General features: G+C 58.8%; 57 protein-coding genes, 1 tRNA gene and 2 pseudogenes (1 of these 60 only partly in view). 25 read left to right on the top strand and 35 right to left on the bottom strand.

What is annotated here, in order from left to right:
• Together Q7C20_RS12900 and pobA are read right to left on the bottom strand one after the other, a co-directional pair.
• Positions 1 to 269 carry the 5' portion of an MDR family MFS transporter gene (locus Q7C20_RS12900; protein ID WP_375067807.1) on the bottom strand. The gene continues 1,249 nt to the left of window position 1, outside the view, so the window shows 269 of its 1,518 coding nt (coding positions 1–269); it begins with the start codon at positions 267 to 269; its stop codon lies beyond the left edge, outside the window.
• 74 nt (positions 270 to 343) lie between these two features.
• Positions 344 to 1,528: a 4-hydroxybenzoate 3-monooxygenase gene (gene pobA / locus Q7C20_RS12905; RefSeq protein ID WP_375067884.1), complete on the bottom strand. Its 1,185-nt coding sequence runs from the start codon at positions 1,526 to 1,528 to the stop codon at positions 344 to 346.
• A 187-nt stretch (positions 1,529 to 1,715) separates the two neighbouring features.
• On the opposite strand from pobA, the gene Q7C20_RS12910 reads away from it, so the two are divergent.
• Complete coding sequence (locus tag Q7C20_RS12910) at positions 1,716 to 2,603, top strand: helix-turn-helix domain-containing protein (protein ID WP_375067808.1); 888 nt, start codon at positions 1,716 to 1,718, stop codon at positions 2,601 to 2,603.
• Here Q7C20_RS12910 and Q7C20_RS12915 read toward each other — a convergent pair.
• Both Q7C20_RS12915 and Q7C20_RS12920 read right to left on the bottom strand, forming a co-directional pair.
• Positions 2,596 to 2,775, bottom strand: a complete 180-nt coding sequence (locus Q7C20_RS12915; RefSeq protein WP_375067809.1) for a hypothetical protein — start codon at positions 2,773 to 2,775, stop codon at positions 2,596 to 2,598. The two genes, Q7C20_RS12910 and Q7C20_RS12915, sit on opposite strands and share 8 nt — an antisense overlap.
• A gap of 371 nt (positions 2,776 to 3,146) precedes the next feature.
• Complete coding sequence (locus Q7C20_RS12920; protein WP_375067811.1) at positions 3,147 to 4,052, bottom strand: LysR family transcriptional regulator; 906 nt, start codon at positions 4,050 to 4,052, stop codon at positions 3,147 to 3,149.
• Between the two features lie 103 nt (positions 4,053 to 4,155).
• Here Q7C20_RS12920 and Q7C20_RS12925 point away from each other — a divergent pair, with 103 nt between their 5' ends.
• Entirely contained in the window at positions 4,156 to 5,022 is an 867-nt protein-coding gene (locus Q7C20_RS12925; RefSeq protein WP_375067813.1) for an MBL fold metallo-hydrolase, read from the top strand.
• Positions 5,023 to 5,058: 36 nt separating this feature from the next.
• On the top strand, positions 5,059 to 5,673 hold the full coding sequence (locus Q7C20_RS12930; protein ID WP_375067815.1) for an NAD(P)-dependent oxidoreductase: 615 nt from the start codon (positions 5,059 to 5,061) through the stop codon (positions 5,671 to 5,673).
• Between the two features lie 121 nt (positions 5,674 to 5,794).
• Here Q7C20_RS12930 and Q7C20_RS12935 read toward each other — a convergent pair.
• Positions 5,795 to 5,964, bottom strand: a pseudogene (locus Q7C20_RS12935) (LysR family transcriptional regulator); the annotation flags it as partial.
• Between the two features lie 173 nt (positions 5,965 to 6,137).
• On the opposite strand from Q7C20_RS12935, the gene Q7C20_RS12940 reads away from it, so the two are divergent.
• Both Q7C20_RS12940 and Q7C20_RS12945 read left to right on the top strand, forming a co-directional pair.
• Positions 6,138 to 7,325, top strand: coding sequence for a cyanate transporter (locus Q7C20_RS12940; protein WP_375067817.1), 1,188 nt, complete (start codon positions 6,138 to 6,140; stop codon positions 7,323 to 7,325).
• A gap of 138 nt (positions 7,326 to 7,463) precedes the next feature.
• Positions 7,464 to 8,399, top strand: a complete 936-nt coding sequence (locus Q7C20_RS12945) for a LysR family transcriptional regulator (protein ID WP_375067819.1) — start codon at positions 7,464 to 7,466, stop codon at positions 8,397 to 8,399.
• Between the two features lie 3 nt (positions 8,400 to 8,402).
• Here Q7C20_RS12945 and Q7C20_RS12950 read toward each other — a convergent pair whose 3' ends face one another.
• The 7 genes from Q7C20_RS12950 to Q7C20_RS12980 all read right to left on the bottom strand — a co-directional run bounded on the left by Q7C20_RS12950 (position 8,403) and on the right by Q7C20_RS12980 (position 14,799).
• A complete protein-coding gene (locus Q7C20_RS12950) occupies positions 8,403 to 8,765 on the bottom strand; it encodes a 5-carboxymethyl-2-hydroxymuconate Delta-isomerase (protein WP_375067821.1) in 363 nt (120 codons plus the stop codon).
• Between the two features lie 116 nt (positions 8,766 to 8,881).
• Positions 8,882 to 9,817 carry a LysR substrate-binding domain-containing protein gene (locus Q7C20_RS12955; RefSeq protein ID WP_348054939.1) on the bottom strand — a complete coding sequence of 312 codons (936 nt, stop codon included), beginning with the start codon at positions 9,815 to 9,817 and terminating at the stop codon, positions 8,882 to 8,884.
• Positions 9,818 to 9,949: 132 nt separating this feature from the next.
• Entirely contained in the window at positions 9,950 to 11,272 is a 1,323-nt protein-coding gene (locus tag Q7C20_RS12960; RefSeq protein WP_375067823.1) for an MFS transporter, read from the bottom strand.
• A gap of 74 nt (positions 11,273 to 11,346) precedes the next feature.
• Positions 11,347 to 12,228 carry an SMP-30/gluconolactonase/LRE family protein gene (locus Q7C20_RS12965; protein WP_375067825.1) on the bottom strand — a complete coding sequence of 294 codons (882 nt, stop codon included), beginning with the start codon at positions 12,226 to 12,228 and terminating at the stop codon, positions 11,347 to 11,349.
• A 63-nt stretch (positions 12,229 to 12,291) separates the two neighbouring features.
• On the bottom strand, positions 12,292 to 13,224 hold the full coding sequence (locus Q7C20_RS12970) for a 3-keto-5-aminohexanoate cleavage protein (RefSeq protein WP_348054944.1): 933 nt from the start codon (positions 13,222 to 13,224) through the stop codon (positions 12,292 to 12,294).
• Between the two features lie 67 nt (positions 13,225 to 13,291).
• Positions 13,292 to 14,080, bottom strand: coding sequence for an SDR family oxidoreductase (locus Q7C20_RS12975; RefSeq protein ID WP_375067826.1), 789 nt, complete (start codon positions 14,078 to 14,080; stop codon positions 13,292 to 13,294).
• Entirely contained in the window at positions 14,077 to 14,799 is a 723-nt protein-coding gene (locus tag Q7C20_RS12980) for a GntR family transcriptional regulator (RefSeq protein ID WP_375067827.1), read from the bottom strand. The genes Q7C20_RS12975 and Q7C20_RS12980 overlap by 4 nt, the downstream gene beginning before the upstream one ends.
• Positions 14,800 to 15,145: 346 nt before the next feature.
• Between Q7C20_RS12980 and Q7C20_RS12985 the strand changes: the two genes are divergently transcribed.
• Positions 15,146 to 15,538 (top strand): VOC family protein, encoded by a 393-nt coding sequence (locus tag Q7C20_RS12985; protein WP_375067828.1) that lies wholly within the window; start codon positions 15,146 to 15,148, stop codon positions 15,536 to 15,538.
• A 125-nt stretch (positions 15,539 to 15,663) separates the two neighbouring features.
• Here Q7C20_RS12985 and Q7C20_RS12990 read toward each other — a convergent pair whose 3' ends face one another.
• Entirely contained in the window at positions 15,664 to 15,807 is a 144-nt protein-coding gene (locus tag Q7C20_RS12990) for a hypothetical protein (RefSeq protein ID WP_375067830.1), read from the bottom strand.
• A gap of 198 nt (positions 15,808 to 16,005) precedes the next feature.
• On the opposite strand from Q7C20_RS12990, the gene Q7C20_RS12995 reads away from it, so the two are divergent.
• Together Q7C20_RS12995 and Q7C20_RS13000 are read left to right on the top strand one after the other, a co-directional pair.
• Positions 16,006 to 17,310 (top strand): MFS transporter, encoded by a 1,305-nt coding sequence (locus tag Q7C20_RS12995; RefSeq protein WP_348054953.1) that lies wholly within the window; start codon positions 16,006 to 16,008, stop codon positions 17,308 to 17,310.
• The gene (locus tag Q7C20_RS13000; RefSeq protein ID WP_375067886.1) at positions 17,310 to 18,068 is read left to right on the top strand and encodes a substrate-binding domain-containing protein; all 759 of its coding nucleotides are present in this window, start codon (positions 17,310 to 17,312) and stop codon (positions 18,066 to 18,068) included. The genes Q7C20_RS12995 and Q7C20_RS13000 overlap by 1 nt, the downstream gene beginning before the upstream one ends.
• Here the strand turns inward: Q7C20_RS13000 and Q7C20_RS13005 are convergent.
• Positions 18,060 to 18,962: a LysR family transcriptional regulator gene (locus Q7C20_RS13005; RefSeq protein WP_078741313.1), complete on the bottom strand. Its 903-nt coding sequence runs from the start codon at positions 18,960 to 18,962 to the stop codon at positions 18,060 to 18,062. The genes Q7C20_RS13000 and Q7C20_RS13005 overlap by 9 nt on opposite strands.
• Before the next feature lie 209 nt (positions 18,963 to 19,171).
• On the opposite strand from Q7C20_RS13005, the gene Q7C20_RS13010 reads away from it, so the two are divergent.
• The 9 genes and pseudogenes from Q7C20_RS13010 to Q7C20_RS13050 form a co-directional block, all read left to right on the top strand.
• Positions 19,172 to 19,582, top strand: coding sequence for a type II toxin-antitoxin system ParD family antitoxin (locus tag Q7C20_RS13010; protein ID WP_375067832.1), 411 nt, complete (start codon positions 19,172 to 19,174; stop codon positions 19,580 to 19,582).
• Positions 19,583 to 19,884: 302 nt separating this feature from the next.
• Entirely contained in the window at positions 19,885 to 20,736 is an 852-nt protein-coding gene (locus Q7C20_RS13015) for an STAS domain-containing protein (RefSeq protein ID WP_348054959.1), read from the top strand.
• A 2-nt stretch (positions 20,737 to 20,738) separates the two neighbouring features.
• Positions 20,739 to 21,101 (top strand): STAS domain-containing protein, encoded by a 363-nt coding sequence (locus tag Q7C20_RS13020; protein WP_348054961.1) that lies wholly within the window; start codon positions 20,739 to 20,741, stop codon positions 21,099 to 21,101.
• Positions 21,098 to 21,502: an anti-sigma regulatory factor gene (locus Q7C20_RS13025; protein WP_348054963.1), complete on the top strand. Its 405-nt coding sequence runs from the start codon at positions 21,098 to 21,100 to the stop codon at positions 21,500 to 21,502. The genes Q7C20_RS13020 and Q7C20_RS13025 overlap by 4 nt, the downstream gene beginning before the upstream one ends.
• Positions 21,493 to 22,500 carry an ATP-binding protein gene (locus tag Q7C20_RS13030; protein ID WP_375067835.1) on the top strand — a complete coding sequence of 336 codons (1,008 nt, stop codon included), beginning with the start codon at positions 21,493 to 21,495 and terminating at the stop codon, positions 22,498 to 22,500. The genes Q7C20_RS13025 and Q7C20_RS13030 overlap by 10 nt, the downstream gene beginning before the upstream one ends.
• Positions 22,493 to 23,356, top strand: a complete 864-nt coding sequence (locus tag Q7C20_RS13035) for an ATP-binding protein (protein WP_348054967.1) — start codon at positions 22,493 to 22,495, stop codon at positions 23,354 to 23,356. Before Q7C20_RS13030 ends, Q7C20_RS13035 begins: the two co-directional genes overlap by 8 nt.
• Positions 23,346 to 25,274 (top strand): response regulator, encoded by a 1,929-nt coding sequence (locus Q7C20_RS13040; RefSeq protein WP_375067837.1) that lies wholly within the window; start codon positions 23,346 to 23,348, stop codon positions 25,272 to 25,274. The genes Q7C20_RS13035 and Q7C20_RS13040 overlap by 11 nt, the downstream gene beginning before the upstream one ends.
• A 107-nt stretch (positions 25,275 to 25,381) precedes the next feature.
• The gene (locus tag Q7C20_RS13045) at positions 25,382 to 26,245 is read left to right on the top strand and encodes a hypothetical protein (RefSeq protein ID WP_375067839.1); all 864 of its coding nucleotides are present in this window, start codon (positions 25,382 to 25,384) and stop codon (positions 26,243 to 26,245) included.
• Positions 26,246 to 26,345: 100 nt separating this feature from the next.
• Positions 26,346 to 26,474: pseudogene (locus Q7C20_RS13050) on the top strand (transcriptional regulator); the annotation flags it as partial.
• Between the two features lie 52 nt (positions 26,475 to 26,526).
• Here Q7C20_RS13050 and Q7C20_RS13055 read toward each other — a convergent pair.
• The 5 genes from Q7C20_RS13055 to Q7C20_RS13075 all read right to left on the bottom strand — a co-directional run bounded on the left by Q7C20_RS13055 (position 26,527) and on the right by Q7C20_RS13075 (position 29,415).
• A complete protein-coding gene (locus Q7C20_RS13055; RefSeq protein ID WP_375067841.1) occupies positions 26,527 to 27,294 on the bottom strand; it encodes an anti-sigma factor family protein in 768 nt (255 codons plus the stop codon).
• Positions 27,291 to 27,788, bottom strand: a complete 498-nt coding sequence (locus tag Q7C20_RS13060) for an RNA polymerase sigma factor (protein ID WP_348055073.1) — start codon at positions 27,786 to 27,788, stop codon at positions 27,291 to 27,293. The genes Q7C20_RS13055 and Q7C20_RS13060 overlap by 4 nt, the downstream gene beginning before the upstream one ends.
• A gap of 61 nt (positions 27,789 to 27,849) precedes the next feature.
• Positions 27,850 to 28,401, bottom strand: coding sequence for a tetratricopeptide repeat protein (locus Q7C20_RS13065; protein ID WP_348054975.1), 552 nt, complete (start codon positions 28,399 to 28,401; stop codon positions 27,850 to 27,852).
• 43 nt (positions 28,402 to 28,444) lie between these two features.
• Positions 28,445 to 28,993 carry a cytochrome b gene (locus tag Q7C20_RS13070; RefSeq protein WP_375067843.1) on the bottom strand — a complete coding sequence of 183 codons (549 nt, stop codon included), beginning with the start codon at positions 28,991 to 28,993 and terminating at the stop codon, positions 28,445 to 28,447.
• 167 nt (positions 28,994 to 29,160) lie between these two features.
• Entirely contained in the window at positions 29,161 to 29,415 is a 255-nt protein-coding gene (locus tag Q7C20_RS13075; protein WP_375067845.1) for a hypothetical protein, read from the bottom strand.
• Positions 29,416 to 29,712: 297 nt separating this feature from the next.
• On the opposite strand from Q7C20_RS13075, the gene Q7C20_RS13080 reads away from it, so the two are divergent.
• The 4 genes from Q7C20_RS13080 to Q7C20_RS13095 all read left to right on the top strand — a co-directional run bounded on the left by Q7C20_RS13080 (position 29,713) and on the right by Q7C20_RS13095 (position 33,079).
• The gene (locus Q7C20_RS13080) at positions 29,713 to 30,582 is read left to right on the top strand and encodes a DUF6216 family protein (protein WP_375067847.1); all 870 of its coding nucleotides are present in this window, start codon (positions 29,713 to 29,715) and stop codon (positions 30,580 to 30,582) included.
• 263 nt (positions 30,583 to 30,845) lie between these two features.
• Positions 30,846 to 32,072 carry an MFS transporter gene (locus Q7C20_RS13085; protein WP_348054983.1) on the top strand — a complete coding sequence of 409 codons (1,227 nt, stop codon included), beginning with the start codon at positions 30,846 to 30,848 and terminating at the stop codon, positions 32,070 to 32,072.
• Between the two features lie 490 nt (positions 32,073 to 32,562).
• Positions 32,563 to 32,802, top strand: a complete 240-nt coding sequence (locus Q7C20_RS13090; protein ID WP_375067849.1) for a type II toxin-antitoxin system RelB/DinJ family antitoxin — start codon at positions 32,563 to 32,565, stop codon at positions 32,800 to 32,802.
• Positions 32,792 to 33,079 carry a type II toxin-antitoxin system RelE/ParE family toxin gene (locus Q7C20_RS13095; protein WP_375067850.1) on the top strand — a complete coding sequence of 96 codons (288 nt, stop codon included), beginning with the start codon at positions 32,792 to 32,794 and terminating at the stop codon, positions 33,077 to 33,079. Before Q7C20_RS13090 ends, Q7C20_RS13095 begins: the two co-directional genes overlap by 11 nt.
• Positions 33,080 to 33,170: 91 nt before the next feature.
• On the opposite strand, the gene Q7C20_RS13100 is transcribed toward Q7C20_RS13095, so the two are convergent.
• From Q7C20_RS13100 to dapA, 8 genes are all read right to left on the bottom strand, one after another.
• Entirely contained in the window at positions 33,171 to 33,440 is a 270-nt protein-coding gene (locus tag Q7C20_RS13100) for a DUF6124 family protein (protein WP_375067852.1), read from the bottom strand.
• 313 nt (positions 33,441 to 33,753) lie between these two features.
• Positions 33,754 to 34,173 carry a DUF86 domain-containing protein gene (locus Q7C20_RS13105; protein WP_348054987.1) on the bottom strand — a complete coding sequence of 140 codons (420 nt, stop codon included), beginning with the start codon at positions 34,171 to 34,173 and terminating at the stop codon, positions 33,754 to 33,756.
• Positions 34,163 to 34,558: a nucleotidyltransferase domain-containing protein gene (locus Q7C20_RS13110; RefSeq protein ID WP_348054989.1), complete on the bottom strand. Its 396-nt coding sequence runs from the start codon at positions 34,556 to 34,558 to the stop codon at positions 34,163 to 34,165. Before Q7C20_RS13110 ends, Q7C20_RS13105 begins: the two co-directional genes overlap by 11 nt.
• Before the next feature lie 119 nt (positions 34,559 to 34,677).
• Positions 34,678 to 34,767, bottom strand: a tRNA-Ser gene (locus tag Q7C20_RS13115).
• An 83-nt stretch (positions 34,768 to 34,850) separates the two neighbouring features.
• The gene (purC, locus tag Q7C20_RS13120; protein WP_003172493.1) at positions 34,851 to 35,564 is read right to left on the bottom strand and encodes a phosphoribosylaminoimidazolesuccinocarboxamide synthase; all 714 of its coding nucleotides are present in this window, start codon (positions 35,562 to 35,564) and stop codon (positions 34,851 to 34,853) included.
• A 27-nt stretch (positions 35,565 to 35,591) separates the two neighbouring features.
• Positions 35,592 to 36,350: an MBL fold metallo-hydrolase gene (locus Q7C20_RS13125; RefSeq protein WP_016971340.1), complete on the bottom strand. Its 759-nt coding sequence runs from the start codon at positions 36,348 to 36,350 to the stop codon at positions 35,592 to 35,594.
• Between the two features lie 4 nt (positions 36,351 to 36,354).
• The gene (bamC, locus tag Q7C20_RS13130; protein WP_375067856.1) at positions 36,355 to 37,470 is read right to left on the bottom strand and encodes an outer membrane protein assembly factor BamC; all 1,116 of its coding nucleotides are present in this window, start codon (positions 37,468 to 37,470) and stop codon (positions 36,355 to 36,357) included.
• Positions 37,471 to 37,487: 17 nt separating this feature from the next.
• Positions 37,488 to 38,366 carry a 4-hydroxy-tetrahydrodipicolinate synthase gene (gene dapA / locus Q7C20_RS13135; protein ID WP_375067858.1) on the bottom strand — a complete coding sequence of 293 codons (879 nt, stop codon included), beginning with the start codon at positions 38,364 to 38,366 and terminating at the stop codon, positions 37,488 to 37,490.
• Between the two features lie 273 nt (positions 38,367 to 38,639).
• Here dapA and Q7C20_RS13140 point away from each other — a divergent pair, with 273 nt between their 5' ends.
• Both Q7C20_RS13140 and Q7C20_RS13145 read left to right on the top strand, forming a co-directional pair.
• Positions 38,640 to 39,200 carry a glycine cleavage system protein R gene (locus Q7C20_RS13140; RefSeq protein WP_017137336.1) on the top strand — a complete coding sequence of 187 codons (561 nt, stop codon included), beginning with the start codon at positions 38,640 to 38,642 and terminating at the stop codon, positions 39,198 to 39,200.
• Positions 39,201 to 39,210: 10 nt separating this feature from the next.
• Complete coding sequence (locus tag Q7C20_RS13145; RefSeq protein WP_375067861.1) at positions 39,211 to 39,684, top strand: peroxiredoxin; 474 nt, start codon at positions 39,211 to 39,213, stop codon at positions 39,682 to 39,684.
• Positions 39,685 to 39,798: 114 nt separating this feature from the next.
• Here Q7C20_RS13145 and Q7C20_RS13150 read toward each other — a convergent pair whose 3' ends face one another.
• Together Q7C20_RS13150 and Q7C20_RS13155 are read right to left on the bottom strand one after the other, a co-directional pair.
• Complete coding sequence (locus Q7C20_RS13150; RefSeq protein WP_375067863.1) at positions 39,799 to 40,869, bottom strand: AI-2E family transporter; 1,071 nt, start codon at positions 40,867 to 40,869, stop codon at positions 39,799 to 39,801.
• A 28-nt stretch (positions 40,870 to 40,897) separates the two neighbouring features.
• Positions 40,898 to 41,137 (bottom strand): sulfurtransferase TusA family protein, encoded by a 240-nt coding sequence (locus Q7C20_RS13155; protein WP_348055059.1) that lies wholly within the window; start codon positions 41,135 to 41,137, stop codon positions 40,898 to 40,900.
• A 95-nt stretch (positions 41,138 to 41,232) separates the two neighbouring features.
• On the opposite strand from Q7C20_RS13155, the gene Q7C20_RS13160 reads away from it, so the two are divergent.
• On the top strand, positions 41,233 to 42,666 hold the full coding sequence (locus Q7C20_RS13160) for a M48 family metalloprotease (RefSeq protein WP_375067865.1): 1,434 nt from the start codon (positions 41,233 to 41,235) through the stop codon (positions 42,664 to 42,666).
• 73 nt (positions 42,667 to 42,739) lie between these two features.
• Here Q7C20_RS13160 and Q7C20_RS13165 read toward each other — a convergent pair whose 3' ends face one another.
• The 4 genes from Q7C20_RS13165 to rpoE form a co-directional block, all read right to left on the bottom strand.
• On the bottom strand, positions 42,740 to 44,179 hold the full coding sequence (locus Q7C20_RS13165; protein WP_375067867.1) for a DegQ family serine endoprotease: 1,440 nt from the start codon (positions 44,177 to 44,179) through the stop codon (positions 42,740 to 42,742).
• A gap of 233 nt (positions 44,180 to 44,412) precedes the next feature.
• Entirely contained in the window at positions 44,413 to 45,372 is a 960-nt protein-coding gene (locus tag Q7C20_RS13170; protein WP_375067869.1) for a MucB/RseB C-terminal domain-containing protein, read from the bottom strand.
• Between the two features lie 15 nt (positions 45,373 to 45,387).
• The gene (locus Q7C20_RS13175; RefSeq protein WP_069022289.1) at positions 45,388 to 45,975 is read right to left on the bottom strand and encodes a sigma-E factor negative regulatory protein; all 588 of its coding nucleotides are present in this window, start codon (positions 45,973 to 45,975) and stop codon (positions 45,388 to 45,390) included.
• A gap of 32 nt (positions 45,976 to 46,007) precedes the next feature.
• Positions 46,008 to 46,589, bottom strand: a complete 582-nt coding sequence (gene rpoE, locus Q7C20_RS13180) for an RNA polymerase sigma factor RpoE (protein WP_003172477.1) — start codon at positions 46,587 to 46,589, stop codon at positions 46,008 to 46,010.
• Between the two features lie 463 nt (positions 46,590 to 47,052).
• Between rpoE and nadB the strand changes: the two genes are divergently transcribed.
• Positions 47,053 to 48,657, top strand: coding sequence for an L-aspartate oxidase (gene nadB, locus Q7C20_RS13185; RefSeq protein ID WP_375067879.1), 1,605 nt, complete (start codon positions 47,053 to 47,055; stop codon positions 48,655 to 48,657).
• A 717-nt stretch (positions 48,658 to 49,374) separates the two neighbouring features.
• Here the strand turns inward: nadB and Q7C20_RS13190 are convergent.
• Together Q7C20_RS13190 and Q7C20_RS13195 are read right to left on the bottom strand one after the other, a co-directional pair.
• Complete coding sequence (locus Q7C20_RS13190; protein WP_375067881.1) at positions 49,375 to 49,599, bottom strand: hypothetical protein; 225 nt, start codon at positions 49,597 to 49,599, stop codon at positions 49,375 to 49,377.
• 78 nt (positions 49,600 to 49,677) lie between these two features.
• Positions 49,678 to 49,983, bottom strand: coding sequence for a hypothetical protein (locus Q7C20_RS13195; RefSeq protein WP_375067883.1), 306 nt, complete (start codon positions 49,981 to 49,983; stop codon positions 49,678 to 49,680).
• Positions 49,984 to 50,498 lie beyond the last annotated feature (515 nt).

A 50,498-nucleotide genomic window follows, 5' to 3' on the forward strand; every position in this document is an offset into this window, starting at 1 on the left:
AACAGGCCCATGCCGATCAGCATCATCGGCCGCCGCCCATACAGGTCGCCGAGCTTGCCGTAGATCGGCACCGCCACCGTCATCGCCACCATGTAACCGGCGATCACCCAGGCCAGCAGGTTGACGTCGTGGAACTGCGCAGAAATGGCCGGCATCGACACCGCGACGATGGTCTGGTCGAGGGCGCCAAGAAAGATCGCCAGCATCAATGCGACAAGCACACTGCGTATGGCGGGAACAGGTTGGGTGTGCTGATTCAGGTGAGTCACGGCAGAACCTTCGAGCAGGGCCCGCGAGAGCGGAAAAGCCCGCGGGAATGCTCAACATCTTACTCGATAGCAAGCTATTCGATAGCCTCGTAAGGAAGCCCGACGTAATTTTCTGCGATGGTTTTGCGACCGGCTTCAGAGCTGATGAAATACGCCAGCTCGCTCTCGGCAATGCGCTGGCTGAAACCATCCGCCTCAGGAAACTCGTGCAGCATCGAGGTCATCCACCAGGAAAACCGCTCGGCCTTCCACACGCGGCGCAGGCAGATAGCAGAATACTTTTCCAACAGGTCCACGCGTCCTTCGCGGTACACCTTGAGCAGGATCCGATACAGCGTGTTTACGTCACTGGCCGCCAGGTTCAGGCCCTTGGCGCCGGTGGGCGGCACGATGTGCGCCGCGTCGCCCAGCAGAAACAGGCGCCCGTACTGCATCGGTTCCACGACGAAACTGCGCAGCGGCGCGATGCTTTTCTCGATCGACGGGCCGGTGACCAGCTTCTCGGCCAGCTCCAGGGGCAGTCGGGTTTTCAGTTCGTCCCAGAAACGCGCGTCCGACCAGTCATCCAGCGGCTCTTCCACCGGCACTTGCAGGTAATAGCGGCTGCGGGTCGGCGAACGCATGCTGCACAGGGCAAAACCGCGCGGGTGCTTGGCGTACACCAGTTCGGCGTGCACCGGCGGCGTGTCAGCGAGGAGTCCGAGCCAGCCGAACGGGTAAACGCGCTCAAATACCTTTAAAGACTCAGCCGGGATCGACTGGCGCGCCACACCGTGGAAACCGTCGCAACCGGCAATATAGTCGCACTCCAGCCGAACGCGTTCGCCCTGATGCTCGAAGGTCAGCCAGGGCTGATCGGTTTTCAGGCCGTGGGGCTGCACATTACACACTTCATACAACGTAGTAGCGCCCGCTGCTTCCCGCGCGGCCATCAGGTCGCGGGTGACTTCGGTCTGGCCGTAAACCATCACCGACTGGCCGCCGGTCAGCGCTTTCAGGTCGATAGGGGTGAGCTGGCCGTTCAGCGCCAGTTCAAAACCGCCGTGCACCAGGCCTTCGGCATCCATGCGCGTGCTGACGCCCGCCTCGCGCAACAGGTCGACCATGCCTTGCTCGAGCACCCCGGCTCGAATGCGGCTCGCCACGTAATCGGCGCGCTGGCGCTCAACGATCAGGGTCTGGATGCCGGCGTTATGCAGCAATTGGCCGAGCAGCAATCCCGAAGGACCGGCGCCAATGATGGCGACTTGGGTTTTCAGCGTTTTCATTATTTTTATCGCCCGCAGCTTCACCGAACGGATTTGGTGAAAGAGTTGTCATTGAACTAGTTGCTGGCATTTTTCACTTGAGTGGCCGGCATAAGAAGGTGAAAACTGAGACAAAGCCTGCGCTTTTTGCCAATCGGGGCGATTACCGAACCACTATCCTGAGTATCGGATTGAAACCATGACCAAAACTGCCAGTTCTGCGATTCCGGTCTTCAAGCTATACGGGGAGAGCCAGCATTGGCCGACTCCGGATTTGCTGCACTGCGAGACCATCTCCCGACGGAGTCGGGAGTACCAGTGGGAAATTCAGCCCCACCGGCACGCGGATCTGTGCCAGTTGTTGTACGTGCACAAAGGCCATGCGCAACTGGAGATTGAAGGCCAGCGCACCACGCTCAATGAAGCCACCTTGCAGGTGCTGCCGCCGTTATGCGTGCACGGTTTTCGGTTTTCCGAGGACGTTGAAGGCTACGTGGTGACCCTGGCGGCGCCGCTGGTCAGCCATTTGCAGGCGCAACTCGGCGCAGCGCTTGACGGTTTGCAGTCCCTGGGCAACTACCCGGCCGGCACGGACAGTGACTACCTCAACGCGCAGTTCGCCCGCCTGCAGGACGAATACGCGGATGAACAACCGGCGCGGGACATGATGATGCACGCGCTGGTCAGCGTGCTGCTGGTGTGGATCAGCCGTCAGGCGATCCAGCGTCGCCACCCGCGCGCGCCACGGGGCCGGGAATATTTCCGGCGTTTCACCCAGTTGGTCGAGCAGCATTACCGCGAGCACCCAAAAATTGAAGACTTGGCCCACAAGCTGGGCATCTCGGTCTCACACCTGAATGGGACATGTAGGGAATTGGGCGGCCAGCCTGCGCTGCAGATCATGCATGACCGCCAGTTGCTGGAAGCCAAGCGCCTGCTGACCTACACCAGCATGACCATCAATGAGATGTCGGAAGTGCTGGGGTTTTCCGACCCGACGAATTTCTCACGGCTGTTCCGCCGACGGGTCGGGTTCTCACCCAAAGCCTTTCGCGAGCAGTTGAAAGCGGAACAGTCGGTTACCTGAGCGCGCTGAAACTGCCGGTACGCGGTATGCATTGGTCTTGATGGCAGCTGATTGCAAAAGCTGCCGGCTGCATGCGCGTTTGTTCGACGCGATAGGCGGCAGTTCCGTACACCGCTGTCGCCAGGGCGCACAGGGTAAAAATCATCAGGTACTTTCTAATTTTTAGAGTCATGACAGCGACCTCCGAACAGACCTTGACGGTCCTGTTTAAAGCATAGGTCACTCAGAGCGGGTTGCCATTATTGGACGCCATTCAACACATTTATGTCGGCTTTAAAGACAGCCCGTTCAAGGTCTTTAGATAGAGCAGGCGATAAGTACCCCGTGGCGAGCGGGCTTGCCCCGCGTTGGGTTGCGAAGCGACCCCAAAACCAGCGGTCGAGGAGTATCTGACTCACCGCATTCTTCCTTTTTAGGGTCGCTTCGCAACCCAACGCGGGGCAAGCCCGCTCGCCACAGGGTACTTATCGCCTGTTCTACCTTTTGAACAGTGCCAGTCAAGCTCAAACACCCTGCTGGTGCCCTGTTACAAAGACTCAAATCTCAAAGGCCGATGTCCCACGCCGGTTCTTCCGGAAACCTGAGCACCAGAAAATCCAGCAGGCTGCGCAGCGCCAAGGGCATGTGTTTGCGCGAGGCGTACACCGCGTAAACATTCATTTGCTGCGGCTCAGCCTCGGGCAGCAGACGAATCAGTTCGCCACTGCGAATATAGTCCCCGGCCTGATAACTGGGGAGCCGCGCCACCCCCGCCCCCGCCAGCGTCACCCGCAGCAAGGTCGTCGCCTCGTTGGCGGTGATATTGCCCTGCACCGCCACCGACGTCGGCTCGCCGTTCTCGGTGAAATGCCACAGGCTTTTGCCGAAGTAGGAGTGCGTCAGGCAATTGTGCTCTGCCAACTCGTGCACGTATTGGGGTTGCGGGTGCTCGCGCAGGTACGCCGGCGACGCGCAGATCACCGACCGGCACAGCGTGAGCTTGCGCGCGATCAGGTTGGGGTCCAGCTCGAGACTGGTGCGGATGGCCAGATCGATGCGCTCATCCACCAGGTTCACGGTGCGGTCGAGCATCTGCATATCGATACTGACCAGCGGGTTGAGCTTGACGAACTCGGCCACCGCATCGGCTAACTGCGCCTGGCCGAACGAACTGCTCACACTCAGGCGAACCTGGCCGCGCGGGGCTTCATCCGGCTCGGTGACGGCAGCCTGCATGTCAGTGCACAACTCGAGCATTTGCCGGCAACGCGGCAGCATTTCACTGCCGGCGGCGGTGAGGCTGAGCTTGCGCGTGGTGCGGTGCATCAGGCGCGCGCCCACCCAGTCCTCAAGTTCGGCCAGGTAACGCGACACCACCGGCCGCGACAGGTCCAGATGATCGGCGGCGGCGGACTGGCTACCCAAGTCCACGACGCTGACAAAAACACGCATTGCTTGAAGACGGTCCATGATTTGCCCGGTTTTAGAAACAAACTATGTTCAAGCATGGCATTTTTTGTGACGTTTAGTGCAACTAAGCTCTGTGCACTACTTACCCCTGCTGGAGCTGCACATGACCTCGACTCTTAAACGGCTTGCCACCGCGATGGCCGCTCTGGCCTTCGCCGCCCACGCGGCGGCTGCCGACCTGACGCTGGACGCCTACAACCCAGGCGAAGCCGCCGTGTTTCCGGTTACCTCGGTACTGGTAAGCGGCGCAAAAGACGCGATTTTGGTGGACGCGCAATTCGGTAAAGGCCAGGCCGAGCAGCTTGTGCAGAAGATTCACGCCAGCGGCAAGCACCTCACCACGATTTACATCAGCAATGGCGACCCGGATTACTACTTCGGCCTCGACACCCTGACCAGCGCGTTCCCCGACGCCAAGGTGGTCGCACCACAGCCGGTGGTGGATCACATCAAGGCCACCGTTGAGCAAAAACTCGCGTTCTGGGGCCCGAAAATGGGCGCCGATAAACCCGCGAAAGTCATCGTTCCGAGCGTGCTCGAAGGTCACAGCCTGACCCTCGAAGGCAAAAAGCTGGAAATCATCGGCCTCGACGGCGCGCAACCTGACCGCACCTTCGTGTGGATCCCGTCGATCAAAGCAGTGGTCGGCGGCGTGGTCGTCGCGCAAAACATTCATGTGTGGATGGCCGACACCCAAACGCCGAAATCCCATGCCGATTGGTTGGCCACCCTAAACCGCATTGAAGGCCTTAAACCGCGCAGTGTAATTCCGGGCCATTACCTGGGCGCACCGACCGTGCAATCGGTGGCGTTTACTGCGAGCTACATCAAGGCGTTCGACGAAGAGACCGCCAAGGCCAAGGATTCCGCCGCCCTGATCGCGGCCATGAAAAAACGTTACCCGAACCTCGCCGACGAGAGCAGCCTGGAATTGGGTGCCAAAGTCGCCAAGGGCGAAATGAAGTGGTGAAAGGTTTTTAAACCCCTGACCTGACTGGAGAACGACATGAGCAAGATCGCAATCATTGGTGCCACTGGCCGTGCCGGTAGCCAACTGCTGGAAGAAGCGCTGCGTCGTGGGCATAGCGTTACCGCCATCGCGCGTAATACCGACACACTGGCTGCGCGCCCTGGCGTCACCGTCAAACAGGTCGATGCGCTGGACGCTGAAGCCTTGCAACAAGCCGTCAGCGGCAGCGATGTGGTGATCAGTGCGGCGCACTTCGCCACCTTGCCTGCCAGCGCAGTCATCGGCCCGGTGACAAAAGCCGGGGTGAAACGCTTGCTGGTGGTGGGCGGTGCCGGTTCGTTGTTGCTGCCGGATGGCAGCCGTGTCATCGACAGCCCGGGCTTCCCGGCGGAATACAAGACTGAAGCCAGTGCGGGTGCGGAATTTCTCGACACGCTGCGTCAGGAGAAGGTTCTGGATTGGACCTTTCTGTCGCCGTCGGCAGAGTTCGTCGAGACCGAGCGCACCGGCAAATTCCGCCTGGGCCAGGATGAGTTGCTGGTGAGTGCTGAAGGCCGTAGCTGGATCAGCTTTGCTGATTTTGCGATTGCGCTGATCGATGAAGTGGAAACACCGAAGCACTCCCGTCAACGCTTCACCGTCGGCTACTGACACAACGCGGTAAAAACTGTGGGAGCGGGCTTGCTCGCGAAAGCGGTGGTTCAGTTAAAACTTCTTTGACTGATGCACCGCATTCGCGAGCAAGCCCGCTCCCACAGTTTGATCCTCAGTGTTACGACTGTTGTGCCTGGCTGACCAACCAGGTCATCAATTCTTCAAGCCCGGCCGAAGGCCGCGTCCCGGCGGATACACCAGGTATTAGCCCATCCCCGTCGGCACCCGCAGTTCAAACGGGGTCGCCAATCGCCCCCCATTGCCTTGCGACGCCACGGTCATCGCCAGGGGCCAACGCTGATTGAAATCGACCAGAGGCTCTGGATGAAAGAGCTGGCGGTGTGAGCGCAGTGTTGAACGATCAGTGGCCCGCAATTTTTAGATAGCCCCTGCGATTTTCTGATTTGCCCCGCCGCCCCCGCCCATGGCCTGATTCGCCCTTGTTCACTCAAGGCAAGACCATGCAAACCCTTCACGCAAAACCCACCACCGCCGTTTGGCTGATGATCAGCGTTGTACTGGTCGCCCTTAACCTGCGCCCGTCGATGGCGGCGGTTGGCCCGCTGTTGTCTTCGATTCGTGGCGAGGTACCGCTGAGTTTCAGCAGCGCCGCCTTGCTGACCATGTTGCCGGTCATGGCCATGGGGTTGGCGATGTTTTTTGGCATGGGCCTGGCCAAGCGCGTGGGCGAGCATCGCAGCATTGTGCTGTCGCTGGTGGTGATTGGTGCGGCAACGTTGTCGCGAGTGTTTCTGGATTCAGCCCAGACGTTGATCGTCAGCGCCGTCGTGGCCGGTGTGGGCATCGCGATGATCCAGGCGGTGCTGCCTGCGCTGATCAAATCGCGGTTCAGTGCCAACGTTTCGCTGTTTATGGGCGTGTACGTCACCGCCATCATGGGCGGTGCGGCGCTGGCGGCGTCGTTGTCACCCTTCGTGCAAGTGCACACCGGCAGTTGGCGCGTCGGGCTGGCGATCTGGGCGGTGCTTGCAGCATTGGCCCTGGTGGTCTGGTACGCGCAGCGTTCAGTATTGCCCCCATTGCCACAAGCCGCCGCCGGCCCGCAGGAATCGTTTTTCGGCAATCGCCGCGCCTGGCTGCTGGCGATCTTTTTCGGCCTTGGCACCGCGTCTTACACCTGTGTACTGGCGTGGCTGGCACCGTATTACGTGGAGCAAGGCTGGAGCGAGCAGGACGCCGGGTTGCTGCTGGGCTTTTTGACGGCGATGGAAGTGGTGTCGGGGCTGATAACACCCGCCATCGCTAACCGTCGCAAGGATAAACGCGGCGTAGTTGCCGTGTTGCTGGTACTGATCATCCTGGGTTTCTGCGGCCTGATTTTGAGCCCCCAATACCTGAGCCTGCTGTGGCCCTGTCTGCTGGGCCTGGGTATCGGCGGCCTGTTTCCGATGAGCCTGATCCTGTCTCTCGACCACGTGGACAACCCGCGTCGCGCCGGCGGCCTGACCGCATTTGTGCAAGGTATCGGCTACCTGATTGCTGGCCTCTCGCCACTTATTGCCGGGATGATTCGCGATCATTTAGGCAGTTTCGAATGGGCCTGGTGGTCGCTCACGGCGGTAGTCGCCGTGATGCTGCTGATTGTCACGCGCTTCAATCCAAAACATTACGCCCGACACATCCGCTAACGTCGTGTTGCCAACACTATTTGTCCCACACCAAACATAGAAACGCCCTACAGAGCATTCTATTGGCACGACCGTTCCGTTAAGCTTTTGCGAAGTCTTGTACCGCGTTTGGTACAAAGGGATTTACGGACGGAATGGATGCTAAGCAGTAATTCGCTCAGAAAGCTCGATATGCAGGACTTGATGGTGTTCATCGCCGTCTATGACCAGCGCAGCGTTACCGAGGTGTCTGAAACGCTGTTCGTCAGCCAGTCCACCGTGAGTTACAGCTTGAAGAAGCTGCGCACCAGCTTTGAAGACGAGCTGTTTATCAACACGCGGGCGGGCATGCGCCCGACGTACAAAGCCAGCACCATGTATGACCATGTGCAGAAGATTCTCGAGAGCATAAACCTGTGTCACGCCGGTGGGCAGGCCTTCGACCCGACGCAAAAGGCGGTGACGTTCAATGTGTGTGCACCGGAATATTTCGAACAGTTAATCCTGCCGCGCCTGCTGAAAAATTTCGATCGCGCCGACCTGCCGGTGATCGTCAATGTGCAGAAGCTGGAAACCGATATCCCCGCCGAAGACCTGCGCGAAGGTCGCCTCGACCTGGTGATTTGCTTCGGCCCGCACTTTCACCGCGCCCACAAAGACTTCAAGACCCAGATGCTGCTGGAAGACGATTTGGTCTGCGTGTTCGACAAGCGCTCGGCGCCGAGGGAGCCGGCGCTCAGCCTGCAATCCTTTGTCGAGCGGCGCCACGTATTCCCCACGCCGTGGACGTCCGGCACCAACATGATTGACGGCTGGCTCGCGCGCCAGGCACACAAGCGCCAGGTGATCGCCCGCGCCAACAGCTACAGCGCAGCGTTGAAGATGATCGCCGGCACCGACTTCGTCGTCACCCTGCCCCGCCGCGTGCAAAAGCTGCTGGCGCCTGCGCCCGCGTTCGGCCATTGCGAGCCCCCCAACGGGTTGCCGGGGTTCACGCTGGATATGCAGTGGAAGGAAACCGGTGAGCAGGACGGCGCCAATACCTGGTTTCGCGAGCAGGTGGTGAAGGTGTGCGCGGATCAGGGCTTGTTGTAAGCCTCAGCCGATGGCGACTTTGCTGTAGGAGTCGCGATCCATATCGACTATCTGAACGCTGAGCTGAACCTGCACGTTCGCCGGCCAGTCGCCCAGATCCTGCAACGCCGCCAACAGGCTTTCCGACAGCTGCTTCTTGACCTGCGGCGACCGCCCGCTGAGCAGCGACAGTTTCACCGCAACAAAGCCGCGCGGGTTGAGGGAAGTGCCCACCTGGAAGCTCTCCACCTTCACGGCGCGGCTTTTGATATCGAACTCGGCACCGAATTGCCCGGACACCATCAGCACGTTGTTGAGTCGCAATAGGGTTTTCTCAACGGCCATGCCTGGCAGGTTGGCCGTGTATTCCAGGTGCAGGTGCGGCATGAAAAGCTCCGAATTGTTGTAGGAAAAGGGTCATACGTATAGCACGCGGCCGAACCGGGCCCGACCGTTTTCAATAGGTGATGGGCGAATCGGTGGTTCATTGCGAAGGTGTTATCTCAGGATTTCGGCACCGTCACCGGCAGCGAATCGCGGTCACTCATGAAGGCTTCCAGCCGCGAGCGCATCCAGCGCTCCGCAGGGTCTGTGTCGACGTGGCTGAGCCAGACCATGGACAAATCCAGGGTCGGAGTTTCGAACGGGAACGGCTCGCAGAACAGGTTGCCACCGGCGGCCATGGCGTGGGCGGTGTAGTCCGGCAGGCTGGCGATCATGTCGGTGCCGGCGAGCAACGCCGGCAACGCGCTGTATTGCGGCACCGACAACACCACGTGGCGCTTGCGGCCTACCTCTGCCAGCCATTCATCGGCAAACCCCGACACGTTGGCGGTGTGGGACACCAGCACATGGGGCCGCGCGCAGTATTCGTCGAGGGTCAGCGGGGTGTCCGAAGCATCGGCGCGCAACAGGCACGGGCGGATATGCCGCAACAGTTTGCGCTTGGCATTCGCCGGCAAGCCGCGAGTCTGGGTGATGCCGACGGTGATATCGCCGGACGCCAACAGGTCCGGGATGCGCCAGTAATCCACGTGCTGCACCACAAACACCACCTTTGGCGCTTCCTGGCGCAAGGCCCGCAGTAACGGCGGCAGCAGGCCGAACTCAACGTCATCGGACAGGCCGATGCGGAAGGTCATGGTGCTGATGGACGGGTCGAAATCGTGGGTCAGGCTCAGGGCCGACGAGAGTGAATCCAGGGCTGGCGACAGGTGCTGGATGATCTCTTCGGCGCGCGCGGTCGGTTCCATGCGATGACCGACGCGAATAAACAGCGGGTCGTTGAACAACGTGCGCAAACGGTTGAGGGCCGAGCTGATGGTGGGCTGGCCGAGAAACAGCTTCTCCGCCACCCGCGTGACATTGCGCTCAAGCATCAGTGCTTCGAAGACCACCATCAGGTTGATGTCGGCCTTGCGTAGTTCATTACGATTCATCGGCGCCTGCCCTTCTCCCTAAGACAAGCCGCAGTTTAGAAAGCCCGCGGGGCTGCGTCTATGCGCGCACTGTTCATCGGCAGTTCCTCTTGGCGCCCCGCCAGCCTGGCTGGGGGGCGCATCGCTATTGTTTTAGGATTGCAGTTGCACAGCCTGCGCCGATGGGCGATGGGAAAACAGTTGCAGCAACGCGCCGCCCAAGGCGCAGCCGGCCATCACGAAGAAACACACGGTGTAGCCATGCAAGGTGGTCCAGCCGCCGCCCGAGGCGATCAGGCTGCCCATCAGCACCGGCGCCAGGCCGCCACCGATAAACATCGCGGTGGTGATGATGCCGTTGGCCGTGGAGGTCGCCGAGGGCTCGGCCGAATCGCAGGCCACCGCGTAGTAGATCGGCCACACCGCGTTGGCGACCAGGCCGAACAGCAGTTGCACAACGATGATCAGGGTCAGGGTGTTGGCGAAGTAGAACGCGCCGACACTCGCGGCCATCCACAGCCCGCAGATGATCAGGGTGGTGCGCCGCCCGATGATGTCCGACAGCGACGGCCACACCAGTTGCCCGAGAATGCCGGTGAGGGTAAACACCACGCTCATCCCCGCCGACTCCGCCAGCGACAGCCCGACAATGTTGTAGAGGTAGGCCGGCAACACGATGTTGACGCCCATGTACACCACTTGGGTGAGCATGGTATTGCCCGCCGTCAGGGCGATATTGCGGTTGCGCAAGGTGGCGACAAAGGTGCGCCAGGCTTCACCTTTCACTTGGCTGGCGGGAGCGTTATTCGGCGGCGTCATGCCTTTGGCGGCGATGTCGACATACAGCGCGGTAATGCGCTCGGCCGTGGAGTAACGCGCCCAGAAAATCATCAGCGGCAGCGCCACCACAAAGGCGAAGAAGAACACGTAGCGCCAGTTGTCTTCGCCAAACACGGTGATGACAAAGCTTGCAACGATGCCGCTGAGCATTGCGCCGATCGGGTAACCGGTGTGATGCGCGCCCAAGGCAAAACCGCGCCGCTCAACCGGCCACCATTCAGCGGTGTTGCTCACGCCCACCGGTTCCCCCCAGCCCGCGCCGAGGTTGACGCCGACGCGCAAGGCGATAAACGTCGCGAGGTTACCGCTGAGGGCTTTGAAGCCGGAGAGAAATGAAATAGCCGTGTAACCCAGCACCAGCGGCACTTGAAAACGTGCACGTTTCCAGCCACCGCCGTAACGGTCGCTCCACATCGAGCCCGGGATATCCAGCAAGGCCAGTGCGAGCATGACCACCGTGGCCACGGTGCCCCATTGATCGGCGGATAAATCGAAATGCTTGGAGATGGTCGGCCCCAGGCGCAATACGATCTCGCGGTCGTAGGCGTTTAGAATCCAGATCATCCAACAGACGAGCAGCGACACCCAGGAATGCCGGTGAATGCTGCGCAGCGACGCTTTTTTTATAGTTGCCATTGGGCTTCTCCAGGCGCGCGAGGGCGCGCACTGACGCTAGGTTGCGAAGGAATGTGCCTGTGTTAAAAAACGCGCTAGCTGGCGAATCGTCGCTCGGCTATTCCTTGCACGCCCAACCCGGTAATTGCGAAAAGTGCGCCACGCTGCTGGCCGTCGGCCGGGAACCGCGGCAACGGTGGCTTGGCCATGGAGGTCACAAACAAGGTGTCCAGGTTCGGCCCGCCAAAGGTCAGACTGGTGACCTTTTTCACCGGCATCTGGATGATGCGATCGACCTGGCCGTCAGGGGTGTAGCGCACCAGTTTTCCGGCATAGACCAACGCTTGCCACAGGCAGCCTTCGGCATCCACGGTGCAGCCGTCGGCGGCGCCACCACCGGCGGTGTCAACCTTGGCGAAGGTGCGGCGGTGACTCACGTTGCCAGTGGCGAGGTCGTAGTCGTAGGCCCAGATCTCGCCGGACCAGGTGTCGCAAAAGTACAAGGTCTCGCCCGACGGGCTCCAGCACGGCCCGTTGGAGACGATGATGCCTTCGTCCAGCGTGTGCAGGCTCAGGTCGGCGTCGAGGCGGTAGAGTTTGGCGCTGGCGCTGTCTTCCAGAGTGTCCATGGAGCCGAACACAAAACGGCCCTGGCGGTCGACTTTGCCGTCGTTGAGGCGGTTGTCGGGCAGGTGCGGTTCCGGGTCGATCACCAGAGTGAGCTCGCCGCTTTTGAGGTCGAGGGTGTGCACGCCGTTTTGCAGGGCGACGATGGCCGACTCGCCATTGTGGTGGCGCAGGGCCATGGAGCCGATTTTCTGGCCCACATCCCAAGCGCGCAATTCGCGGCCGTCGTCGGTGCAGCGCAGAATGCGGCCGTCGGCGCTGTCGATCCAGTACAGCCGTTGTTGTTCGACGTCCCACACCGGGCCTTCGCCCAGGGTGGTCTTGACGTCCACTAGCACTTCGATACGCATGAGTGATCCCCTTGTTGTTGTTGTGCGGGATTCCAGGCCACGACGCTGCGCGGCCCAGCGTTGTTAGAAATTAACCTGGTCACGCCCCTTGAGCCCGAGAATTTCCCGCGCCTCATCCGGTGTGGCGACGTTCAGGCCCAGGGCCTCGATCACCAGGCGAATGCGCCGAACCTGATCAGCATTCGAGGCGGCCAATTTACCCGGGCCGTCCCACAGCGAATCTTCCAGCCCCACACGCGCATTGCTGCCCATGGCCAGGCCCATGGTCGCCAGCGGAATTTGCCCACGCCCGGCCCCGAGGATCGACCACACGTAGTCGTCGCCAAACAGCCGGTCGGCGGTGCGACGCATGTGCGCCAGGTCTTCCGGGTGCCCGCCGATACCGCCGCGCAGGCCGAACACCGACTGGATAAACAGCGGAGGCTTGAGCAGGCCGCGTTCCAGAAAGTGGGCAGCGGTGTAAAGGTGGCCGATGTCGTAGCACTCAATTTCAAACCGGGTGCGGTTCTCGGCGCAGGAATTCAGGATGTGGGTGATGTCGCGGAAGGTATTGCGGAAAATCCGGTCGTCACTTTCTTCCAGGTAAGGCCGCTCCCAGTCGTGCTTGAACTCGGTAAAGCGGTTGAGCATTTCATACAGGCCGAAGTTCATCGAGCCCATGTTCAGCGAGGCCAGTTCCGGCTTGAAGTGCATCACCGGTTGCAGGCGTTCTTCAACGCCCATGGTCGGTGCTCCGCCGGTGGTGATGTTGATCACCACGTCGCTGGCGGCCTTGATCTGCGGCAGGAATTCGGCGAACAACGCCGGGTCCTGGCTGGGACGGCCGTCAACCGGGTCACGGGCATGCAGGTGGACAATCGCAGCGCCCGCTTCGGCGGCGCCGATGGCGGCGTCGGCAATTTCCTGCGCGGTAATCGGCAAATACGGCGACATGGAAGGCGTATGAATGGCACCGGTAACGGCGCAGGTAATGATGACAGGACGATTTTTGGACATGACCAGACTCCGACTTTTATTCTTATGAAAAAAATCCTGGGTACAGCGCGATGTGTTCTTCCGTGAGTTACAGGTACTCGACGTTGCCGTCGACGCTGATCGCCTGGCCGGTCACGTTGCGCGCGGCAGGGGAACAGAGAAACAAGGCCATGGCAGCCACGTCTTCGGCGGTGACCATGCGCTTGAGGGAAATCTTGTTGAGGTATTCCTGGCGCATCTCGGCTTCGGGCACGCCCACTTGTTCGGCGCGGGCGCGGATCACGCCGTCCATGCGCGGGCCTTCAACGATGCCCGGCAGCAAGGCGTTGACGCGGATGTCGCTCTCGCCCAACTCCGAGGCCAGGGATTTCATCAGGCCGACGATTGCCCATTTGGTCGCCGCATAGGGCGTACGCCACGCGTAGCCCAAGCGCCCCGCCACCGAAGCGATATGCAGTAAATGGCCGTGGGACGATTCCTTGAGCATCGGCACGGCGTGGTGGGCGAAGCGGTATTGCGCCGTGAGATTGATGTTGATGGTGGCTTGCCATTCGGCGTCGTTGATCGCATCGATTCCGCCGGTAGGCCCGGCGATTCCGGCGTTGTTGACCAACACATCAAGGCCACCGAAATGCTCGCGCTGAACCTTGAACACCGCCTCGATCTGCGCGGCGTCACTGACGTCGGCGCGGGTGGCGACACTGCCCGGGTATTTGTCGCGAAACGCCGCCAGGGCAGGCTCGCTCACATCACACACATGCACCTGCGCGCCGGCCTCCAGGTACGCCGCCGCCAACACTTCACCAATGCCGGCAGCCCCGCCGGAAATCAACACACGTAACCCAGGATAGGGCTGCAGCCGTTGTAGGACACTCATGCACGTTTACCTCCTGAAGCAGACGACCGCGAACGGTCGTTCTTGACGAGCAGGCGCGCCAGGGAATCGGCGGCCTGCATGATGTCATCGGTCACCGCCGCGCGAGCGCCGGCGCCATCACGGGCAGCCAGGGCTTCGACGATGCGCGTATGCGCCTCCATCGAGCGTTGCAAGTGAGCTTTATCGGGGGCGACCAGGGCAAAACACGGGCCCATGTGCAGCCAGAAGTTTTCCACGGCAGCCATGGTCAAGTCGGCCTGGGCCAAGGCGTAGATGCGCCGGTGAAAGGCGAAGTTGGTCCACAGGTAGCGGGACACGTCGACTTCATCGGCAGCGTGCTGCATTTGCCGGCACAGGTCGGTGATTTCATCGAGGTCGGTTTTTTGCAGGAGCAGCACGGCCTTTTCCGCGAGCAAGCCTTCAAGGGCGACCCGCGCATCACGAATTTCACGCAGGCGCTCAACCGTCATCAGGCGTACCCGCAGACGGGAGGTTTCGGTGACTTCAAAGGCATTTTCGGCGCTGAGGCGTTGCAGGGCTTCGCGCACCGGCATGGGGCTGGAGCCCAGCGCTTCGGCGAGGCCGCGGATGGTGAGTTTTTGGCCAGGCTGGAAACGGCCACTCATGAGTGCTTCGCGGATCTGGCGATAGACCTGATCTTGCAAGGTATCGCGGGACACCTGACGCAGAGTGGGCAGGAGGAGCGGACCATCTGTCATGAGTCAAACCTGTGTTGTCGTTCTTATGGCCTCAATATGTGATCACAAATCAAATATGTCAAATAGTTTCCTGAGTCGATTTCGGTGCGATTGACGAGTGGGTGTGCGCTGACGCTAATGGCCAGCCCTTTCAAGGTCTTTAGGTAGAACAAGCGCTAGGTACCCCGTGGCGAGCGGGCTTGCCCCGCGTTGGGTTGCGAAGCGACCCTAAAAGCAACAATGCGGTGAGTCAGGCATTCTTCGGGCGCTGGTTTTGGGGCTGCTTCGCAACCCAACGCGGGACAAGCCCGCTCGCCACAGGGTACTTATCACCTGTTGTATCTAAAGACCTTGAAAGGGCTGACTCATGAAATTTGCCTACACCATCATCTACGTGCCGGACGTTGCGGCGTCGCTGGCATTCTTCGAAAAGGCCTTTGGCTTTAGTCGTCGTTTTCTGCATGAATCAGGCACGTATGGAGAGCTGGAAACCGGCAATACGACCCTTTCATTTGCCGCGCATGAATTGGGTGAGATGAATTTCAAGGGCGGGCATGTGCAGGCGCACGCCTCACGGCAACCGCTGGGAATGGAGGTGGGGTTTGTGACTGAGGATGTGGTTGCTGCGCATGCAAAAGCACTTGAAGATGGCGCACTAGAGCTGTCGCCGCCGAGTACCAAGCCTTGGGGGCAGGTGGTGTCGTATGTGCGTTGCCCGGATGGGACGCTGGTGGAGCTGTGTACGCCGATTCAGAACTGAGTGGAAAAAAATGTGGGAGCGGGCTTGCTCGCGAATGCGGTGTATCAGTAACAAATAGGCTAACTGACACACTGCATTCGCGAGCAAGCCCGCTCCCACATTTCTAACCGAGTGTTCCCGGTATATCAGGGTTTAAGCGGGCGTTCCTGGTCGCGCTCCGACAGCTCCGTGCCGTCGTCCGGGTGCTTCCAGGTCTGGGGTTTTTCTTCTTCATGCCGCCGGGGTTGCTCACGTTCCGGCTCATCACGGCGCTTCTGTTCTTCAGCCATTGTCACTTCCCATCCGTAAGATTTGGTCACACCTTCAAGCATAGAACAGCAGCGGTTATTTTGATGAGCCTGGCGATTGATAGCCTGCGCGCATCAATACATCCAAATTACTCACTTATCATTTCTAAATGTGTCAGCCACTATCGGCGGTCTTAAGCGAAACAAGCACTTTAAAAAGAACGCTGGAGACACAAAACCATGACTAGCCCTTCCCGGCCCGCCTCTGCCCGTTCCAAAGTTGGTGCGGTTTTCCGCGTTACTTCGGGTAATTTCCTCGAACAGTTCGACTTCTTTCTGTTCGGTTTCTACGCCACCTATATCGCTGCCGCGTTCTTCCCCGCCGCCAATGAATTTGCGTCATTAATGATGACCTTCGCCGTCTTCGGTGCCGGCTTCCTGATGCGCCCGCTGGGCGCAATTATTCTGGGTGCTTACATTGATGACGTCGGCCGTCGCAAAGGGCTGATCGTGACACTGTCGATCATGGCCAGCGGCACGCTGCTGATCGTTCTCGTTCCGGGTTATCACACTATTGGCCTGTGGGCGCCGGCGCTGGTGCTGCTGGGCCGACTGTTGCAAGGCTTCTCGGCAGGCGCGGAACTGGGCGGTGTGTCGGTTTACCTGGCTGAAATGGCCACCCCGGGCCGCAAAGGTTTCTACACCAGCTGGCAATCGGGCAGCCAACAGATCTCCATCGTAGTCGCCGCTGCACTGGGTTACGGCCTGAACGTGTGGATGGAACCGGCCGTGGTTGCCGATTGGGGCTGGCGCATTCCGTTCGCCGTCGGTTGCGTGATCATCCCGTTCATTTTCTTGTTGCGTCGCAACCTGCAGGAAACCGAAGAGTTCGCCAACCGCACATATCGCCCGACTATGCGTGAAGTGCTGGCCACGCTGGTGAAGAACTGGACCGTGGTGATTGGCGGCATGATGATGGTGGCGATGACCACCACCGCGTTTTACCTGATCACCGTGTACGCGCCGACCTTCGGCAAAACCGTGTTGCAACTGAGTACCTCGGACGCCCTGCTCGTGACCTTGCTGGTCGCCGTGTCGAACTTTGTATGGCTGCCGATCGGCGGCACGTTGAGTGACCGTTTCGGCCGCAAGCCGATGCTGATCGCCATGACTGCCTTGACTGTGATCACCGCCTACCCGGCGCTGTCATTTGTGGTCAACGCGCCGAGCTTCGGCCATATGCTGGAAACCCTGCTGTGGTTCTCCTTCCTTTATGGCATGTACAACGGCGCGATGATCCCGGCACTGACCGAAATCATGCCAGTGGAAGTGCGCGTGGCGGGCTTCTCCCTGGCCTACAGCCTGGCAACGGCGATCTTCGGCGGGTTCACCCCGGCGATCTCCACCTGGTTCATTCACATCACCGAAGACAAGGCCTCGCCGGCCTACTGGATGATGTTCGCCGCGCTGTGCGCCTTTTGCTCGACCCTGGCGCTGTATCGCAATGCGAAAACCCGTGGCCAGGTGATCCAGGGGGCCGTGTGATAAAGCCGCTGATCAACACCTTCACGGCGCTGGCCCTCGGCGCCCTTGCGCTGACGGCCCAGGCAGAAGAGCTCAAGGTCATGACGTCCGGCGGCTTTACCGCTGCGTATAAATTGCTCGGCCCGCAGTACACCGAGAAAAGCGGCGACACCCTGGACACTATCCTCGGCCCGTCGATGGGCAAGGCGCCGGAAGCAATTCCCAACCGCCTGGCCCGTGGCGAACACGCCGACGTGGTGATCATGGTCGGCTACGCCCTGGATGACTTGATCAAACAGGGCAAGGTCGACAAGGCTTCGCGCGTGGAACTGGCGGATTCGCGAATCGGTTTGGTGGTTCAGGACGGCGCGGCGAAACCTGCGATAGGCACTGACGCCGAATTGAAAGCCGTGCTGCAAAAGGCCAAATCCGTGGCGTATTCGGACAGCGCCAGCGGTGTGTATGTCGAGAAAGAGCTGTTCAAGAAACTCGGCATGCCGGCCAAGGGCGACATGATCGAACGCATCCCGGTGGCCTCGGTGGTCGCCAAGGGTGATTACGAGGTGGGCTTGCAACAGGTCGCAGAATTGCTGCCGGTGCCGTGCGTGACCTATGTCGGCAAAATCCCGGAAGACGTGCAGTCGGTGACGCGCTTTGCGGCGGGTATACCGGTTAACGCCGAACACCCGGCCCAGGCCAGGGCGCTGCTGCAGTTCCTGGCCTCGCCCGAGGCGCAACCGGTGGTGCAATCCACCGGCCTGGACTCGGTGTCACACTGACCGAAACGGCATCTCGCGCACTAACCGCTCCAACTCCAGCGCCGCTGGCGGCAGTGTCCGCCCGCGGCGTTTTATCAAGCCCACGTTGCGCATCACCTGCGGCTCCACCAGCGGCACACTCACAAGAATCGGGTGCGTGCCGGCCGGCATCGCAATCGACGGCACCATCGCCACGCCCAGGCCCGCCTCCACCAACCCGATCATTGTGGTCACGTGGTGCGTCTCGCAAATGCTCGGTTTTTTCACCCGCACGCCACGCAACGCCTGGTCCAGCAGGAAACGATTGCCGGAGGTTTTGTCCACGGTGATGTAGTCGTGCTCATACGCCTCGGCCCAGGTCACGCTCTCGCGCTCGGCCAGCGGATGATCCCGGCGACAGGCCAGCACGTAGCGTTCCTGCAAGAGCAACTCGAACTCCACTTCATCGGCCAGGCTGCCGCTGAAACTCACACCAAAATCCGCCTCGCCGCTTTCCACCGCATTGCACACTTCACCGGCACTGGCATCCAGCACGCGCAGGCGAATTTTCGGGTACAGCTTGTGGAATTCGGAGATCACGTGGGGCATGAAGTAGTACGCGGTGGACGGCACGCAAGCGATGGTCACATTGCCCATGCGCGTGGACGCCACGTTACTGATGCCCATCAAGGCGACGTCGAGGTCATCGAGCATACGCTCCACCTGCGGCAGAAACGCGCGCCCGACCATGGTCAGGCTGACCCGCCGCGTGGTGCGTTCAAACAGCTTCACGTCGAGGGCCGATTCAAGCTTTTCGATACGCCGGCTGAGGGCCGGCTGCGAGATACGGATGGCCTCGGCGGCGCCGCGAAAACTGCCCTTGTCTACCACGGCGCGAAAGGCCTGGAGGTCGTTGAGGTCGAAATTGATGATCACGAGGGTTGGCCAGGGTGGTCGATGTGGGGGGCATTATCGTCTGCGCGGCAGTGGTACGCCATGCGCGCGGGTGTCGGTTTGAGTTAATAACCCTGCTACTAATATGAAGTCATACATATCAGCGGGTTATCTGTCTGGCTGAGCCACGCTGGCGCGAGATAGCGTCAATACTTGCGGCCTGACCCACTCGCCGGAAGAACACGATAATCATGGAAATGTGCCAGAACCCTCATCCTTTTTGGATCGACGATGAGACGCCGGATATCGGCATCGATCAGTTGCTTCTTGCGTCACGGCAATGGTCGAGTAGGATTGAATCCTACCCAACGCCTGCGGACTTCAACATGCGCTCAACCCAGCAAATGAGCATTACCTTGCCCATAGAGATGGCGACACTGGTCAAAGCCAAGGTCGCCTCCGGCGAATACGCCAGCGAAAGTGAAGTGATACGCGACGGCCTCAGGGCGTTACTGGCACGCGATCGCGCGATGGAAGACTGGTTGCGCGATGAAGTGATACCCGCGGCTGTGGCGCTCAAGGCTGACCCAGGTCGGGCATTGTCCGCCGGGGAAGTTCGCGAGCACATGGCTGCCAAACGTCAACGAAAAGGCACCAAGTAGCCATGAGCTATTCGGTAGCCTTTTCACCGGAGGCGCTGGCTCAACTCGATGCCCTTGAAGACTACATGGCGATGGCGGCCAGAATTACGCAGCTTTTTTACACAATGAGGGTGACTGAGCGCGTTTGGTCGCACCGCTGAACGATGAGTGAACAACCCTTTTCTATCCACACGCGGAACCCCAGGCTGGCGCCGCCCCGATCTTTGACAAGGTTTGGTACAAAAACCCTCAAAACCCGTTAAATCGGCGCGATTTAGTATAAATTGCACGCAGTTTATCTAAGACATTCAAGGAGGTTATCTGTGGCAACTCTGCAAGCGACTACGATCCAGGCTCTGCTGAACAATCGCACTTCCCTGCTCTCCGAATGGGTAGCCAGCCAGGAAGCTACAGGCGCCACGCGTAACCTCAAAGATGATGAAGTCAAACGCCAGACCGGCGAGTTTCTCAGCCTGCTGACCGGCGCACTTGAGAACAACGGCTCGCAAAACACCCATCAGGAAAACTGGGCAGAAACCCGTACATTCCTCGAGAAGCTGTCCCACAGCCGCGCACTGGCCGGCCAGGACTCGCAACAGACCGCCAGTTTTATTTTTGCCCTCAAAGGCCCGCTGTTCGCTCTGCTACAACGCGAGTACGCCAACAACGCTGAGCAATTGGCCGAACAACTGTGGGAAATCTCCGAGTTGCTCGACGCGCTGGGCATGCACACCATCCGCACCTTCCAGAAATCCCGCGAGTCGGTGATCAAGCGCCAACAGGAAGAGCTGCTGGAACTCTCCACCCCGGTGGTGAAACTGTGGGACGGCGTACTCGCCCTGCCGATGATCGGCACCCTCGATTCACAACGCACCCAAGTGGTGATGGAGTCGCTGCTGCAACGCATCGTCGACACCGGCGCCGAAATTGCCATCATCGACATTACTGGCGTGCCGACTGTCGACACCCTGGTGGCCCAACACCTGCTGAAAACCGTGACGGCTATTCGCCTGATGGGCGCTGACTGCATCATCAGTGGCGTGCGTCCGCAAATTGCCCAGACCATCGTTCACCTCGGCCTGGACCTGCAAGGCGTAGTCACCAAAGCGAATCTCGCCGACGCCCTCGCATTGGCCCTCAAGCGCCTGGGTGTCACTGTCACCAAGGCGGTTTAAGCATGGAACGCATCCCTATTCTGAAAATGGGCGATTTTTTGCTCGTCACCATTCAGGTCGACATGCATGACCAGCTCGCGCTGACCCTGCAGGACGACTTGTCAGAGCGCATCAGCCGCACGGCGGCGCGTGGCGTATTGATCGATATTTCGGCGCTGGACATGGTCGACTCGTTTATCGGTCGCATGATCGGCACCATTTCCGGCCTGTCGCGGATCATGGATGCCCAGACCGTACTGGTCGGCATGCAGCCAGCTGTCGCCATCACCCTGGTGGAGCTGGGCATGACCTTGCCCGGGGTGGCCACCGCGCTCAATGTCGAGCGTGGCATGAAACTGTTGCGCGAACGGGTAGAACAGTCATGACCCAAGCCAGCAACGGCACGCACCCCGTGCTTATTGAACAGGACGTTGTGCTGGCTCGACAATTGGTGCGAAAACTGGCGCAGGAATGCGGCATGCGGCTGATCGACCTGACCAAGCTGGTCACGGCCGTCAGCGAATTGGCCCGTAACACTGTGGTGTATGGCGGCGGCGGCTACATGGACTGGGCGGTGATCGAAAAAGACCACCGCGCCGGCATACGCCTGACCTTTCGAGATGAAGGGCCGGGCATTCCCGACCTCAAGCTGGCGATGACCGACGGCTGGACCTCCGGCGGCGGTTTGGGCCTGGGGTTAACCGGCGCCAAGCGCCTGGTGGATGAGTTTGAACTGGACACCGTGCCAGGCCAGGGTACCCGCGTGACGATCACACGATGGTCCTGAATATTCCCAGCGCGTTGACGCACGTGTTGTTGATTGAAGACGTCAGCCAGGTCGGACACGCCCGGCGCACGGCGCAACACATGGCCGAGAACCTGGGTTTCGATGAGACCGACGCGGGGCGCGTGGCGTTGGTTGCCACCGAGCTTGCCAGCAATATTCTCAAACACGCTGACCATGGCGAACTGCACCTGCGGGCCACGGGCAACGGCGGGGTCGAGATGATAGCTGTCGACCGTGGGCAAGGTTTTGATATCAGCAGCGGCCTGGTGGACGGTTTTTCCACGGGCGGTACCCAAGGCATAGGGCTGGGGGCGATTTCACGCGTAGCTCAGGTGTTCGATGCTTACACCGATTCGCGTGGCACGGCAATTCTGGCCAGGCTGACGCCACGTTCAGGCGCGGTGAAAGACATTCGCTATGGTGTCAGTCAGCACTCGCTGCACAACGATCCGTACTGTGGCGACGCCTGGCACCTGGCGATCGAAACTGGCCGATTCAGCGTGATGATGGCTGACGGGCTGGGCCATGGTGAGTATGCAGAACGTGCAGCCCGGGCCGGTGAAGAAGTGTTCGCAAAAGAAGCGTTTCTTGATGCCCAGGTGTTGATGAACGATATGCACATCAACATGACCGGCACCCGCGGGGCAGCCATGGCCATCGTCCAATACGACGCGGGGAAGGATCGACTGCGCTTTACCGGCGTAGGGAACATTGGCGGCAACCTCATCAGCCCTGGCAAGTCACGAGGGTTGGCCTCACACCCCGGCATCGTCGGCGTGCAGTTTCGCAAGGCACAACCCTTCGACTACGATGAGGTGGCCGATCAGTTGCTGATTCTGTACAGCGACGGCCTGCAGTCACGCTGGAACCTGTCGGACTATTCCGGGCTCATCTATCGTCACCCCGCCCTGATCGCCGCCATTTTGCACCGTGACTTTTGTCGCGGCCGGGATGACGTCACCGTGTTCGTGATCGCCCTGGAGGCTATTGATGTCTGAATCCACTGCCTCGCTCGTCAAGGAAGTGCAACAACTTCGCCAGGAAGCGGACGCGTTGCGTTCTGAACTGGACGAGACCAACCAGGGCGTGCTGGCGCTGTATGCCGAATTGGACATGCAGGCCGACCAACTGCGCCAGGCGTCAGACCTGAAAAGCCGCTTCCTGTCGTACATGAGCCATGAATTCCGTACGCCGTTGGGCTCGATCCTGAGTATCACCAGCCTGCTGGTGGATGAACTGGATGGCCCGCTGAGCCCCGAGCAGCACACCCAGGTCGGCTTTATCCGCAGCTCGGCACGCGAACTGCGCGAAATGGTCGATGACTTGTTGGACCTGGCCAAAATCGAAGCCGGGCGCATCAACATCTCGCCCGCCTGGTTCGACATGCTTGACCTGTTCTCGGCCCTGCGCGGGATGTTCCGGCCCATCGTCGATGGTTCTTCCGTGGACCTGATTTTCGAAGAACCCTCTGGCCTGCCGCGCCTGTACACCGATGACAAGAAGCTAGCGCAAATCCTGCGCAACTTCATTTCGAATGCGCTGAAGTTCACGCTGCAAGGCGAGGTTCGCGTCTCGGCAAGCATGTTCGGCGAGCAGGAAATACGCTTCGCGGTGCACGACACCGGGCTGGGTATCGCACCGGAACTGCATAAGAACCTGTTCGAAGATTTTTCCCAGATCGACTCTCCCCTGCAAAAACGCTTGCGCGGTACCGGCTTGGGCCTGTCATTGTGCAAGCGCTTCGCCGAATTGCTCGGTGGACGGGTTGGTTTGGAAAGTACGCCGGGCGTGGGCTCAATGTTCTACGTGATCATTCCTCTGTCCATTGCCAGTGAGAACGTCGATGAATCGTGATATCCAGCTGCTGATCGTCGACGACAACGCCGCCACGCGCTACGCCTTGCGCCGCCGACTGGAGCGCCATCGTTTCATTGTCAGCGAAGCCGGCACCGGCCAGGATGGCCTGGACCAGATTGCCCATGGAAAAGTCGATGCGCTGATTCTGGACGTCAACCTGCCGGACATGAGCGGTTTCGATATCGTGCGTAAACTGCGCGCCGATCCCGCCACGGCACTGCTGCCCGTGGTGCATGTGTCGGCGGCGTCCATCGAGACCGGCGACATTATTACCGGCCTGGACGCGGGGGCCGATGCCTACCTGATTCACCCGGTGGACCCGGACGTGCTGCTGGCAACCCTGCGCACCTTGCTGCGGGTGCGCGACACCGAATACGCCCTGCGCGAGAGCGAGGCACGTTTTCGCGAGATCTTCTTCAACATCAGCGCCCCGATTGCCGTGATGGATGCGCAACTGAAGGTCCACGAATGCAACCACGCCTTTGCTCAACTGATCCTCGACAACCTTAACCCCGATGCCTTGCAGGAATGCTTTGCTGACGATCAGCAAGCTGTCCTCTCCGAGATGTGCCTCGGGCTGTCGGGAGGCGAGCGCTGGAAAGGCACGCTGCAAATGAACGTCGCGGGTCAGCTGCGCGAAACCGAATGGCAGATCTCACCTTACAACCGCACTGATTTGAGCCTGGTGTTTGTCGAGGACGTCACCGAGCATCGCCATCGCGAGCGCCATCAACAGGCTGAGCTGGCCAACGCCACCACTCAACTGGCGCGCACCGAGGCGCAGTTGCTGCAGGCGCAAAAGATGGACGCCCTGGGCAAACTCACCGGCGGCATTGCCCACGACTTCAACAACCTGCTCACCGGCATCATCACCAGCCTGGAACTGATCAAAAAACGCATCGAAGCCGAGCGTACCGACAAGGTCGTCCACTATGCCGACGCAGCGCTCAGTTCAGCGCTGAGCGCCGCCGCGCTGACCAACCGTTTGCTCGCCTTCGCGCGGCAACAGCCACTGGATACGCGGCCGGTTGACATCAATGCGCACGTCCGCTCGCTGGAAGACCTGCTGGTGCGCACCATCGGCGAACACATCGCATTGAAACTGGAGCTGACCACAGGTACGGCCGTGGCGATGGTCGACCCGATTCAGCTGGAAAGCGCAGTGCTCAACCTGGTGATCAATGCCCGGGATGCGCTGCCCCAAGGCGGCATTATCTGGGTCACGACTTACCCGGCTTACTCCAACGGCAACCTCAAGCTGGAAAATGGCCCCTATATCGCCTTGTCGGTACGCGACAACGGTGTGGGTATCGAACACAGCGTGATCGACAAGGTGTTCGATCCGTTCTTCACCACCAAACCCGTGGGCCAGGGAACCGGTCTGGGCCTGTCGACCATCTATGGTTTCGCCCGCCAGTCCGGCGGTGACGCGCAGATCCGCAGCGTCACGCGCCAGGGCACCGAAGTGACCATCATGCTGCCCGCTGCTGCCGGCCCTGCCATCGCGCCAGTGACCAACGTCGTGGCGGCGCCGGGTGTGAGCAGCGGCGAGCACGTGCTGATCGTTGAAGACATGCCATCGGTGCGCAGCTTTGTTTCAGAAGTACTGATAGACGCCGGTTACCGCTGCACCATGGCGGCAGACGGGGATGAAGCCATTGGCATCTTGCAGGCCGACCCGTCCATCGACCTGTTGCTGACTGACGTGGGCCTGCCGTACATGACCGGCCGCGAGCTGGCAGATGTTGCCCGGGCATTGCGCATCGACTTGCCCATTCTGTTCATGACCGGTTACGCGGAAAACGCGGCCAACCGGCAGAGCTTCCTGGGCGAAGGGATGGACCTGATCGCCAAGCCGTTTCATATTGACGAGCTGCTGGAGAAGATTCGACGGGGCCTGGAGCGGCGTTTTTAGGTAACGCCAAAGGGGGACATGGGCGGCGTCACGGGGTGAAATTCTGCGGCGTGCTTGGTAGGGTTGTCAGCGCTCAACCCTACCCGAATGACTGCTGGCGCTGATCGATGACGCACACTCTAAAACAAAACCGCCCCCTGCGAACATCGCTGGCCTCACTTGGCTTGCTTGGCGTTGCCACCCTGGGCTTTTTTGCCTGGCAAAGCTTTTACCCTGTAAGGGCCACCGCAGGCTGGAAGGTTCAGGTGGTGCACCGCAATGTGCCCAAAGCCGCGTCACTGATGCCACTGGCGGACGGCTCGCTGATGGTCAGTCAGGAACTCAACAATGCCAAAGGCAGCATCGTGCGTATTCACCTCGACGGTGCGCGCGAAGTCGTCGTGGCCAACCTTTCCAAACCTGACGGCATGTTCGCTACGCGCGGCGGATGGGTGTTCAGCCAGGAAACCAGCGACGCCCCCGTAAGCTTTCTCAAGGATGGCGTGGTCACTGAATTGTTTCGCGGTGAAAACGTACAGGGCCTCTGGGGCGAGGGTGACGATCTCTACGCCATCGAAGACCGCAAGGAAAACGGACGGCTGCTGCGCTATCGCTGGAGCGATCAAAGCCTCACCGTACTGCGCGACACCCTGTACGAAGGCGAGTCCATCGCGCGCTGTACCGATGGGCGGATGCTCTACACCGAAAAGAAAAAAGGCGTGGTGCGTGAATTGACCGACGACCACCGCGACCCGGTGGTGCTGGAGGGTTTGAACAAGCCAACCTTCCTGATGTGCGATGAGCGCGGGCTGTGGGTCAATGAAGACTCAACCCATCGCGCACGGCTGCTGCTGATTGATCCGCAGGGTCGTCAGCAGACGATTTTGTCGTTTTTGAAGGCGCCGCAGTCGATTGTGCGGATAGGAGACGGCAGGTACTTGTTGGCGGAAGGCGGACGGAATCGAGTGTTGGAGCTGGTGTTAGCGCAGTGACGCAGGAACTGCCGGCAAGCGTTGCCAGCCGTACCGGTTGGCTTGCATTGCCGGATAAATATCAAGTCATCAATATCTGTCGGTTATTTGTGCAGTTTGAGGAGGGTCATATCGGGTGTATGAAGTGCTCAATGGAAAGCGCGCGCTCACTCTGCCGATGATCTGAAAACTGCATGAGATGTTTGGAATACCGGCGCAAAGCCTGATCAAACCGGTAAAGCCTGCCTGAGGACAATGCCTGTGTTCCCGACTCAATTTCCTGGCGGGCGCCGCAGAACACTTCAACTCACTAGCGTCTTCTCGATGCTGCCAGCCATGATTTGCAACTCCTCAAAAGCATTTCTGCCAATCAGCATGAACCCGTGGGATGGATTGGACCAATACACCACATTCATGCCACGGCGTTGTTCGGTTGCGATAGGCTGCGCGCCCTTTTTGCTCGCCGTGATGCACAGCGCCAAGGGGCCGTGGCGCGGGTCCTGGTAGGTCAGTTGGCCGATCAATATGCCGTCATAGTCGAGGATCTGTGCGCGCCGGAACTCGGGGCCGGGCAGGCACACGGACTCGAGGGATAACGGCAGACCCAACTGCGAACCCACAGAGTTCAGTTGCGCGCGGTGAGAGGCTGGATCGACGCTGAGGTTTTCCAGGGTTTGCGGCGTGTACAAGGCCATGTATGCAGCGACTGAAGCGCGCCATCCCTGGCCGGACTCTGTGTGGGGCCAGCCCATGAACAGGCGGTCGGCCACCACACCAGCCACTGTAAAGCTTGCGGCGACGGCCAGAAAGCTGCGTCGGCTAAACGTATTGGTTTGCACCGCAGGCAACGCCTTGAGCATCGCTTGCAGACGTTCAGTGGGAGCTTGGTCGAGCACCGAGTCAAACGCCGCCTTGAATGGCATATCGGCGCAGTGCAATGCCTGCAAGCGTGCGGCCAGGTCAGGGTTTGTTTGAATCTGATCGGCGATAAGCTGGTGCTGTTCTGCCGCCAATTCACCGTCCAGATAGGCCACCAACAGTTCATCCGACGGTGCATTAGTGTGGGTCATCGCCGTTCTCCGTTGGATTTTGCCGGATGGGCTGTGGAGGGCAGCGTTTCTGCAAGCTTCAGACGGGCAGCCGCCAACCGACTCATCACCGTACCCATCGGAATGTTCAGCACCTTGGCAATTTCCTTGTATGAAAGACCTTCCACGTACGCCAGAAAAACTGTCTCCCGCTGCGCTTCCGGCAGCCCGTTCACGCGTTTGATCACCTGTGCGGCCAACACATGGTCCTGAGCCTGGCTCTCCCCGTCAAACGAGAGTTCCTGCTCCGCATCGACAAAGCCCTGCCCCTGGCGTACACGCTGCGAGCGCAGGTCGTTGAGCCAGATCGAATGCATGATCGCCAGCAGCCAGCGATCCAGCCGCGTGCCGGCTGCAAACTGCCCGGCACGCTCCAGCGCTCGTACACAGGTGGCTTGCACGAGGTCTTCGGCCATATGCTTTTGTCGCGACAACACCAGCCCGTATCGCCATAAACGCGGCAACATCAGGCCCAACTCGCGACGAAACTCAGCCTCTCTGATGATGGCTGCACCCTGCCCTTTCACACATGTTTTTTCAGGCCTGCGGCGCAGCGGCGATGGCTTCAGCCAGGTCTTCGTATTCCTCGCAGGTGGTGCTGCACAAGGCTTTGATTTTCACCAGTTGTTCCTGGGCCAAATCGACTCGGCCCTTGATCACGTAAGCCTCACCGAGGTATTCGCGAACCTGAGCGTAGTTAGGGTCCAGCGCGACTGATTTCAGGTAGTAGCTGATGCCCTCATCGGTGCGCCCGAGCTTGCGGGTGGCATAGCCGCGATAGTTCAGGGCTTTGGCAGTGTTCGGGTTTTGCAGGGTGTCGAGCAGGCTGAGCGCCTCGTCGTAGCGGCCATCTTTGGCCAAACGGTAGGCGTAATCGGTGCGGTCGGCGTCGGAGGTAGCTTTACTGGTTTGCAGCACACACTTGCCGGTCTTGGTATCCCATACCTGGCCTTTTGGGCAGTTCGGCTTGGGCGGCGCTGACTCATCGCCTGAAGCGCGTGCCTGGCCTGCGAGTAACGCAGCAGCCAGACAGGCACCGAACAGCAACGCTGTGCGGTAGGTAATCGGGTGTTCCTGGCGGTTCTTCATGGTAGTCATGCTCCGTAACGAGTGGGGAGTACAGCAGCAATATTCATTTTTGAAGCGCGCCGGGCAGCATACGGCGCAACGTGTTGTCGCCCTTCACACAGTGATGCCACAGCGCAGCCACCGCGTGCAGCCCCGCCAGCAGGATGATCGCCCACGCCACATTGTTATGCAGGCCGCCGAGGGTGCCGCGCCACTCGTGATCAATCACAAAGGGCGCCGGAATGGGAAACAGCCCGAAAAAGCTGAACGGCTCGCCTTGAGCCCAACGAAACAGAAAGCCCAACACGATTTGCGCCAGCAGCAACAGGTACAACAGACCATGCGCCATTTTTGCCAGTAGGTTAAGTGTGGGGTGACTGTCGGCCTTGATGCGAGTGCCGCCGGACAGGCGCCAGATAATTCGCGCAGCGATCAGCACCGCCAGCGCAATGCCAAGGGAGATATGCACCGATTGCAGGCCCTTGCGCAGTGGCGTGCCCTTCTCCAGGTTTTCCCAGATGTGTGCGCTGGCGAACATGAAGATCACCACGGCGGCGGTCAACCAGTGGAAGGTGCGGGTCAGGCGGTCGTAGCGGGCGACGGTGGTGTTCATGGGCGTTTCCTGGGGGGTCTGTGAGGTGAACACCACAACGCGTGAAGTTATTCGCTAAGGCGCCAATTATTTATGCCGCTGATCTGGCATACACCGAACGCAGGTAACGAAAAGCCCCGTAGCTGGCTTTGCTGCGGGGCTTTTTATGCAATGGTGAGGTGGGTAATTCAGTCCCCGCGCTCTTTGTTGGATTGGGAGAGCACTGAGGCAGCCAGGGATTTTGTCCCCTCACTGTATTTGTCGCTCTGAAGTGCTTTCCCGGCTTTTTCCTCCATCTCTGCACCGGTTTGTTTATCGGTGCCGCTCTGGGCCAAGGCTGAAGCGGCAAGGCTTTTGGCAATGGCCGATGCAGTTGGATTGCTGAGCGTTTCACCTGCCAAGGTGGCCACCTTGTCGGATGTTTTTTTCGTGTTCGTACTCATTAGGCACTTCCTTTGCGGTTTAAAGATTTCGACTTACGACTTAAAGCGATTTAACTCGCAACCAAAAGATAGTGCGTTAAATAAATCACCGCAATAAACCCACCGTAGCCGACGTCGCAAACATAAGTACGAAAGAAGAATGCATAATGTAGTCCTCGTACTACATGCCGCCACTATAACTTCACACCTGTAAGCACAAACAAAAAACTTGAGTCTTTTGCCTGCTTTTATTAGATTTAGCCCGACCAACTAAACCCTGACTATTACCTGCTGCACACTCAGCCGAGGATGCTCTCAATGTCTCAACCCGCACTAAACGACACGCTTATAACGTGGACGTTTCAAAACTACACAGCCCTGATTGGACTATTAAGTGGGTTCGCCATATGCGCCCTGGTTTTATATATTTACTCGCGCTCAGGCTCACTGATTTTCCTGCGTGATTTGATGTGGCGATTTTTTGGTGGATCGACGGTATTTGAAAACGAAAAATATGAAACCACCCGCAGAAACCTTCGCGAAGTTGAATACTACCGGTTCGAGTTCAACATTCCCGCACTGAGCCTGGAGCATGCCGAAAAGGCCGACAAATGGATCACTGATAACAACTTCAGTTATAGCGACGTGTCCAGAATCAGAAAATATATCGACTGGAGAGATTTTGATAATTTGTCTCTTAAGGAAAAAATGGTTTCCCCGGTCAAAAAACAATGGTTCCTGGGTTTGGGCGCATTTTTCCTTGCCATTATTAGTGTCACTCCCCCGCTGGCAGACTCCAGCTACCTGATGGTCTCTTTGCGAAATGCGCCAGAGGTACCGTCGTTTTATCTGTCGGAGAACAATGCAAAATTCCACTTCTGGCCCAGCGAAACGCTTTCTGTCGACGAGTGTAAATCACCGACCGCTTTGGAAAAATTCTATAACGATGATTTCTCTGAGCACACCATTAACACTATCTGTTCGTTGTTCCTTTCTCCCACATACCGTGACAATGTAAAGGCTGGATTAAAGGAGCAAAAAGGGTTTTTACTGTTTATAGCTTGCCTTTCCATATTTGCCGTTTTCTGCATATTGACCAAGCTCTCACGCTTGGGCGTGGCCAAAAAACTCCACGATCAAGTGACCACGCAAGCCAGCAATGCTCAAACAGACGTGCCTCAAGGTTGAAAGCGGCATACGTTCTGACCTACGAAGTGCGATCACCTCGTTAAAAATGACCATGCCCCCAGACTATGGGGGCTGGAATGAACTGCGTTATTTTTCCCTGCAAACGCTCTATTGCGCCCTATCGGAAACGTCGCATCGATTGCACTGATGATTACTATCGAAACGAGCGCCTGCCCGATTCTCAACACTGATTCCTATAATCGCCTCCAAATTCCCTCCCCTTCGCCTGTTTACAGGCGACGTTCACCCTGGAACCAGACACCATGCCAAGCGCCAGCCAGGCCCCTAGCGGCCTTCCCGAACATAATCAGCAGAGCGTCAAACAGCAGTGGCTGGCGATTCTCTCGGTCGCCGTGGGTGCCTTCGCCCTAGTGACGAGCGAGTTTCTGCCGGTGGGCGTACTCAATGACGTCGCCAGCGACCTGGGCATCAGCGCCGGGCATGCAGGCCTGATGGTGACCCTGCCCGGCATCATGGCCGCCCTCGCCGCGCCTTTGTTGTCGGTGATCATTGGCGCCATGGACCGTCGCTACCTGTTGATCGGCCTGACGTTGATCATGATCGTGGCCAACATGGTCGTGGCATACGCCAGCGACTTCAGCCTGCTGCTGTTCGGCCGCGTGCTGCTGGGCATCAGCATCGGAGGTTTCTGGGCCACTGCGATCGCGCTGAGCGGTCGTCTTGCACCCAAAGGCGTCGGCGTGGCGAAGGCTACCTCGATCATCATGATGGGGGTCACCCTCGCCACCGTATTGGGCGTGCCCGTCGGCACCTGGCTCAGCGGCCTGATGGGCTGGCGCATGACGTTTCTGGTCACCGCGCTGGTGGGCATCCCCGTATTAATGGCTCAAGTTCTGCTGCTGCCAACGCTGAAACCGGAAAAAGCCATTCTCGTCAGAGACCTGCCGGCCTTGTTTATCAACCCACGCGCGCGGATTGGTTTGATCGCCGTACTGCTGATCGGCCTGGCGCACTTTGCGGCGTACACCTATGTCGCCCCGTTCTTCAAAAACAGCTCCGGCTTCGACGGCCCCACCATTGGTTCATTGTTGCTGATGTTTGGTGTGGCAGGGGTGGCGGGTAACGTATTCGCCGGTTTCGCCGCCAACCGCAGCGTGCGGTACACCCTGCTGCTGGTCGCGCTGATGATCGGCACCAGCACCGCCCTGTTCCCCTACTTCGCCACCGGCCTGACCGGCGCAACCATGCTGATCGCGCTCTGGGGTTTTGCCTTCGGCGCCTTCCCGGCCTGCGCCAGTATCTGGATGTTTGTGGTAGCCCCCAAGGACGTCGAACGCGGCATGCCGCTGTTCGTGGCGTTGTTCCAAGTGATTATTGCGCTGGGCTCGTTCTTTGGCGGGCGGATCGTTGACCAGATGGGCACCTCGGTGCTGTTGAGTTTGGCCACGGCCTTGGTCGGCGCTGGTTTTGTTACGGTGCTGGTGTTGGGGCGTAATGTGAGTAATAGCGCGGTGGCACAAGCCGCCTGAGATGACCGTAACGACTAAAAAGCCTGCTGAGCGTTGAGCTCGGCAGGTTTTTTTGTTTCAGATGAGGATTGTCATTCGCCGAGTGGATCGGTGGGGAAATTGCGCTCAAGTACAGCGTCCACCAGTGTCTGGGCGGTCTCGATCAATTGGGCCAGGCCCATGATTACGAGTGACTGCGTGCTGTCCGGGTTTTCGGCGGATTGATAGGCGGTTTGAAGTGCGGATCCAGCACACGGCAATCAGGAGTTTGGAAAAGCTTTGTAATCAGAATTCGCAGAACGAAGCGTGTCTGCCCAAAACGCTGAGCTAGCCTCAAAAAGGTCGCTGGCGTGGCGACACTTTGCTGAGGAGTTCATATGCCAACTGGATATCGTGATGCGGTCACAGAAGGGCGTGGCGGAAAATGAGGACCATGCGTCGACACGTACTTGCCAACAATGCAGGCTTGATCCAAGGTAATGACAAATGTCATTACACCGGGAATTCTTTCATGGCCTCCATAAATATTCGAATCGATGACGACCTGAAAGCTCGCGCCTACCTCGAACTGGAGAAACTCGGCGTCACGCCTTCCGAACTCATGCGCCAAGCGCTGCAGTATGTGGCAGACCGTGGTCAGTTGCCCTTCAAGCCGGTGCTGATGACTGAAGAAGATGAAGCCCTGATGGCCACTGTGCGCGAACGACTGGCGTCTCCTCAGCGCGTGAAGGTTTCCATAGATGACCTATAGCCTCGATTTTGATGCCCGCGCATTGAAAGAATGGCAAAAACTCGGCGACACAGTCCGTCAGCAGCTCAAGAAGAAGCTGGTGGAAATCCTGAAAAATCCACGCGTTGAAACTAACCGCCTGCATGGCCTGCCGGACTGTTACAAGATCAAGCTGCGTAGCAGTGGTTACAGGCTGGTTTATCAAGTGATTGATCAGGAAATTACCGTGTTTGTGGTGGCCGTAGATAAACGGGAGCGTGATCAGGTTTATCGGAAGGCATCTGAGCGATTGAGCTAGTCGTAAATTTGATGGTCCTGTCATAAACAAAAACAACTAAAAAGCCTGCTGAGCGTTGAGCTCGGCAGGCTTTTTTTGTTTCAGCTACAGGTCATTTTTCGCCGGGTGTATCGGTGGGGAAATCACGCTCAAGCACAGCGTCCACCAGCGTCTGGGCGTTCTCGATCAATTGAGCGAGGCCCATGATTACGGGTGACTGCGAGCTGTCCGGGTTTTCGGCGGATTGATAGGCGGTTTGAAGTGCGAACGAAAGGATTTCGGAGGCGTTTGTCAGGGCTTCTTCGGTGCCGACATCGGTGCCTACGTGGAATAGTTTGCGGGGGCAAAGCTCGGGATCAGAATCGTGGTTAGTCGTGTCCATGGTGTAGCTCCTGTATGCAATGGGAGCTGCCACATCTTGCTGTCAAACAGGATTAGGTGGCAGCTATGCGCGGGTTGACAGACCGGTATACAGGACCCGGCGCACCCGAAGATGCCCCACGCACAGCCGCCATAAGACAACATCACAGCAGAGAAGGCCTGTAATCGTATGGAGGTCGTACACCTGTAAATCAGTCTGTCAAAACCGGTCGCCACGAGGGCGACGGCGGAAGGTTAGCTTCATGACTCAGCCAGCGCAACCCTGCATGGGAACAGCAGATGTTGCAGGACGAAATCACTGCTGTTGTAGCAGCTTACTGACTCGCATCCTTAGTCAGAATAAAGGCGCTGAACGCCAGAAAATCACCAAGGTGCTGAGTGATGATCGCAACTGTGATCGGCAGTTGAAGGGTTTGATACTCATGAACTGCGATATTTCGAAAACCGACCATGTTCTTGAGACTGGTCAACAAGGACGAATCAACCCAACCACCTCGGGACAGGAGTTCAAAAACGTCTCGTGCGCTCTGAGGAACACCCAGCCGCTCACGACGAATCAGATGCTGGCCCATATCCAGCGCAGCTTCACACGCACGCTGAATATTGAGGATTGCCGCATCCTGACGGGTGAAGTCAGTAGCGAAACTGGCAGGGCCTTTTTCGTACTCCTCACGAGCACGAGCGACGCAGCGCTCAATGCTAGAGGCTTTGTTGATGAGCACATCATCGACCATGCACTTTTCCTTCCTTCTGAATATCAGCCAGCAGCCCAGCCCTTGCGGCGTCCAGCGCGGTTTTTTCACTGAGTATGTAGCTCTCGAAAATACCCGCCTGGCTGTCCTTGTTCCAGAGCCGATGCCCCGTTGTTATGACTTGATATTGCATAACGGTGGAGGCGGCCCGAAGGTCCAGTAAATCGACGGGCACCGCCACGATGTCAGCGAGTTCTCCAGATAACTGCCACAACAGCAGCGGGTCCACAGGACCCGCAGCAAGCACTGCCAAGTCCAGATCGCTGTCAGCGTGCGCCTCACCCGTCGCCTGACTACCAAATACATACACGGCCATCAACTCAGGAAGAGTCGCCAATAAATGCGTCAGCACTCGTTCAACGTTCATGTCGCGATCCATGTGTCATCTGATGAATGACCGTAGCAGAATTCACTCCGAAGTTTCTGCTACAAACAAAAAACCCCCGACAACAATTAAGTTATCGGGGGTTTTTCGTTATTCAATAATGGCGGAGAGATAGGGATTCGAACCCTAGGTACCGGTGAAGGTACAACGGATTTCGAATCCGTCCCATTCGGCCACTCTGGCATCTCTCCAACGGCGCGCATCATAACAGTGTGTATCGCGAAAGCAAACCCAAACTGCGATTTTTTTCCGTGCTATCAGATGCTTGCGTCGATTAAAGCGGTACGCCCAGACGGTTGGCGACTTCTTCGTAGGCTTCGATCACGTCACCGAGGCCCTGGCGGAAGCGGTCTTTGTCCATCTTCTTCTTGGTGTCTTTGTCCCACAGGCGGCAGCCGTCCGGGCTGAACTCGTCGCCCAGGACGATGGATCCGTCGTGGAACACGCCGAATTCGAGCTTGAAGTCGACCAGCAGCAGGCCTGCGTCGTCGAACAGTTTGCTCAGCACGTCGTTGACCTTGAGGGACAACTCTTTCATGCGCGCCAGTTGCTCAGCGGTGCCCCAGCCAAACGCCACCACGTGGGATTCGTTGATGAACGGGTCGCCCTTGGCGTCGTCCTTCAGGAACAGCTCGAACGTGTAAGGGTTGAGCTTGAGGCCCTCTTCCACGCCCAAGCGCTTGACCAGGCTGCCGGCGGCGTAGTTACGCACAACGCATTCAACCGGGATCATGTCGAGCTTCTTGACCAGGCACTCGTTGTCGCCCAGCAGTTTGTCGAATTGGGTCGGAATGCCGGCCTCTTCGAGTTTCTGCATGATGAAGGCGTTGAACTTGTTGTTCACCATGCCCTTGCGATCGAGTTGTTCGATGCGCTTGCCGTCGAACGCCGAGGTGTCGTTGCGAAACAGCAGGATCAGGCGGTTGGCGTCGTCGGTTTTGTATACCGATTTGGCTTTGCCGCGGTAGAGTTCTTCACGTTTTTCCATGATGGGCTCCGCTTGCTAAATGGTGGGCTAGGCGATGTGTCGCCAGTCGAGCCCTGAATCTTGATCGGCCAGTTGCAGCCAGTCCGGGTCACACCCGAGGGTGTCGACAAAACATTGCCGGGCTAGCTGCGGCAGGTTGTTCTTGCTGCTCAGGTGGGCCAGGACCAGGTGTTGCAAGTCTTGCCAGCCCAACTCATACACCAGGTACGCCGCCTGGTGGTTGTTCAAATGTCCCAGCTCGCCGCCCACTCGCTGCTTGAGAAAGTAGGGGTAATGACCGCGCGCCAGCAGGTCTCGACAGTGGTTGGACTCGATCATCAAGGCATCGAGGTCGCGGTAGCCGTCCAGCACCTTTGAGCAATAGGAGCCCAGGTCGGTGAGCACGCCGAAACGTCGCTCACCGTCACTGAATACGTACTGCGTCGGTTCCTGGGCGTCGTGCGCCACGGCAATCACATCGATGCTCAAGGCACCGATTCGAAGCTGTTCGCCACCGGCCAGAAAACCTGCAGGTTCAATGGGTTTGCGCATCCCGCGCAGAGTGCCGCGACTGAGGTACACCGGAAGATTGTAGCGCCGAGACAGCAAACCCACGCCATGCACGTGGTCGGCATGTTCGTGGGTCACCAGAATCGCGCTCAGCTGCGCGGGGTGAACCCCCAGGCGCAGCAGGCGCCGCTCGGTTTCTTTTAACGAGAAACCACAATCGACCAGCACGTACGTGTCGTCATGAGCGACCAGCGTGCCGTTCCCTTGGCTACCGCTGCCGAGAACGGCAAAACGCATCGGATCAGCCCAGATTGTCCTGAATCACGCCCAACACTTTGCGCGCTGTTTCAGCCGGCGCAACGGTGTTGATGTTCTTCTCGACGGTGACTTGCACGCTATCGCCAACCTTGCTCAAACGAACCTGGTAACGCTCGGCGCGGGTTTCGACCTCTTCCTTGGTCGGCTCGCTGCCGAACAATTTACCGAAGAAGCCTGGCTCGTCGTCTTTCTTCACGGCCTTTTCAGACACGTTGATGTAGTACAAGCCCAGGCTGCGGTTGATGTCTTCTACACGCCAAGGGCCTTTTTCCAATGCGCGGCCGACGCTGGCCCAGGCACGGTCGAGGTCTTCACCCAGGTTCAGGACTACGTTGCCGCTGCCATCTTCGGTGAGGCTGACGCGGTTGGGCGTGTCGTAATCACGTGCGGCGAGCAGGGAAACCGAACCGCCCTTCTCGGAGATACGGCTCATGCTGGCGAGCATTTCGTCGACCAGCGCGGCGTCAACACCCATGTTGACCGAACGCGGGGTGAAGTCGACGTTGGCGGTGCTGCCGGCAGGACGCTCGGCGCTGACCACGTAGACTTCACTGGTGTTGCGCTGCACGCCTGGCTCGATGCGCACACGCACACGGGCTTCGCTGTCAGGCGCTACGCCGCCAGCCTGCAGGCGCTGGGCCATGTTGGCGGACAGCTCGCTGCCACGCTGCCACGCGGTGGTAAATTCACCGGTCTGCGGGCGTTGCTGGTCAATGCGAAAACCGTTGTCCTGGAAGAACTGCAACGCCACCGGCCAAACTTCGGCAGGCGGGCGCTGAGCGATGATCCAGCGGTTGTCGCCGCTTTTTTGCAGGCTGTAGTCGCTGGCGTCCGCAACGGCCGAGATCGGCTGTGGACGCGGCACTACGTATTCACCCTTGGTGGTGTCGTCGGCAACGTTGCGTGGAATCGGCAGCAACGGGTCAAGGCGCTTGGCGACATTGACGTCCGGCGGCAATTGCATCGGTTTGGTTGCTTGTGCTTCCAGGTAATCGCTGCCGCGGTCACGGAAGTAACCATCCGGGCCCCAAATCCAACCGCAGCCACTGGTGCTGGAGATAATCAAGGCAAGTGCGGAAAGTCCGGCCAATCGCTTCATGCGTAGTGCTTCCTCAATTAAACCAGGACGCCGGACTGGCGCAGAGCCTGTCGCAGCGGTTCGTGACAGGCTTCGCTGAGACGGGTGAGCGGCAGACGAATACCGTCCGGCATCAGGCCCATCTCAAACAGCGCCCATTTCACGGGGATAGGGTTGGATTCGATAAACAGTGTTTTGTTGAGCGGCATCAGCTTCTCGTGGATCGCGCGGGCGGTCACGGCGTCACCGGCGATGGCGGCGGCGCACAACTCGCTCATGGCACGCGGGGCCACGTTGGCGGTCACGGAGATGTTGCCCTTGCCGCCCAGCAGGATCAGCTCGACTGCCGTGGCGTCGTCACCGGAATACACCAGGAAGTCGCTGCTCACGCCGGCCAGGATGTCCTTGGCACGTTGCAGGTCGCCGGTTGCTTCCTTGATGCCGATGATATTCGGCACGGTGGACAGGCGAATCACGGTCGCAGCCTGCATGTCGCACGCGGTACGGCCAGGCACGTTGTAGAGGATTTGCGGGATATCAACAGCTTCGGCGATGGTACGGAAGTGCTGGTACAGGCCTTCCTGGGTCGGCTTGTTGTAGTACGGGGTCACCAGCAGACAGGCGTCGGCGCCAGCCTTCTTGGCGTTTTTGGTCAGCTCGATCGCTTCACGCGTCGAGTTGGCGCCCGTACCGGCGATCACGGCAATACGGCCCGCGACGCGCTTGACGACGAATTCGATCACCTTGATGTGTTCTTCCACATCAAGGGTGGCCGATTCACCTGTGGTGCCGACCGCCACGATGGCGTTGGTGCCTTCTTGCAGGTGGAAGTCCACCAGTTTGCCCAGGCTATCCCAGTCGAGATGACCTTGTGCATCCATGGGTGTGACCAGTGCCACCATACTGCCCGCAATCATGCAACCGCTCCTGCCGGAAAAAGAGAGCCGTAATGGTACTGGCGCCAAGATGCTTGTACAAGCGAAGTACCGCGTGAGGACGCGTTCTGCACCAACTAAACGACGGGCAATGCCATCATTGGGCCGAAGCCTGGCTTGAAGCACGCTGTAATCAGACCGATCGCGTAATGAAAACGCCACCTCCTAGCCCTTCGCGACGCTTTTCGCTACCCTTCATCCTTTGATCGATATGGCCCACACGGTATCGACCGCTCATCGCTTTAGGAAGGCTGCATGTCCACCCCCACAGTTCGCGAACAATTCCTTGTTATCAGTGCCCTCGGCGCCAACCCCATGGAGCTGACCAACGTCCTGTGCCGCGCCAGCCATGAGAACCGCTGCGCCGTCGTGACCTCCCGCCTGACCCGCCATGGCGAGTGCAGTGCGCTGGTGCTGCAGATTTCCGGCAGCTGGGACGCCTTGGCGCGCCTTGAAACCGGCTTGCCGGGCCTGGCCAAGAAGCACAACTTCACCGTCAACGTGGTGCGCAGCGCCGCGCTGGAAAACCGCCCCCAGGCGCTGCCTTATGTAGCGTATGTCAGCTCGGCCTACCGCTCGGACATCGTTAATGAGCTGTGCCAGTTCTTTATCGACCACAACGTCGAGTTGGAAAACCTGACCTGCGACACCTACCAGGCCCCGCAAACCGGTGGCACCATGCTCAACGCCACATTTACCGTGACCTTGCCGGCCGGCGTGCAAATCAGCTGGCTGCGTGACCAGTTCCTGGATTTCGCCGATGCGCTGAACCTCGACGCATTGATCGAGCCTTGGCGCCCTCAGAACCCAATGTAAGGAAGTTTTCATGGCTGTAGTCATCGACACACCGGTAGCCGACTTCGAAGCCCAAGCCACCAGCGGGCAGACCTTCAGCCTTGCCAGCCTCAAAGGCAAGCAGGTGGTGATTTACTTCTACCCGAAGGACAGCACCCCGGGCTGCACCACGCAAGGCCAGGGTTTCCGTGACCAGTACGCTGCGTTCAAAGCCGCCAACACCGAAGTGTTTGGCGTGTCGCGCGACAGCATGAAGTCGCACGAGAACTTCAAGGGCAAGCAGGAATTCCCCTTCGAGCTGATCAGCGACAAGGACGAAGCGGTTTGCCAGCTGTTTGATGTGATCAAAATGAAGAAGCTGTACGGCAAGGAATACCTGGGCGTTGATCGCAGCACTTTCCTGATCGATAAGGATGGCGTGCTGCGTCAGGAATGGCGCGGGGTGAAAGTGCCAGGGCATGTAGATGCGGTTTTGGCGGCGGCGCAGGCGCTGAACAAAGCCTGACTTCGTCCTGTGGCGAGGGAGCTTGCTCGCGCTGGAGTGCGAAGCGCTCCCACTTTTTTTGGGGCCGCTGCGCACCCCAGCGCGAGCAAGCTCCCTCGCCACAAATGACTGCTACTACAACAGCGGTGATACCACCGGCTCTTGCCGCGGCCACGCGTCCAGCACGGCCTTGAACAGCGTCGCCAGGGGAATCGCAAAAAACACTCCCCAAAATCCCCACAGCCCACCAAACAACAACACTGCGCAGATAATCGCCACCGGGTGCAGGTTGACCGCCTCCGAGAACAGCAGCGGCACCAGTACGTTGCCATCCAGGGTCTGGATAATGCCGTACACCGCCATCAGGTAGATGAACTGGTCACTCCAGCCCCACTGGAACAGCGCGATCAGCATGACCGGCACCGTCACCACTACCGCGCCGACATACGGCACCACCACCGACACGCCTACGAGCAACGCCAGCAGCGCGGCGTAGTTCAGCCCGAGCGCAACGAAGGCGATGTAGGTAACGCCACCGCAAATAACGATTTCGATACCCTTGCCACGAATATAGTTGGCGATCTGGCGATGCATTTCCTCGGCCACGCGGGTAATCAGCGCCCGTTCACGTGGCAGGTAACCGCTCACCCAGCGACCTATGATTGCGCGGTCCTTGAGGAAGAAAAACACCAGGATCGGCACCAGCACCAGGTAGATCATGATGTCGACCAGCAGCGGCAGGCTGGACAGGGAAAACGTCAGCGCCCATTGCCCGAATTTTCCGATCTCGCCGCGCGCCACATCGATGGCCTGCAATACCTGCTCGTCCGACACCAGGTGCGGATAGCGCTCCGGCAGTAGCAGCAACAACGATTGCCACTTGGCGAGCATGCCCGGCAATTCGTTGAACAGGGTGATCAACTGATGCCACAGCAAGGGCAACACCACCACGATGAACACCACCAACAGGCCCATGAACAGTGCGAACACCAGCCCTACCGCCATTGCGCCCGGCAAGCGTAAACGCTCCAGCGTGGTGACCAGGCCTTGCATCAAATACGCCAGCACCATACCCGCCAGTACCGGCGCGAGCATGCCACCCAAGGTGAGTACGGCGGTAAAGGCCAGGATCAGCAGGACGGCCAGCACCACGGCTTCCTCATCGGAAAAGTAGCGCTGAATCCAGTCTCGTAACACTTTGAACATCAATCAACCTCGGGGTGGGGGCAACGACTCAGGCCTTGCGCAACCAGTACTGGTAAACACCGGCAGCGTCTTCTTCGCGCAACAGCGTATGGCCAGCCAACTTGGCGAAGGTACGGAAATCGCGCTGGGAGCCCGCGTCCGTGGCAATCACCTTGAGCACAGCGCCGCTGGCTAACCGATTGAGTTCCAGCTTGGCTTTGAGCAAAGGCAATGGGCAATTGAGGCCGCTGGCATCGAGTTCGGCATCAAAGGCTACAGCGTCGGTCATGGTTTTACTCCGGGCACGCGTTTGGGCCTCTTAGAATATCTGGTCCCAAGCTCAGTGTCCGGCTACAGTAAGCTCTTTGTCCAAAGGCTCTGTGCATGACTTTTTTGCGCCCTACCCTGCTGACGCTGGCTTGCCTGCTGGCCTCTCCGGGCTTTGCTGACGACCTGCCGTCACTTGGCGACGCCAGTTCTGCCATTGTCTCGCCTCAACAGGAGTTTCAACTGGGCCGCGCCTGGCTGGCCTACCTGCGCGGTCAGGTCTCGCAACTCAACGACCCGCAGCTCAAGGATTACGTCGAAACCAGCGTGTACAAACTGGTGGAGACCAGCCAGGTGAATGACCGGCGCCTGGAGTTCATCCTGATCAACAGCCCGCAACTCAACGCGTTCGCCGCACCGGGCGGGATTGTGGGTGTCAACGGCGGTTTGTTTCTGAACGCCCAAACCGAAGGCGAATATGCCTCGGTACTGGCTCACGAATTGGCTCACTTGTCTCAGCGCCACTTTGCCCGGGGCGTCGAAGCGCAATCACGCATGCAAATTCCGATGATGGCTGCCTTGCTCGGCGGCATCATCGCCGCTGCTGCGGGTGCTGGTGACGCGGGTATCGCTGCAATTGCCGGCTCACAGGCGGCCGCGATTCAGGAGCAACGCCGGTTTTCCAGACAAAATGAGCAGGAAGCTGACCGCATCGGCATCCTCAATCTGGAAAAAGCCGGTTACGACCCACGGTCCATGCCGACCATGTTCGAACGCTTGATGCGCCAATACCGGTTCGATGCCAAGCCACCGGAATTCCTGCTGACTCACCCGGTCACCGAGTCGCGTATCGCCGATACCCGCAACCGTGCCGAACAAGCCAAGCAGGGCGGCAAGGAAGACAGCCTGCGTTATCAGCTGATTCGGGCTCGCGTGCAGTTGCAATACGAAGACACGTCAGGCCTCGCCGCCAAGCGCTTCCAGGCACAGCTGGACGAAAATCCGAAAAGCGATGTGGCACGCTACGGCCTGGCCATCGCCCAAATCAAAGGCACTCAATACAACGAGGCGCGAGAAAGCCTGCAGCCACTGTTGGCCAAGGCGCCGAACGACATCACGTACAACCTGGCGCAGATTGAACTGGACATGGACAACAACCGTTTGCCCGACGCCCAGCAACGTACTGATCGGATGCTCACCCAATATCCCGGTAATTACCCGCTGAATCAGGTGCGTGTGGACTTGTTGCTGAAACAGAACCGAACGGCTGATGCCGAGAAAGCCCTGGATGCGCTGCTCAAATCCCGTCCGGATGATCCGGATGTCTGGTATCAGGTCGCCGAGACGCGCGGCTTGTCCGGCAACATCATTGGCCTGCATCAGGCCCGCGCCGAGTACTTTGCGCTGGTGGGTGACTTCCAGCAGGCGATTCAGCAACTGGACTTTGCCAAACGTCGGGCCGGTAATAACTTCCCGTTAGCCTCGCGCATCGACGCCCGCCAGCGTGAGCTGATCGAACAGGAACGCTTAGTAAAAGGGATGATGAGCTAAACCCATCGCCCACAAATAAGCCCCGCGTTCGATAACCGAAGGCGGGGCTTTTTATTGGGTTTGTACTAGCGGATTACTCAGCCAGCTTGAAAGTGATGAAGCTGGCACGCCCTTGACGCAGAACACGCATCGATACCGAACGATTCTTCGGCAGCGCCTTGGCGATGTCGGTGAACTGCTTGGTGGAGTCGATCGCCTGATTGTTCAAGTGAGTGATCACATCGCCTGGCTGCAGGCCGATCAGGGAGGCAGGACCGTCCTGCACTTCTTTGATCACGACGCCGCTTTTCAGGTCGAAGCTCTTCTTCTGCTCATCGGTCAGCTCGGCGACAGCAATGCCCAGACGATTGCTGCTGCGCTCGGCACCCGGCTTGGCGTTGCCCAGAGCATCCAGAGTCGCACCTTCTTCCGGGATTGCACCGACGGTCAGTTCAACGGTTTGGCGTTTGCCATCACGAATCACTTCCAGCTTGGCTTTGCTGCCGGCTTTGAGTGCGCCTACCAGATGCGGCAGGTCGGCAGACATAACGATCGGTTGACCGTTCATGCTCAGAATCACGTCACCGACTTGCAGGCCACCCTTGGCCGCCGGGCCATCGTCCTGGATCTGCGCGACCAGCGCACCGGCCGGCTTGTCGAGACCGAAGGACTCAGCCAGGTCTTTGTTCACTTCCTGGATCACTACACCCAACCAGCCACGGCTGACCTTGCCACCGCTTTTCAGCTGATTGGAAACGTCCATGGCCACGTCGATCGGGATAGCGAACGACACGCCCATGAAACCACCGGAACGGGTGTAGATCTGCGAGTTGATACCGACCACTTCGCCCGCCAGGTTGAACAGCGGACCACCGGAGTTGCCCGGGTTGATCGGCACGTCAGTCTGGATAAACGGCACGTAGTTTTCGTTCGGCAGGCTGCGACCGATGGCGCTGACGATGCCTTGCGTCACGGTATGGTCAAAGCCGAATGGCGAGCCGATTGCGACCACCCACTGGCCGGCTTTGAGGTCCTGGGATTTACCCAGCTTCAACACCGGGAGGTCTTTGCCGTCAATCTTCAGCAAGGCCACATCGGAACGTGGGTCAGTGCCCACCAGCTTGGCTTTCAGCTCGCTGCGGTCAGCGAGGCGCACGAGAATTTCGTCAGCATCAGCGATCACGTGGTTATTAGTGAGGATGTAACCATCCGGCGAAATAATGAAGCCTGAGCCCAGGGACTGAGCCTCACGCTGGCCGCCACCGCCGCCACGCGGGGAACGCTGTTGCGGCATCCCACGCTCGAAGAACTCGCGCAGCATCGGTGGCAGGCCCTCGAGGTCCGGCATCTGCTGGTTCGAGACTTTGCGATCCGGCAGTTTCTGCGTGGTACTGATGTTGACCACGGCAGGCGAGGCCTGCTCTACCAGTTGGGTGAAATCAGGCAGCTCCGCCGCTTGCGCGGACACGGCCTGACCCAGCAACAGCAGCGTGGCGACTATGGATAGGTACGACTTCATGCGTGGTATCGACATACAGCTCCCGTTACGACGAGCAGGGTTGAGCGACAGGGTTCAAGAAACGCCAAAATTGCGACCGGCGTCTTTGTTCCGCGAACAAAACAAGGCCAGGGCCATCAAGCCCTGACCTATAAAAAACATGTGGGTTATTTGCAAGTGAAAATACTGATCCAGACATTTCATGCTCTCGGCTGCCAACCTGGCATGGACGTAGATTGAAAGGTCAGGATGAACATAGGATTAACGGCTCACGGCTTGGCAGCAGCCTTTTCACCGCGCACCGAAAGCGCAATGCGCTCGGCAGTGCCGACAGGAATTTCGCCGACGACCGTCACCATCACCTCGCCATCCACCGTATTCAATCGCCGGGACACTGCAACCGTAGGGCCGAGTTGGGTGCGGGTCTCCGTCACGCTCGCACCCTCGGTGGATTCGAGAAATACCGAAAAGCGCGACAATCCGTCGTCGTACATCAAGCTGTCGACAGTGGATTTGGTATGAGTGTCTTTGCGCGAGACGCTGTTGGTGAGCTGAAAACCCGCGGGCAACCAATCCAAATGCCACGTTTGGGTGGTGGGCACTTCGGGCGCCTTACTGTTGGTCAGCGCGATAGGGGTGCATTCACTGCTGGGGTGCAAGTCTTGATCAGTGGGCGCTTTCGACGTGTTCAGGCGAGTGAACTGGAAGCGCTCCAACAATTGACCTTGATCATTGAGTAAGAGAGATTTGAGCGGTAGTCCGGTCTCACGGTCGAGGTGCAACTCAAAACCATAGCGATACTGATCGCGGGGAGTAATCGACACAATCACTGCATTACGACCGGCCACGCGAGACTTGCCGATGACGGCGAGTTCGTACAATTTAGTGAGCTTTTGAGGGTCCAGCGTACGTGAAGATGCGCCACGCGAATTGCCAAGACCAGCAACCAGAGTGCCACTGACGCATTGGGTTTGACCATCTACCCGGACAACTTCCTGAGCAGAGCCATCGAGCTGCAACAGCCTCTCACGGACCTGACCGTTCTGGGCACGATGCCAGATGTTGTGGGTAGAAAAACTGCCGTTACGCTCATAGACGAACGTACCGTCGAAACTTTGTTGCTGCTCTGCACGCCCAAGTCGAGTCAGCCAGTCTTGGGCTTCGTCGGCATGGGCGGATAGTGCAAACCAACCACTGAGCAAAAACGTAAGGAGCGGTATGGCGCGCATAGGGCCCCTTGCGGTTTAGCGGTTTTCCAGGCTTGCAGCACGAGCGTATGGCAGAGCACTTTCAGTGCCTTTCAAGGCCGATTCCTGTGCGTGTTGACGCAGGTAGCCTGGAAGACGCTGATCCTGCCAGCCGGATTGCCCTTGCAACACACCGTTAGCCATAGGGCCAGTGGTGTCAGAGCTTTCCTTGTAGCCTGCCAGCACGGCTGGACCTTTGACCTGCGGACCGGCCATGACCGGTTGCTGAGTCTGTTGGGCCAATTCTGCACCAGCGATTTCGTCCTGGTTGTACAGGCGAACACCCGCCAACACAGCAACAGTCACCGAAGCAGCTACTGCAAGGCGGCCCAGGCTACGCCAAGGACCACGAACAGCCTTTGCCGGAACGGCTTCATCAGCCAGCGCAGCAGAGACAGCCGCAGCAATATCCAGACGAGGGATTAGAAGATCCTTGTGCATCACCGCCCGAGCGACTTGGTAACGAGACCAGGTATCACGGGTTTCGGCATCATCAAATGCGTTAAGCACTCGACGAAGTTCCAGTTCATCCGCTTCGTTATCCATCACTGCGGACAGCGATTCCTGCAGGGCATCACGACTCATGGCGGTTCCTCTCTTGGCTGTAGCCGCTGTCTTTAGTTCTCTTGCAACAACGGCTGCAAGGCTTTATCGATGGCTTCCCGGGCCCGGAAAATCCGTGACCTTACAGTCCCCACCGGACATTGCATGACGCTCGCAATGTCTTCGTAACTCAGACCATCGAATTCACGTAAAGTTAACGCCGTACGCAAATCTTCTGGCAGTTGCTGAATTGTGCGATGGACGGTTCCTTCGATCTCGTCGCGCAGCAATGCACGCTCCGGCGACTCGAGATCTTTGAGGCCGTGATCACCATCGTAAAACTCTGCATCTTCTGAACTGACATCACTATCCGGTGGGCGGCGACCGCGAGACACCAAATAGTTCTTCGCCGTGTTAATGGCGATGCGGTAGAGCCACGTGTAAAACGCACTGTCACCGCGGAAATTGCCCAGTGCACGATATGCCTTGATAAAGGCTTCCTGTGCAACGTCCTGCGCTTCATGGGTGTCGTGCACAAACCGCACGATCAACCCGAGAATTTTGTGCTGGTATTTCAGCACTAGCAGATCAAATGCTCGCTTGTCGCCGCGTTGAACGCGCTCGACCAGCTGCTGATCCTCTTCCTGGGTTAGCATGAACACTCCTCGTTGAACTTGAAGGAGGCTTGCATAACTAAACGATCAGGCTTGCAAACATAGACTCGGACTTTTCGCAAAAGTTCTCCCCCTTCAAGCAAGTTTCCGGCGTGCACTGATTTGGCACACACGAAAAACGCAGCGCGGGCAAAGCCGGCTGCGCGAATAATCTTGTCGCCGGTTTTATGACGCGTCAAATGCTACCGACGGGCCAATAAACTCAACGTTTTGCCGGCTTTCGGTCAACCTGCTATTGAGTAGGGGCTTATGCAAAAAGTTCCCGCTCCAATAACTGGCTGATTTAACCCAAGCCGTGCACCGTAATCTCACATTGCCACGAATGCCCGGCTATTGTGCCGCTCCCCCCCTCTATATACTAGTGGCCCGTGTACCCCTTTGATTCGCCGATCCAGGCGTCCTACTTGCGCCACCCCTTCGGATCGCTTTTTGCGGAATCCTACAAATGAGCCAACAGTTTCAATACGATGTACTGGTGATCGGTAGCGGTGCAGCCGGCCTGAGCCTGGCGCTAACCCTTCCCGGTTACCTGCGCATTGCGGTACTGAGCAAAGGCGACCTGGCCAATGGCTCGACATTCTGGGCGCAAGGCGGCGTTGCGGCGGTGCTGGATGACACCGACACCGTTCAATCCCACGTCGAAGACACCCTCAACGCCGGTGGCGGCCTGTGCAATGAAGACGCGGTACGCTTCACCGTCGAGCACAGCCGCGAAGCCATCCAATGGCTGATCGACCAGGGCGTGCCTTTCACCCGAGACGAACACGCGGGCAGTGACGACGGCGGCTTCGAATTCCACCTCACCCGCGAAGGCGGCCACAGCCATCGCCGCATCATCCACGCCGCCGATGCTACCGGCGCCGCAATCTTCAAGACCCTGCTCGACAGAGCCCGCCAGCGCCCGAATATCGAGTTGTTGGAGCAGCGCGTCGCCGTCGACCTGATTACTGAAAAACGCCTGGGCCTGGACGGCGAGCGTTGCCTCGGCGCCTACGTGCTCAACCGCGCGAGTGGCGAAGTAGACACCTACGGCGCACGCTTCACCATTCTCGCCTCGGGCGGCGCGGCCAAGGTCTACCTCTACACCAGCAACCCCGACGGCGCTTGCGGCGACGGCATCGCGATGGCGTGGCGTTCGGGTTGCCGGGTGGCCAACCTGGAATTCAACCAGTTCCACCCCACCTGCCTGTATCACCCGCAGGCCAAGAGTTTTCTGATCACCGAGGCTCTACGCGGTGAGGGCGCGCACCTCAAATTGCCAAATGGCGAACGCTTCATGCAGCGCTTCGACCCACGCGCCGAGCTCGCCCCGCGCGACATCGTCGCCCGCGCCATCGACCATGAAATGAAGCGCCTGGGCATCGACTGCGTTTACCTGGACATCAGCCACAAGCCCGAAGCTTTCATCAAAACTCACTTCCCGACCGTCTACGAGCGCTGCCTGGCCTTTAACATCGACATCACCAAAGGCCCTATCCCGGTGGTACCCGCCGCGCACTACACCTGCGGCGGCGTGATGGTCGATCAAAACGGTCGCACCGACGTGCCCGGCCTGTATGCCATCGGCGAAACCAGCTTCACCGGCCTGCACGGCGCCAATCGTATGGCCAGCAACTCGCTGCTCGAATGTTTCGTCTACGCCCGCTCAGCGGCCGCCGACATCCTTGAACAGCTGCCGCGCATCCCCGTGCCTGCCGCCCTGCCCCGCTGGGATGCCAGCCAGGTGACCGATTCGGACGAAGACGTAATCATTGCCCACAACTGGGACGAGCTGCGCCGCTTCATGTGGGACTACGTAGGAATCGTGCGCACCAACAAGCGCTTGGCGCGGGCGCAGCACCGGGTTCGGTTGCTGCTGGATGAAATCGACGAGTTCTACAGCAACTACCGAGTAAGCAGAGACCTGATTGAACTGAGGAACCTTGCCCAGGTAGCGGAACTGATGATCAGGTCTGCCATGGAACGTAAGGAATCTCGGGGTCTGCACTACACGCTGGACTATCCAGGGATGCTGCCAGAGGCGAAGGATACGATCCTTACACCGACCTAATGAGGCACGTTAGGAGCCGATAGCGTAGCACCATAGGACCCCGGTTTGTAACAGCTTTGGCGCACATTTGTCCCAACGCTGGGGTCCCTATCGCCTGCCCGCAAGGGGTCCTTATCGTGCGCCTGAGCGAGCGTGCGAGGGCCTACGGGGGTAAGCGCGCAAGAGCTTTGTTGAAGGTGACCTAAGAAACGTTTTTGCCATTTTCTTAAAGGCCCCTTGAGGTCAGCCATCCAGACCCAACACAAGGGAACTGACGTGGCCCTCAGGGCGCGTTTAGAAGAACAGGATTGATGTATAGGAAAGCCCGTGCGAGGGCCTTTGTGTCGGGATGCTGCTTTGATCGTGGCCCTCGACTGTCACCGTTCCCAAGAATCAAGGAGAGTACAGCCACCACAACTGTAACCGCTAAGGCACCATGACCAGGGCCTTTAACACAGCGGTAAACTCAGGGAGGGACAGTCGAGGGCCACGATCAAAGCAGCATAGAGGGAGGGGTGTTTGTTGATAACAACCCCTGTCAACCAGTAGACATCAGATGCCCTCATGTGTGCCTTACGGGTCCACTGAGCTTTTCATGAGGTCACCCTGATATATGCCTTAAAGAATGATCATTAAGGGACCAGGGAGGGGCTCACGGGGGCTCCCCCTTATTGTCGGCCTTTTTGGGACTGAGATTATTCTTGACCCCTTAGGGCCCATTGCGGTTGGCATTTAGCCTCACAAGGACGCCACCATACCGGCCACCTTAAAGGGAATTACAAGGGCAGTCGCCACGGTCTCAGCCAGGACTTCGCGGACCAACTCACCGAGCAGCTCAAGGAGGCCCTCAGGCACAGTCAAGCCAGCCAGCAGGGCAACCGTAGCGGCCAGTTTCCAGAAGGCCTTAGAGTTAACCACCGCTCGGGCAACCTTCCAGGCGGTAGAGGTTTCTTTCTCGTTCATCGTCAGGGTCTCCTATTTCAGAAGGTGGTTAGGCACACGCCCAACGACGATTGAGAGAGAGCCCTTAAAGGGTGTGGGTCATGCGTAGGCCTCGGGCGCGTCCCATACAGGCACAGCCACAGGGCCGCTGTATTCAAAGTCATCAGCGAGCCGGGAGCGTAGACTCGCCCAGGTGTTGGACATTTGCAGGCTATTCACGTACTCGCGGATTGCCTTGAGGTTGGCCGCATAATCAGCTTCCAGGCTGGCCGGGGTGTGTGGGAACTGGTCACCAGTGAGCTTGCCCAACTGGCGTAGACGGACAGCCAGGATATAGAAGCCCTGAGCCGAACCTACGTAGCCACTCGCCCAGTAGGTGGCGACTCCAGATATGGGAGGGCCCATGGCGATCCTGTAGGCCTCAAGGTCATACGTGACCCCAGGTGTTGCCGCATAGATGTCAGTGAGTTTATACAGCGCTGGGAGACCCCAGGCAGTCATACTGGCCAGCACAGAGACGCCTTGAAGGGTCAACGGGCAAGGTTTCAGGATTTGCTTAGCCATTGGCTTGCCTCCTATTGATCGGGTCGTGTTGATCGGGTCGTGTTGATAGTGAAAGCCTACTTATCCTCATCCCTCACAGGCCCCATAAGGGAGCCCGGTTAGGCTGTTGATGTTTGGTGAAACCTTAGGCCATAAAGGAACTGTTACGGTCCCTGCAAGGGGTGAGGCCAATAGGCTGTCTTGGCGTGTGAAGCGTTGAAGGCTTCCCTGAGAGCCCTTGAGGGGCGGCGGGTAGTTACTTTGTTGAAACCCTATACGAGTGGGCTCTCAAAGGCTCTCTGTAGTGGTCAACTAATCCCGGACACGACGTTAAGTTTTTTCTCGGCCTGAGCCGGGGCCAGTCCATTGTTGAACTG

Source organism: Pseudomonas sp. AMR01, from assembly GCF_041946035.1.
Taxonomy (GTDB): domain Bacteria; phylum Pseudomonadota; class Gammaproteobacteria; order Pseudomonadales; family Pseudomonadaceae; genus Aquipseudomonas; species Aquipseudomonas antarctica_B.

Bases quoted from the DNA above. Each gene is read 5' to 3' on its own strand.
- Q7C20_RS12955 (WP_348054939.1), bottom strand. From the start codon at position 9,817: ATGAATCGTAATGAACTACGCAAGGCCGACATCAACCTGATGGTGGTC.
- Q7C20_RS12915 (WP_375067809.1), bottom strand. From the start codon at position 2,775: ATGACTCTAAAAATTAGAAAGTACCTGATGATTTTTACCCTGTGCGCC.
- Q7C20_RS13020 (WP_348054961.1), top strand. From the start codon at position 20,739: ATGGAACGCATCCCTATTCTGAAAATGGGCGATTTTTTGCTCGTCACC.
- Q7C20_RS12980 (WP_375067827.1), bottom strand. From the start codon at position 14,799: ATGACAGATGGTCCGCTCCTCCTGCCCACTCTGCGTCAGGTGTCCCGC.
- Q7C20_RS12990 (WP_375067830.1), bottom strand. From the start codon at position 15,807: ATGGCTGAAGAACAGAAGCGCCGTGATGAGCCGGAACGTGAGCAACCC.
- nadB (WP_375067879.1), top strand. From the start codon at position 47,053: ATGAGCCAACAGTTTCAATACGATGTACTGGTGATCGGTAGCGGTGCA.
- Q7C20_RS13025 (WP_348054963.1), top strand. From the start codon at position 21,098: ATGACCCAAGCCAGCAACGGCACGCACCCCGTGCTTATTGAACAGGAC.
- Q7C20_RS12975 (WP_375067826.1), bottom strand. From the start codon at position 14,080: ATGAGTGTCCTACAACGGCTGCAGCCCTATCCTGGGTTACGTGTGTTG.
- Q7C20_RS13195 (WP_375067883.1), bottom strand. From the start codon at position 49,983: ATGGGCCCTCCCATATCTGGAGTCGCCACCTACTGGGCGAGTGGCTAC.
- Q7C20_RS12995 (WP_348054953.1), top strand. From the start codon at position 16,006: ATGACTAGCCCTTCCCGGCCCGCCTCTGCCCGTTCCAAAGTTGGTGCG.
- Q7C20_RS12960 (WP_375067823.1), bottom strand. From the start codon at position 11,272: ATGGCAACTATAAAAAAAGCGTCGCTGCGCAGCATTCACCGGCATTCC.
- Q7C20_RS13105 (WP_348054987.1), bottom strand. From the start codon at position 34,173: ATGGTCGATGATGTGCTCATCAACAAAGCCTCTAGCATTGAGCGCTGC.
- Q7C20_RS12920 (WP_375067811.1), bottom strand. From the start codon at position 4,052: ATGGACCGTCTTCAAGCAATGCGTGTTTTTGTCAGCGTCGTGGACTTG.
- Q7C20_RS13175 (WP_069022289.1), bottom strand. From the start codon at position 45,975: ATGAGTCGTGATGCCCTGCAGGAATCGCTGTCCGCAGTGATGGATAAC.
- Q7C20_RS13165 (WP_375067867.1), bottom strand. From the start codon at position 44,179: ATGTCGATACCACGCATGAAGTCGTACCTATCCATAGTCGCCACGCTG.
- Q7C20_RS13055 (WP_375067841.1), bottom strand. From the start codon at position 27,294: ATGACCCACACTAATGCACCGTCGGATGAACTGTTGGTGGCCTATCTG.
- Q7C20_RS13065 (WP_348054975.1), bottom strand. From the start codon at position 28,401: ATGAAGAACCGCCAGGAACACCCGATTACCTACCGCACAGCGTTGCTG.
- Q7C20_RS13140 (WP_017137336.1), top strand. From the start codon at position 38,640: ATGTCCACCCCCACAGTTCGCGAACAATTCCTTGTTATCAGTGCCCTC.
- purC (WP_003172493.1), bottom strand. From the start codon at position 35,564: ATGGAAAAACGTGAAGAACTCTACCGCGGCAAAGCCAAATCGGTATAC.
- Q7C20_RS13030 (WP_375067835.1), top strand. From the start codon at position 21,493: ATGGTCCTGAATATTCCCAGCGCGTTGACGCACGTGTTGTTGATTGAA.
- Q7C20_RS12985 (WP_375067828.1), top strand. From the start codon at position 15,146: ATGAAATTTGCCTACACCATCATCTACGTGCCGGACGTTGCGGCGTCG.
- Q7C20_RS13040 (WP_375067837.1), top strand. From the start codon at position 23,346: ATGAATCGTGATATCCAGCTGCTGATCGTCGACGACAACGCCGCCACG.
- Q7C20_RS12930 (WP_375067815.1), top strand. From the start codon at position 5,059: ATGAGCAAGATCGCAATCATTGGTGCCACTGGCCGTGCCGGTAGCCAA.
- Q7C20_RS13080 (WP_375067847.1), top strand. From the start codon at position 29,713: ATGTCTCAACCCGCACTAAACGACACGCTTATAACGTGGACGTTTCAA.
- Q7C20_RS13170 (WP_375067869.1), bottom strand. From the start codon at position 45,372: ATGCGCGCCATACCGCTCCTTACGTTTTTGCTCAGTGGTTGGTTTGCA.
- Q7C20_RS12940 (WP_375067817.1), top strand. From the start codon at position 6,138: ATGCAAACCCTTCACGCAAAACCCACCACCGCCGTTTGGCTGATGATC.
- Q7C20_RS13010 (WP_375067832.1), top strand. From the start codon at position 19,172: ATGGAAATGTGCCAGAACCCTCATCCTTTTTGGATCGACGATGAGACG.
- Q7C20_RS12945 (WP_375067819.1), top strand. From the start codon at position 7,464: ATGCTAAGCAGTAATTCGCTCAGAAAGCTCGATATGCAGGACTTGATG.
- Q7C20_RS13190 (WP_375067881.1), bottom strand. From the start codon at position 49,599: ATGAACGAGAAAGAAACCTCTACCGCCTGGAAGGTTGCCCGAGCGGTG.
- Q7C20_RS12910 (WP_375067808.1), top strand. From the start codon at position 1,716: ATGACCAAAACTGCCAGTTCTGCGATTCCGGTCTTCAAGCTATACGGG.
- Q7C20_RS12965 (WP_375067825.1), bottom strand. From the start codon at position 12,228: ATGCGTATCGAAGTGCTAGTGGACGTCAAGACCACCCTGGGCGAAGGC.
- Q7C20_RS12950 (WP_375067821.1), bottom strand. From the start codon at position 8,765: ATGCCGCACCTGCACCTGGAATACACGGCCAACCTGCCAGGCATGGCC.
- Q7C20_RS13160 (WP_375067865.1), top strand. From the start codon at position 41,233: ATGACTTTTTTGCGCCCTACCCTGCTGACGCTGGCTTGCCTGCTGGCC.
- Q7C20_RS13125 (WP_016971340.1), bottom strand. From the start codon at position 36,350: ATGCGTTTTGCCGTTCTCGGCAGCGGTAGCCAAGGGAACGGCACGCTG.
- Q7C20_RS13070 (WP_375067843.1), bottom strand. From the start codon at position 28,993: ATGAACACCACCGTCGCCCGCTACGACCGCCTGACCCGCACCTTCCAC.
- Q7C20_RS13075 (WP_375067845.1), bottom strand. From the start codon at position 29,415: ATGAGTACGAACACGAAAAAAACATCCGACAAGGTGGCCACCTTGGCA.
- Q7C20_RS13150 (WP_375067863.1), bottom strand. From the start codon at position 40,869: ATGTTCAAAGTGTTACGAGACTGGATTCAGCGCTACTTTTCCGATGAG.
- Q7C20_RS13145 (WP_375067861.1), top strand. From the start codon at position 39,211: ATGGCTGTAGTCATCGACACACCGGTAGCCGACTTCGAAGCCCAAGCC.
- Q7C20_RS13090 (WP_375067849.1), top strand. From the start codon at position 32,563: ATGGCCTCCATAAATATTCGAATCGATGACGACCTGAAAGCTCGCGCC.
- Q7C20_RS13035 (WP_348054967.1), top strand. From the start codon at position 22,493: ATGTCTGAATCCACTGCCTCGCTCGTCAAGGAAGTGCAACAACTTCGC.
- rpoE (WP_003172477.1), bottom strand. From the start codon at position 46,589: ATGCTAACCCAGGAAGAGGATCAGCAGCTGGTCGAGCGCGTTCAACGC.
- dapA (WP_375067858.1), bottom strand. From the start codon at position 38,366: ATGATTGCGGGCAGTATGGTGGCACTGGTCACACCCATGGATGCACAA.
- Q7C20_RS13100 (WP_375067852.1), bottom strand. From the start codon at position 33,440: ATGGACACGACTAACCACGATTCTGATCCCGAGCTTTGCCCCCGCAAA.
- Q7C20_RS13095 (WP_375067850.1), top strand. From the start codon at position 32,792: ATGACCTATAGCCTCGATTTTGATGCCCGCGCATTGAAAGAATGGCAA.
- Q7C20_RS12970 (WP_348054944.1), bottom strand. From the start codon at position 13,224: ATGTCCAAAAATCGTCCTGTCATCATTACCTGCGCCGTTACCGGTGCC.
- Q7C20_RS13155 (WP_348055059.1), bottom strand. From the start codon at position 41,137: ATGACCGACGCTGTAGCCTTTGATGCCGAACTCGATGCCAGCGGCCTC.
- Q7C20_RS13045 (WP_375067839.1), top strand. From the start codon at position 25,382: ATGACGCACACTCTAAAACAAAACCGCCCCCTGCGAACATCGCTGGCC.
- bamC (WP_375067856.1), bottom strand. From the start codon at position 37,470: ATGAAGCGATTGGCCGGACTTTCCGCACTTGCCTTGATTATCTCCAGC.
- Q7C20_RS12925 (WP_375067813.1), top strand. From the start codon at position 4,156: ATGACCTCGACTCTTAAACGGCTTGCCACCGCGATGGCCGCTCTGGCC.
- Q7C20_RS13110 (WP_348054989.1), bottom strand. From the start codon at position 34,558: ATGAACGTTGAACGAGTGCTGACGCATTTATTGGCGACTCTTCCTGAG.
- Q7C20_RS13085 (WP_348054983.1), top strand. From the start codon at position 30,846: ATGCCAAGCGCCAGCCAGGCCCCTAGCGGCCTTCCCGAACATAATCAG.